The sequence below is a fragment of the Arthrobacter subterraneus genome (genome assembly GCF_900099735.1).
GTDB classification, from domain to species: Bacteria; Actinomycetota; Actinomycetes; order Actinomycetales; family Micrococcaceae; genus Arthrobacter_D; species Arthrobacter_D subterraneus.
In genome coordinates, this window is record NZ_FNDT01000020.1 from 1 (window position 1) to 44,058 (window position 44,058).

At 64.8% G+C, this 44,058-nt stretch carries 39 protein-coding genes; 25 read left to right on the top strand and 14 right to left on the bottom strand.

Annotation, left to right across the window (positions count from 1 at the left end):
• The 5 genes from BLS52_RS15340 to BLS52_RS18570 all read left to right on the top strand — a co-directional run.
• Positions 1–293: integrase core domain-containing protein (locus tag BLS52_RS15340; RefSeq protein ID WP_139186288.1), on the top strand; the 293-nt coding region annotated here is incomplete at its 5' end.
• Positions 294–549: 256 nt separating this feature from the next.
• Positions 550–1,263: a DUF3800 domain-containing protein gene (locus tag BLS52_RS15345; RefSeq protein WP_139186289.1), complete on the top strand. Its 714-nt coding sequence runs from the start codon at positions 550–552 to the stop codon at positions 1,261–1,263.
• A 114-nt stretch (positions 1,264–1,377) separates the two neighbouring features.
• Positions 1,378–4,560 (top strand): type I restriction endonuclease subunit R, encoded by a 3,183-nt coding sequence (locus BLS52_RS15350; protein ID WP_090587881.1) that lies wholly within the window; start codon positions 1,378–1,380, stop codon positions 4,558–4,560.
• A gap of 439 nt (positions 4,561–4,999) precedes the next feature.
• Positions 5,000–5,482: a helix-turn-helix domain-containing protein gene (locus tag BLS52_RS15355; protein ID WP_090587883.1), complete on the top strand. Its 483-nt coding sequence runs from the start codon at positions 5,000–5,002 to the stop codon at positions 5,480–5,482.
• Positions 5,483–5,508: 26 nt separating this feature from the next.
• Entirely contained in the window at positions 5,509–5,658 is a 150-nt protein-coding gene (locus BLS52_RS18570) for a hypothetical protein (protein WP_175460195.1), read from the top strand.
• Between the two features lie 54 nt (positions 5,659–5,712).
• Here the strand turns inward: BLS52_RS18570 and BLS52_RS15360 are convergent, their stop codons facing one another.
• The 3 genes from BLS52_RS15360 to BLS52_RS15370 form a co-directional block, all read right to left on the bottom strand.
• The gene (locus BLS52_RS15360) at positions 5,713–7,167 is read right to left on the bottom strand and encodes a S8 family serine peptidase (RefSeq protein WP_090587884.1); all 1,455 of its coding nucleotides are present in this window, start codon (positions 7,165–7,167) and stop codon (positions 5,713–5,715) included.
• 200 nt (positions 7,168–7,367) lie between these two features.
• Entirely contained in the window at positions 7,368–7,670 is a 303-nt protein-coding gene (locus BLS52_RS15365) for a P-II family nitrogen regulator (protein ID WP_090587886.1), read from the bottom strand.
• A 13-nt stretch (positions 7,671–7,683) separates the two neighbouring features.
• Positions 7,684–8,616, bottom strand: a complete 933-nt coding sequence (locus BLS52_RS15370; protein WP_090587888.1) for a sodium-dependent bicarbonate transport family permease — start codon at positions 8,614–8,616, stop codon at positions 7,684–7,686.
• Positions 8,617–8,690: 74 nt separating this feature from the next.
• On the opposite strand from BLS52_RS15370, the gene BLS52_RS15375 reads away from it, so the two are divergent.
• Positions 8,691–8,975, top strand: coding sequence for a helix-turn-helix transcriptional regulator (locus tag BLS52_RS15375; protein ID WP_090587889.1), 285 nt, complete (start codon positions 8,691–8,693; stop codon positions 8,973–8,975).
• 14 nt (positions 8,976–8,989) lie between these two features.
• Here the strand turns inward: BLS52_RS15375 and BLS52_RS15380 are convergent, their stop codons facing one another.
• Positions 8,990–10,288: an ATP-binding protein gene (locus BLS52_RS15380; protein WP_090587891.1), complete on the bottom strand. Its 1,299-nt coding sequence runs from the start codon at positions 10,286–10,288 to the stop codon at positions 8,990–8,992.
• 283 nt (positions 10,289–10,571) lie between these two features.
• On the opposite strand from BLS52_RS15380, the gene BLS52_RS15385 reads away from it, so the two are divergent.
• Complete coding sequence (locus BLS52_RS15385; RefSeq protein ID WP_175460196.1) at positions 10,572–12,278, top strand: HNH endonuclease signature motif containing protein; 1,707 nt, start codon at positions 10,572–10,574, stop codon at positions 12,276–12,278.
• A 219-nt stretch (positions 12,279–12,497) separates the two neighbouring features.
• Here BLS52_RS15385 and BLS52_RS15390 read toward each other — a convergent pair whose 3' ends face one another.
• From BLS52_RS15390 to BLS52_RS15425, 8 genes are all read right to left on the bottom strand, one after another.
• On the bottom strand, positions 12,498–12,680 hold the full coding sequence (locus BLS52_RS15390; RefSeq protein WP_139186291.1) for a hypothetical protein: 183 nt from the start codon (positions 12,678–12,680) through the stop codon (positions 12,498–12,500).
• A 138-nt stretch (positions 12,681–12,818) separates the two neighbouring features.
• Positions 12,819–15,845 carry an alpha-mannosidase gene (locus BLS52_RS15395; RefSeq protein WP_090587895.1) on the bottom strand — a complete coding sequence of 1,009 codons (3,027 nt, stop codon included), beginning with the start codon at positions 15,843–15,845 and terminating at the stop codon, positions 12,819–12,821.
• Between the two features lie 5 nt (positions 15,846–15,850).
• A complete protein-coding gene (locus BLS52_RS15400; RefSeq protein WP_090587897.1) occupies positions 15,851–16,753 on the bottom strand; it encodes a carbohydrate ABC transporter permease in 903 nt (300 codons plus the stop codon).
• Positions 16,750–17,595, bottom strand: coding sequence for a carbohydrate ABC transporter permease (locus tag BLS52_RS15405; RefSeq protein ID WP_425425044.1), 846 nt, complete (start codon positions 17,593–17,595; stop codon positions 16,750–16,752). The genes BLS52_RS15400 and BLS52_RS15405 overlap by 4 nt, the downstream gene beginning before the upstream one ends.
• A 131-nt stretch (positions 17,596–17,726) precedes the next feature.
• Positions 17,727–19,094 (bottom strand): extracellular solute-binding protein, encoded by a 1,368-nt coding sequence (locus tag BLS52_RS15410; protein ID WP_090587899.1) that lies wholly within the window; start codon positions 19,092–19,094, stop codon positions 17,727–17,729.
• Positions 19,095–19,260: 166 nt separating this feature from the next.
• Positions 19,261–19,863 carry a DUF305 domain-containing protein gene (locus BLS52_RS15415; RefSeq protein ID WP_090587901.1) on the bottom strand — a complete coding sequence of 201 codons (603 nt, stop codon included), beginning with the start codon at positions 19,861–19,863 and terminating at the stop codon, positions 19,261–19,263.
• Positions 19,864–19,926: 63 nt separating this feature from the next.
• Positions 19,927–20,379 (bottom strand): hypothetical protein, encoded by a 453-nt coding sequence (locus BLS52_RS15420; RefSeq protein WP_139186292.1) that lies wholly within the window; start codon positions 20,377–20,379, stop codon positions 19,927–19,929.
• A gap of 91 nt (positions 20,380–20,470) precedes the next feature.
• The gene (locus tag BLS52_RS15425; protein ID WP_090587904.1) at positions 20,471–21,667 is read right to left on the bottom strand and encodes an ROK family transcriptional regulator; all 1,197 of its coding nucleotides are present in this window, start codon (positions 21,665–21,667) and stop codon (positions 20,471–20,473) included.
• A 160-nt stretch (positions 21,668–21,827) separates the two neighbouring features.
• Between BLS52_RS15425 and BLS52_RS15430 the strand changes: the two genes are divergently transcribed.
• A complete protein-coding gene (locus BLS52_RS15430) occupies positions 21,828–23,579 on the top strand; it encodes a sensor histidine kinase (protein WP_217636774.1) in 1,752 nt (583 codons plus the stop codon).
• A gap of 72 nt (positions 23,580–23,651) precedes the next feature.
• A complete protein-coding gene (locus tag BLS52_RS15435) occupies positions 23,652–24,407 on the top strand; it encodes a response regulator transcription factor (protein WP_090587907.1) in 756 nt (251 codons plus the stop codon).
• A gap of 14 nt (positions 24,408–24,421) precedes the next feature.
• Here the strand turns inward: BLS52_RS15435 and BLS52_RS15440 are convergent, their stop codons facing one another.
• Complete coding sequence (locus BLS52_RS15440; RefSeq protein WP_090587908.1) at positions 24,422–24,841, bottom strand: hypothetical protein; 420 nt, start codon at positions 24,839–24,841, stop codon at positions 24,422–24,424.
• Positions 24,842–25,331: 490 nt separating this feature from the next.
• Here BLS52_RS15440 and BLS52_RS15445 point away from each other — a divergent pair, with 490 nt between their 5' ends.
• From BLS52_RS15445 to BLS52_RS15520, 16 genes are all read left to right on the top strand, one after another.
• Positions 25,332–25,994 carry a GntR family transcriptional regulator gene (locus BLS52_RS15445; RefSeq protein ID WP_090587909.1) on the top strand — a complete coding sequence of 221 codons (663 nt, stop codon included), beginning with the start codon at positions 25,332–25,334 and terminating at the stop codon, positions 25,992–25,994.
• A gap of 278 nt (positions 25,995–26,272) precedes the next feature.
• Entirely contained in the window at positions 26,273–27,001 is a 729-nt protein-coding gene (locus tag BLS52_RS15450; protein ID WP_090587910.1) for an SDR family NAD(P)-dependent oxidoreductase, read from the top strand.
• On the top strand, positions 26,994–27,587 hold the full coding sequence (locus tag BLS52_RS15455) for a carboxymuconolactone decarboxylase family protein (RefSeq protein WP_090587912.1): 594 nt from the start codon (positions 26,994–26,996) through the stop codon (positions 27,585–27,587). Before BLS52_RS15450 ends, BLS52_RS15455 begins: the two co-directional genes overlap by 8 nt.
• A 47-nt stretch (positions 27,588–27,634) precedes the next feature.
• On the top strand, positions 27,635–28,645 hold the full coding sequence (locus BLS52_RS15460) for a TAXI family TRAP transporter solute-binding subunit (RefSeq protein ID WP_090587932.1): 1,011 nt from the start codon (positions 27,635–27,637) through the stop codon (positions 28,643–28,645).
• 6 nt (positions 28,646–28,651) lie between these two features.
• Positions 28,652–29,152: a hypothetical protein gene (locus BLS52_RS15465; protein ID WP_090587913.1), complete on the top strand. Its 501-nt coding sequence runs from the start codon at positions 28,652–28,654 to the stop codon at positions 29,150–29,152.
• Complete coding sequence (locus BLS52_RS15470; protein ID WP_090587915.1) at positions 29,149–31,449, top strand: TRAP transporter permease; 2,301 nt, start codon at positions 29,149–29,151, stop codon at positions 31,447–31,449. Before BLS52_RS15465 ends, BLS52_RS15470 begins: the two co-directional genes overlap by 4 nt.
• On the top strand, positions 31,446–32,675 hold the full coding sequence (locus tag BLS52_RS15475; RefSeq protein WP_090587916.1) for an MFS transporter: 1,230 nt from the start codon (positions 31,446–31,448) through the stop codon (positions 32,673–32,675). The genes BLS52_RS15470 and BLS52_RS15475 overlap by 4 nt, the downstream gene beginning before the upstream one ends.
• The gene (gene lhgO / locus BLS52_RS15480) at positions 32,672–33,898 is read left to right on the top strand and encodes an L-2-hydroxyglutarate oxidase (protein ID WP_090587918.1); all 1,227 of its coding nucleotides are present in this window, start codon (positions 32,672–32,674) and stop codon (positions 33,896–33,898) included. The genes BLS52_RS15475 and lhgO overlap by 4 nt, the downstream gene beginning before the upstream one ends.
• Complete coding sequence (locus tag BLS52_RS15485) at positions 33,895–34,785, top strand: dihydrodipicolinate synthase family protein (protein ID WP_090587920.1); 891 nt, start codon at positions 33,895–33,897, stop codon at positions 34,783–34,785. Before lhgO ends, BLS52_RS15485 begins: the two co-directional genes overlap by 4 nt.
• The gene (locus BLS52_RS15490; protein WP_090587921.1) at positions 34,786–35,559 is read left to right on the top strand and encodes an SDR family oxidoreductase; all 774 of its coding nucleotides are present in this window, start codon (positions 34,786–34,788) and stop codon (positions 35,557–35,559) included. It begins immediately after the preceding gene.
• Positions 35,560–35,658: 99 nt separating this feature from the next.
• The gene (locus BLS52_RS15495; protein WP_090587923.1) at positions 35,659–36,519 is read left to right on the top strand and encodes a fumarylacetoacetate hydrolase family protein; all 861 of its coding nucleotides are present in this window, start codon (positions 35,659–35,661) and stop codon (positions 36,517–36,519) included.
• A gap of 106 nt (positions 36,520–36,625) precedes the next feature.
• Entirely contained in the window at positions 36,626–37,798 is a 1,173-nt protein-coding gene (locus BLS52_RS15500; protein ID WP_090587924.1) for a CaiB/BaiF CoA transferase family protein, read from the top strand.
• 4 nt (positions 37,799–37,802) lie between these two features.
• Entirely contained in the window at positions 37,803–38,957 is a 1,155-nt protein-coding gene (locus BLS52_RS15505; protein ID WP_175460197.1) for an acyl-CoA dehydrogenase family protein, read from the top strand.
• Positions 38,954–40,693 (top strand): IlvD/Edd family dehydratase, encoded by a 1,740-nt coding sequence (locus BLS52_RS15510; RefSeq protein ID WP_090587928.1) that lies wholly within the window; start codon positions 38,954–38,956, stop codon positions 40,691–40,693. Before BLS52_RS15505 ends, BLS52_RS15510 begins: the two co-directional genes overlap by 4 nt.
• A gap of 476 nt (positions 40,694–41,169) precedes the next feature.
• Entirely contained in the window at positions 41,170–42,666 is a 1,497-nt protein-coding gene (locus BLS52_RS15515) for a hypothetical protein (protein WP_090587929.1), read from the top strand.
• A 58-nt stretch (positions 42,667–42,724) separates the two neighbouring features.
• Complete coding sequence (locus BLS52_RS15520) at positions 42,725–43,621, top strand: DNA adenine methylase (RefSeq protein WP_090587931.1); 897 nt, start codon at positions 42,725–42,727, stop codon at positions 43,619–43,621.
• 98 nt (positions 43,622–43,719) lie between these two features.
• On the opposite strand, the gene BLS52_RS15525 is transcribed toward BLS52_RS15520, so the two are convergent.
• Positions 43,720–44,058 (bottom strand): transposase (locus tag BLS52_RS15525; RefSeq protein ID WP_139186293.1); only part of this gene is annotated, 339 nt, incomplete at its 5' end.

The window sequence follows — 44,058 nt, forward strand, 5'->3', positions numbered from 1 at the left end:
GGGGCAGTCAGTTCCGGTCCCGCAAGTTCGTCTCCGCACTGCACGCCAGCGGCTTGAAGGGCTCGATGGGCAGGGTCGGTGCATGCGGCGATAACGCGGCCATGGAATCGTTCTTCGCCCTGCTGCAGAAGAACGTGCTGAACCGGAAACGGTGGGAAACACGCCAAGAACTACGCCTCGCCATCATCACCTGGATCGAGCGAACCTACCACCGCCGGCGACGGCAGAAAGCCCTCGGTAAACTAACCCCGATCGAGTTTGAGACAATCAACAACATGGCGCTAGCCGCCTAGAAACTATCAACCCCACGAGTCAACCAAAACGTGGGCAGTCCCGTCTGCGGCACAAATCAGGCGAATAGTGGAAGTACTACTTTCACTATTGCCAAGCGTCGAACAGCTGGAAGCAAAACTGGCCGACGACGGTCCACCAGCATGATCACCAGGGGGAACGCATGACAGTACAAACCAGCTACCGGAAAGAGCGCACAAGCGTCAGTGCCCTACGCCTCGACGTCATTCAACTCGAAGTCCTGGGGGCGCACTGACCGTGCTGCTTACCTTCATTGATGAATCTGCTCGAGGACAGAAGTATTACTACATGGGCGCACTCCTAGTCGGATCGCAGGCCGCGGTGCAAATAGAGAAAAGTTTCGACCAGATCGGCGCTATGGTGGCGTCTCAGGTCCGCGGATTCGATCCAAAGACCGAATTGCACGCCTACGAACTGTTTCAAGGAAAAGCACTCTGGAAAGACGTGCCCGTTTCGTTGCGGGTCAAGGCTTCCCGCCTGGCCGCGAAAAGTCTTCACCAAGCGGGCGCAAAGTTCGTATTTAGGGGAATCGACGTACCAGCACTTGAGCGGAAGTACAGCAAACCACACGAGCCACATGCGCTGGCGTTGTGTCACGCGCTGGAGTCGGTTCAGAACGTCATCAATTGGGACTATAACAACGAAGAGTTCGCGCTCGTTCTAGCCGACGAGCATCATTCAGCACCGGATAGCAGGAGTCGGTTCGGAAATCTTAAGAACGGTGCCTTGGAGGGATTCACAAAGGTTCCACTTCATAATTTCCTCGACACAATCTACTTCGGGCCATCGCACCACAGCAGGTTACTTCAGGCAGCCGATATCGCAACCTTTTTCACTAACCGCTATATGACAGTCGAGGAAAATCATCCGGTAGCGAGAACTGCCATGGCCTCGATCCAGACCAGCCTGATGTCAATCACTCGCTACAAGTACATCTGGTCACCAACCTGACCTGACAGCACGAAACCCCGCTCAGTGGCGGGGTTTCGGATGGGCGGGAGGCGTTTCCGCGTCCTACTTTCCCAGCATAACATTCAGCCGTAGATCGACAAACAGGGGGAACAGATGACACTACAAACCAGCTACACCGAAGCCGACTGGGAGGGCCTCACCCTCGAGGTCCTCGCCGAACCGCTCGGCTGGGAACCTAAAGCCGGCGAGTACATAGCACCCGGCTCCGGCGAACGCGATACCTGGGACGAGCTGCTCATCCGCCCCCGCCTTCTCGACGCACTCCGCCGGCTCAACCCCGACGTCCCCGCCGAGTACATCAAGCAGGCACTGGCCGACATCACCTCCCCGAAGTCGCAGGACGCCCTCACTGAGAACCACCGCATCCACCGGTTCCTCGTCGAGGGCTATCGACTCAGCTACATCGACTCCGACGGCACCGAACAGAACCCAACGCTCCGCCTTCTCAGCACCGAACCCGCCGACAACAACTGGCTCGCCGTCAACCAGGTCACCCTGCGGCAGGGAGATTACCGCCGTCGCCTCGACGTCGTCCTCTACTGCAACGGCATGCCGGTCAGCATCCTCGAACTCAAAAAGGCCGGCAGCGCCCATGCCGACGTCGGCGGCGCCCACGCCCAACTCCGCACCTACCTGCGGGAATTCCCCATGGCGTTCCGGTTCTGCGTCTTCGCGCTCGTCTCGGACGGGATCATCGCCCGCTACGGCACCCCGTTCACACCGTTCAACCACTTCTCTCCCTGGAACGTCGACGGCGACGGTAACCTCGTCAAGCCCGGCCAGATCGTCGACGGCGAACCGATGCATCCGCTCGAAACCGCCCTCCTCGGCCTCTATGAGCAGCTCCGCTTCCTGCAACTGACGACGTCGTTCACCGCCTTCGATGAAGGGTCCGACGGACTCTCCAAACGCATCGCCAAACCGCACCAGTACTTCGCCGTCAACAAGGCCGTGGGAAGCACGGTCCAGGCGGTCGAGAGCAACGGCAAGGCCGGCGTCGTCTGGCACACCCAGGGCTCCGGCAAGTCAATGGAGATGGAGCTTTACGCCAACCAGGTCGGGCGGCATCCGCGGCTGCGGAACCCCACCATCGTGGTCATCACCGACCGCAATGAACTCGACGGACAGCTCTACGAGACGTTTGCCCGCAGCCTGCTCCTGCCCGGCACGCCTCAGCAGATCCGCAAGCGTTCCGAGCTCCGCGAGGAACTCAGCAACCGCACCACCGGCGGCATCTACTTCACCACGCTGCAGAAGTTCGGCCGCAGCAAGGACGAGCGCGACGCCGGCCACGACCACCCGCTGCTGTCCGACCGGCGCAACATCATCGTGGTCGTCGACGAGGCGCACCGCAGCCACTACGACGACCTCGACGGCTACGCCCGCCACCTCCGCGACGCCCTGCCCAACGCCACGCTGATCGCGTTCACCGGAACGCCGATCTCCTTCGAGGACCGCAATACCAAGGAGGTCTTCGGCGAGTACATCGACATCTACGACCTCTCCCGTGCCGTAGAGGACGGCGCCACCGTGCCCGTCTACTTCGAGCCGCGGCTGATCAAGGTCAACCTCGCCGAGTCGGTGACGCAGGAGGACCTCAACCTCGCCGCTGACGAGGCAACCCGAGGCCTCGACGACACGGAACGTGCGCGCCTTGAGCAGAGTGTCGCCGTCGTCAATGCGGTGTACGGGGCGCCGGAGCGGATCAAGTCGCTCGCCGCGGACCTGGTGGCGCACTGGGAGGACCGGCGGACGCAGATGACCAAGTTCATCGACAAGCCGGGCAAGGCGCTGATCGTCGGGGCCACGCGGGAGATCTGCGCGAACCTGTATTCGGCGATCGTGGCGCTGCGGCCGGACTGGCACTCGGGTGATCTCGACAAGGGCCGCATCAAGGTCGTTTACTCGGGCGATGCCACCGACGTACCGCCGGTCAGCACGCACGTTCGTCGCGACAGCGCCAACGCGTCCATCAAGGAGCGGCTCAAGAACGTCGACGATGAGCTGGAACTGGTGATCGTCAAGGACATGATGCTCACCGGGTACGACTCACCGCCCCTGCACACCCTGTACCTGGACCGGCCGCTGAAGGGTGCGCTGCTGATGCAGACGCTCGCCCGCGTGAACCGCACGTTCCGCGGCAAGCAGGACGGGCTGCTGGTGGCCTACGCTCCACTGGCGGACAACCTGGCCAAGGCGCTGGCGGAGTACACGGACACCGACCAGGCGCGGAAGCCGATCGGCAAGAACATCGACGAGGCGGTGGGCATCGCCACCGACCTGGTGCAGGAGCTGCGCACCTTGCTGGCCGGCTATGACTGGAAAGCGGTCCTGCACCGCGGCGGCCCCAGGGCATTCCTGAACGCGGTCAGCGGCGCGGCCAACTATCTGCGTGACCCCGGCACTCCCGGCAACAAGCCCGACGACGACGGCGAAACGCTTGCTGACCGGTACCGTCGCATTTCGGGACAGTTGGCGCGGGCATACGCGCTCTGTTCCGGACGACTGGTGGAGTTGCGGCCGGAGATCCAGGTGTATGAGGAGATCCGGGTCTGGATGGCGAAGTTCGACGCCGAGGACCGGCAGTCACGGGGCGAGCCGATCCCAGCCGAGATCCAGCGCATGCTCAATGAGTTGATTGCGACGGCCACCGCTTCCGGTGAGGTCGTGGACATCTACGAGGCGGCGGGGATGCCGAAGCCGTCGCTCGATGATCTGACGCCGGAGTTCGTTGCGGCGACGCGTCAGGCACGGAATCCGCAGCTCGCGATTGAGGCGTTGCGGAAGACCCTCATTGAGGAGTCGACCCGGGTTGCGCGTAACAACGTGGTGCGGCAGCGGGCGTTCGCGGAGCGGATCGCCGAGCTGATGAACAAGTACACCAACCAGCAGCTCACTTCAGCAGAGGTCATCGCGGAGCTGGTCGAGATGGCGAAGGAAGTGGCTGCAGAGTCGAAACGCGGTGAGCGTTTTTCGCCTCCGTTGAATGACGACGAACTCGCTTTCTACGATGCCGTCTCGCAGAACAAGTCTGCGGTGCTGGAGCAGGGGGACGATGTACTCGCGAAGATCGCGAGGGATCTGGTCGAGGTGATGCGTCGCGATGTGCGGACCGACTGGACTGTGCGGGACGACGTCCGGGCGAAGCTGCGGTCTTCGATCAAGCGGCTTCTCGTCAAGAACGGGTATCCGCCGGACAAACAGCCGGGGGCGATCAAGCTGGTGATGGAGCAGATGGAGTCAATGGCGCCGCGGTTTGCGGAAGCACGGGGGTAGCGCCCGATACGCTGTTTCTCATGACTCTTCTCGCGGCTCCTACGTACTCGGGATGGTGCCGTCCGCCCTTCGAATGGCTGGCTTATGGGCGCTGAGTGGATTCTGGCGAGAGACGTCAGAGGGGAAGTCCACAAGGACATCTTCGATGCATTGGTCGAGCTGGAGGATGCCGGTTGGCGTCTTCGAAGACAGGGCCACAAGTTCTATATCTACTGTCCGTGCGGGGAGGATGGTTCATCCATCCGCATCAACGGCACTCCGCGTAGCCCCACCTGGCATGCGCAGCAGATAAGAAGGGACGCGTCTCGGTGCCCTGACAGGCACGATCTACTCCGAAGGCGAACATAGCTGTTTACAATTGACAACACCGCGTCGTAGGTGGCCTACTGGGTACATGCCACCTACGGAACCGCTGGAACTTCGGTTAAGTCTCCGCCCTTTGAGCGAGGCTCAGGAGGACTTCCTTTGCGATGAGTGGGATGCCCACATTTCCCGCCACGGGAAGCAAACTTTCGCCGCAGTGCTCCTTGCAGGGCCGGCCCTGGATTCATTCTTCGACCTCGCTAAATCACTCGATGGTGCGGGCATCGAAATTCTCTCCGTCGTCCAGGACCTTGTCACCGCTTCTGAAATTGCTGAGCGTCTCGAGGTATCGCGACAGGCAGTAAACAACTGGTGCCGCGGAACACGCAAGGCGGCTTCCGACTTTCCTGAACCCGTTGTCCTCGCGGGCGCGCACCTTTGGGACTGGGGCCAGGTTGTTCAGTGGGCTCGCACTCATCTCGTGGTGAACGATGCCGTCCAGTACCCGTCGCCTGATGAAGTTGCGATCCTCAATGGCCATCTCGCCTCGGCGCGCCAGCATGCGAAGGGATGGCTCACCGCGGCAGTCGATCCGTCTATGGCCAGGAAAGCAATGTAAGGACCGCCATGGCAATGGGTGCACCAATGAGTTCTGAACAGCACGAACATAACGTCGACGAGCTCGAGGAGAGCGACGATGCACAGGCGTTTGACGCCGCCATGGCCGAGGAAGGCGATAACGTTCCGTGGGAGCAAGCGCTCGTTGAGTTCGGCTGGTCCGACCCGAAGATCTAGATCCCATCCCACCTCGTGGCCAGGAAGACGACGGCGCCGCCCTCCTCACCGCTGCTACCTCGCCCGCACCGTGTTGGACCGCGCTGACTCCGGACTGCTGCCGAGCTTGTTCGTGGCCACAACGCTGAACGAGTAGTAGCTGCGTGACCGCAGTCCGGTCACCGTGACGCTGGCCACCGAGGCTGAGACGGACAGCGCCGCGATCCTGCTGGTGCCCGAGTAGACGTACAGGGTTTGCCCGGTCAGCGGCGAACCGCCGTCGCTGCCCTTGGTCCAGGTCACCTTTGCCGATTTGCTGCCCGCAGTGGCCTTGACATTGGTTGCGGCTGCCGGCTTGGTGGCCGTCGTCGTCGTTCCTGTGCCGACATAAAGCAGCCGGTTCGGCGTGCCGGTCGATGCTCCCGCAATGGCCCCCGTCGTGGAGGCCCCGGTGATATTGGTTGCCACCTGGGCCGGCGTGAGTGCCGGATTCTGGGAAAGCACGACGGCGGCAGCACCGGCCACGTGCGGTGAAGCCATGGAGGTGCCGTTCAGGGTCGCAACCGCGGTATTGGAGGTGTGATAGGCCGATGCAATCCCGACGCCGGGCGCATAGAGGTCAACGCAGGAACCGGTGTTGGAGAAGGAGGCCTGTCGGTCCGAGGAATCGCTCGCCGCAACAGTGAGCGCGGCTGAAACCCGTGCCGGGGAGCTGGTGCACGCGTCGACAGCTGAGTTGCCGGCAGCGACGGCAGCGGTGACGCCGTCGTTGATGACACTCTGGAGCGCGGCATCAACGGTGGAGTTCGCCCCGCCGCCCAGGCTCAGGTTCACCACAGCGGGTACGCCGGCAGCGTGGTGGGCGGCGACCCAGTCCAGGCCGGCGACGACGTCGGACATGTAACCGCCGCCGTCGCAGTTGAGGACGCGGACCGGAATCACCGTGGAGGACTTCGCGATGCCGTAGGTGGTGCCGGCTACCGTGCCGGCCACGTGGGTGCCGTGTCCGTTGCAGTCGGAGGATCCGCGGCCGTCCGCGATGGTGGTGTATCCGGCGGCGACCCGACCGCCGAAGTCGGCGTGGGAAGCCAGAACGCCGGTGTCCACGACGTATACGTTGACGCCCGCGCCGGCGGCAGGCGGCGTGTAGGTGGAGGAGAGGGGCAGGGTCCGCTGGTCGCTGCGGTCCAGTCCCCACGGAGCGTTGGACTGGGTATTGGAGATCCGGACGGGAAGATCCTGCTCGACGGCCACGACGTTCGGTGCGGTAGCGAGCGCTGCGGCTTGTGCCGGCGTCGTCGTAATCACGGCGGCACGGACGGCAGTGGAAAAGGTGCGCCCGACAGCCTTACCCGACTTCCGCAGGGAAGCGGCGGCCGCAGCGACGTCGGTGCCCGGCGCATAGCGCACCAGATAGCGGACCGGGTCTTCGCCGGTTGCGGGTGCGGCGGTTGCGGCGCCCGGAACGAAGGCGCTCAGGGCGACCGCTGTGATAGTTGCGGCGGTGAGAGCGCGGAATGATGGGCGCACTGTGTACCTTTCAGGTCCGAAGGTGGGCGGAGAAGTTCGACAACGGTTGGTCGCCGGATGACTTTCCCACAACCAAGCTATTCGTGCGCCAGACGTTGCGGCTCGGATCTTGGGAAAGCCTCAGGGAAAGCTGACCGAGCTGCACCAAAAGCTGCGTGTTTCATACCGAGCGGGCTACACCCGTCCCAGGGCACCGATGATCAGAACTTTTCAGGCCGAAGTACAGAGACGTCGCTGATGAAGAGGATCATCGCGTAGTTCTCGTAGTAATGGTCGCGGACATACGCTGCGATCCTCTCGGCGGTCGGTTCGTCGCAGACCACTTCCAGGCGGATGTTCGCGTCGGTTTCCCAGCCCGCGCTTCGGGCGCCGCGGTGCCCCTTCCCCCGTGCGTCCGTGATCGTGTAGCCGTGCGCACCGAGCTTTTCCACATCCTGCACCAGGACAGTTTCCAGTGCCGCTTCAGTGACAATGGTCAGCAGCTTTCGGGTGAAACTTTCCATGCTTTATCTCTCCCTAACCGTGGATCCACGTCGCGATTGAATAGTAAATGGGAATGCCCAACAGTACGTTGAAGGGGAAGGTGACCCCGAGCGATGCCGCCAGTGACAGGGTGGGATTGGCGTCCGGGACGGACATTCGCATGGCTGCCGGCACCGCGATGTAGGAGGCGCTGGCAGCGAGAGTGGCGAGCATGGCGGTTCCGCCGAGCGAAAGCCCGAGGACGGTTCCCAATCCAGCGCCGATCAATCCCGAGAACAGCGGCATCGCGATGCCGAACGCCACCAGGAACAGCCCGTGCCGGCGAAGACCACCGATCTGGGCAGCGGTGATCAGACCCATTTCGAGGAGGAAGAGAGCCAGGATCCCCTTGAACAGGTCAAAGAACAGCGGCTCTATCGAGGACAGACCGTCCGGGCCGGCGATCCACCCTATGAACAGCCCGCCCATCAGCAGGACGATGCCCTTGCCGCCGAAGACCTCGTGGGCAACAGAGCCCCAGCGCGTTCCCCGGGAGAATCCCCGCGCCAGCACAATGCCGACCAGGATGGCGGGCACCTCCAGCAGGACGAGCAGCAGCGGCATGTGCTCCTCGAAAGCCACCTCGCGGCTGCCGAGGTAGGCGACGGCCACGGCGTACGTACCCACGCTCACGGAGCCATAGTGGGCGGCAATGGACGCCGCGTCGGCACGCTTGAGCCGCCCGATATAACGCAGGACCGGAAAGGCCAGCAGCGCCAGTGCGAAGCCCATGACGACGACGGCGAGCATCTGCGGTACCAGCGCTCCGAACGGTTGCCGGGCAAGTTCAATGCCGCCCTTGAGACCGATGGAGAGCAGCAGCACTATGGTCACCAGCTCATAGACAGCTGCCGGCAGACGCAGTTCGGAGCGCAACAGACCCGCGGCTGCGCCGAGCAGGAAGAACAGGATGACGGGGTCAATCATGGAACCATCGCACCACATGCGCTATCTAAAACACGAATTACATTACGTGCAACAGGTAGCGGTTATGCTGGAGCGTGGCCGACTGGACATTTCTCAGCAATCACGCGCATGTACTGATCTGTATCGCGCGGGACCCGGAGCTGCGCATGCGGGACATCGCAGCGAGCGTCGGGATCACCGAACGGGCGGCACAGCGGATCGTCGCGGAACTGGTGGACGAGGGCTATCTGGAGATACAGCGCAGTGGACGGCGCAATACCTACCTGATCCACTCTGATGTCCCGCTGCGCCATCAATTGGAGGCGCACCACAGCATCGGTGAGCTCCTTGGGACACTGGGGGACGCCGGCGAAGGCTGACCGGTTATATCCGGCTACACCCGCCCGAGGGCACCGATGTCTTCCAGGAACTGCTCGTGAACCTGTTCGCTGACCGTGGTCCGGGTATCGTCGATCGCATCGAGATAGTCCTGGGTGGACGGGCCTTTTCCGGGCTCCCGCTCCCCCGGGCCGCTGCCGTTCCCGTAAACGGCTTTCTCCAGCGCACGCTGGGAAGCGCTGCGGGCTGCGTACTCAATGTCAGCCGGGGTGAAGCCATCGGTGCGGCGCACCAGAAGGTCCACATCGACGTCGTTCACTACGGAAGCCGGAATGAAGCGCTGCCACATGGCCTCGCGGGCCTGATGGTCCGGCAGGCCGATGGGGATGACGTAGTCGAAACGCCCGTGGCGCAGGAAGGCGGAATCCAGGGTGCGGATGAAGTTCGTGGCGCAGATGAGCAGCCTGCCCGGCTGTTCGCGGAACGCCGGGATGATCTTCAGGAGCTCGTTGGTGACCCCCTGGAGCGGCGACGGCGGTTCACCCGACCGGTGCGACGCGATTTCCTCGACCTCATCAATGAAGACGACGGCGTGCTCCAGCTCCGCGATCTGCAGGAACGTCTCCCGGAGCGCTCCCGCCAGCCCCTGCGGATCAGCTGCCAGCCGTGACGGGAAAACCTCCACAAACGGCCATTCCAGCCGGGAGGAGATTGCCTTTGCGAAGGTGGTCTTCCCGGTTCCGGGCGGGCCGAAGAGAACGACGGCGCGCGGCGGCACCACGCCGAATTCATCCGCCAGATCAGCCTTGGCCAGTGGCAGGACCAGACGACGCTCCAGCAGCTCCTTCTCCCGGTGCATGCCTGACACGTTTTCCCACAGCCCGCGGGCCAGCACCCTCCCGCCGAGGGAGCTCAGGGGCTCGAGCTCCTGGCGCTGGACCGGGATGATCCGTTCGAAGTAGCGCAGGTTCTGCTTCATCGCGAAGCCCCTGCTGATGAAGGCGCCCACCCGCGTTTCGGCTTCCGGCATCAGCGCTGAGAGTTTGGTCAGCCCGTGCGGAGCCATCCGGCTTTCCACGGCTGCGAGCAGAGCGGTTCCGATTCCGCGGCTGCGGTATTCGGGGAGGATGGCCAGGAACACGATCCAGCCCTGGTCGTGGGCGGCCCGCCCGACTGCTGCGCCGATCACCTGGTCATTTTGGACCGCGACGACGGCGTGATCCTTCTCGCAGGATGCCAGCACTTCGGAGAGCGAATAGACGGGCTCGACGTTGTTTGCCTTGACGGTTTCCCAGAGGTGCAGGATGCCGTCCAGGTCGGTCGAGTGGAAGTCTCGAACCCGCCACTTCGTCATGGTGTGCCTTTCCTTGCCGGATGTCCTCTCCACTCTCCAGCATTTCCGCCTGATGTGGGGCTGTTGTGGATGAGAAGAAACGCCGTTCTTCGCGCGAGAGGAAAAATGGCCCTCATGGAATCGCTGTTCCTGGTCGGATCCGAAAATGTCACACCCGGATGATTGAGTGTTTTGTATGAAGAACGTGGTTGGGGGTGCCGGTCCTGGGACGGGTGGCGGCGCTGGTGATGAAACTGATCCCGCTGGTGGTGGTGCTCGTGCTGGTGGTGGTGAACGGTTGCCGGTGCCGTGGTCGGTTTCGGAGGCCGAGCTGGAGCAGGCGTACGCTGAGGCCGACCTGCCTTGGCTGGAGATGCCGCTTGGCCAGGCGTTGGGACTGGACTGGGACGATGAGTTCGACGACGACGGTCATGATGAGCGTGTCCGCGCTGCGCGGGAATCAGCGTCGGCATTCGAACTGATATCCCTCCTGCAGGACGTTCCAACACCGGAATCCCGGCGGTCGCGGACAATTACTGATGCGCTGAATCTCCTGCGGGCAGTGGACCGTCTATCCTCCTGGGCCGCCGCCCGGCAGGCTTTCCTGATCGCCGAGGTGTTCGACCACATTCAAGGAATGGACGGAACTCAGGGGCCGAGATCCGGCCAGGGAGAGCACGGGCAGAGTGGGGCGGATTCCCGGCTTAGCTTCACCCTCGCGGCGCAGGAGATCGCCCCGTTGTTGCGGGTTCCGGGGCGGACCGCCCAGCGGATGCTCGGCGACGCTCTCCGGCTGACGCAGGATCTGCCGGGGACATGGGCGGCGTTGGAGGAGGGCAGGGTCAGCCCGGTGCAGGCGCAGGTCCTGGTGGAGGAATCCGGGTCCCTCCCCCTCGAAGCCCTACCCACTTTTGAGGAGACGGTCCTGGGATCCGCTGGTGCGTTGACCCGCCCGAAACTGGCACGCCGGTGCCGGCGGGTCCGGGAGGAACTCCACCCGGAATCGATCACTGTGCGCAGGGCACGGGCGGTGCAGGACCGTTCGGTGAGTGTTCAGCCGGAGCAGGACGGGATGGCGTGGCTGGGGGCGTACCTGCCCGCGGAGCAGGCGCACGGGATTTTCAACCGGGTCGACGCCGCCGCCCGCTCCCTCCAAGGCCCCACTGAGGCGCGGATCCTGTCCCAGTTACGGGCCGACGTGTTCGCTGATGTCCCGACCCACACCTGTACCGGGGACGTGAAGAAAGGCACCGGGTTCCGCGGGATCGGGGCCAGCGTATTCGTCACCGTCCCGGTCATGACCCTCCTGGGGCATAAGCGAAGCGACTGGCAAAACCTCCTCACGAATGCGACGGAAGACGACGCGGAGGCTGGAGTCGGGGCCGGCGCCGGGGGCATCAAGGGTTTCGGCGGAAAGAGCGCGGAACGTAGCGGCGGCGCCGGTGGCACCGGCGACGGTGCCGATGGTCCTGGCACCCGGTCGTCCGGCTTCGCGGACCCTGACCCCGGTGCCGGTGCCGGAGCCGGCGTGGATGGCCGGAAGCCCCGCGCCGGCACCGCCCCCGGTGTTCCGGACGTGTCCGGGTGTCAGAACGGCCTGTTGGACGGGTACGGCCCGATCGACCCGGACACCGCCCGCAGCCTCGCCGCGCACGCGCCGAGTTTCACCCGGATCCTCGTCCACCCCGAAACCGGGGCGGTGCTCAGTGTCGGCAGGGACCGGTACCGGCCACCCAAACACCTCCAGGACTGGGTAAGGATCACCCACCCCACCTGTACCCATCCGGGGTGTAACCGGTCATCCTGGACCTGCGACATCGACCACCTCACCCCCTGGGCGCACGGCGGGCATACTGCGCTGGAGAACCTCGGACCCAGATGCAAACTCCACCACATGATCAAAACCGAAGGGATCTGGCCCGCCGGCAAAGACCAACACGGCACCCCTCACGTCACCTCACTGGGCGGGAAAACCTACACCACCCTCCCCGAACCACCACCACCCTTCTAAGGCCCAGGCGGCTTGAATAGGCGCATAACGGACTCGCCGAACCTCCCCGGTTGGTGTCACGCGCAAAGTCACGGGCGTGGCTCGGTCTCCGCTGCCCAGGGTTTGCCGCCGCGCAGGGCTACCGGTCAGATGAACAGCGCGGATCAGTGAACGCTACCCGAACCGGCGTGGGTTAGTCGTCGCTGCGCGAAGAACCCACGCCGCCCGAACCGGTTGGGGTTAGTCGCTGCCCGAAGAACCCTCGCGGCTGGCTTCCTCCTGGCGCTCCTGCAGCTTCTGTTCTGCTTCCCGACGCCGATGCAGCATCGCCTGCTCGTCCTGGTTGCCGCTGTGCTCATCAGGAGTCTTCCGTTTGGGCCGGGCGGCGACGTTGTGCTCGTCTTCGTGGGAAGTCTCACTCATGCCAACCATGCTCCCACCGGCCATCCAGGAAGGGAACCGGCAGACAGTAGAAAAGCAAAGCGAACCGCCTCAGGTGCGCCCGGCAACCCAAAGCGAACCCAACCCCAGCGACCCAGCCGCAAACCGGGACCGGCCAGCCTAGCGAGACCGAACCCGAAACCGCAGCGTCACCAACTGGAACGGCCGCAGCGAAAGCGCCACACCGTCGTCATCGTCGATGAATTCAACGGAAAGAGGCCGCTCCAGCAGATCGGTCACCTCCACCGACGAGTACCCGAACCCAGTGGAAAGCACCGCCGACGCCCTACCGCCGAACGCCTCATACAGCCGCACAATGACATCGCCGCTGCGGTCCTCTGCCAACTTCACGGCTTCCACCACCACCGCCGGGTTGGACACCGTCACCACCGGTTCAACCGAGGTCGTACCCACCCCCGCAACCGCGCGAACCGGCAGGTTCACCCGGTACCCCTCCGCAACCGCCTCGGCCACCCCGGACGCCGGCCGCAGCGAGAACCGGAAACAGTGCGAGCCCTGGTCAGCCTGCGGATCCGGAAACAGCGGCCCCCGCAACAGCGATGCACGCACCAATGTATGCGGCACCCCGGAGGGCGATTCCACCCGGGAAATGTCATACCCATACGTCGAATCGTTCGCCAACGACACCCCGAACCCGGGCTCCCCCACGTGCACCCAGCGGTGCGCCACCGTCTCAAAACGCGCGGCATCCCAGGACGTGTTCACGGCGGTAGGCCGCTGAATGTGCCCGAACTGGATTTCCGACGCCGCCCGGTCCGTGAGCACATCCACCGGAAACGCGAGCTTCAGAAGCTTCTGCTGCTCATGCCAGTCGGCCTCGATCGCCATGTCCACCGCAGTACCGTCAGCACTCAACGAAATCCGCTGCACCAGCCGCGACTTCCCGAACACCCGCTCCACCCGCAGCACCGCACCGACAGCCTCCACCGTCACCGCATCGGTCAGCTCGGTGACGTTGAACTTGTAGTGCTCGTCGATGTCCCACGCATCCCACTGGTTCGGCGTATCCCGGAACAGCTGCAGCACATTCGCCCGCATGCCGGCAGGAATCACTTCGCGCCCCCCACCAAGAGCAGCACCCCCGGCGAGGCTGACCAGCGAGGTGAACAATCCGTTCTCATCGACCGTGAGCCGCAGCGAATCACTCTCCAGCACCCAGGAAGATCCCTTCCGCACCGGTTCGAAAACGGCCAACGACGGCGGCACTGCACCTCCCAGCGCCGGCACGCCGCCGACGCGGTACGGGCCTGCATTCAGCGACACAGCGGCGGCACCGGAACCCAGCAGCGCACTCAGCGCTGCCTCGATCAGCGACTCAAGTGATGCCTCGACCGCCGTGTAGTTCCGCTCCGCTTCCTCATGCACCCAGGCAATCGAGGATCCGGGCAGGATGTCATGGAACTGCTGCAGCAGGACGGTGTGCCAGGCGGTTTCGAGCTCGTCGTACGGGTAGTCGAAACCGGCACGGAGCGCAGCCACCGAGCACCACAGCTCCGCCTCACGCAGCAGATGCTCACACCGGCGGTTGCCATGCTTGGTCCGGGCCTGGGAGGTGTACGTGCCGCGGTGAAACTCGAGGTACAGCTCGCCGGACCACACGGGCGCATCCGGATACTCGGCAGCCGCCTCCGAGAAGAACCGGGTCGGCGAGGACAGCGTCACGGATGGTGAGCCCTCCAGCGAAGCGGTGCGTTCCGCCGCCGCGAGCATCTCGCGGGTAGGCCCGCCGCCGCCGTCACCCCAGCCGAACGGAACCAGCGACGTGTTGGCGGCACCCTTCTCCCGGTAGTTGCGCTGAGCCCGCGCGAGATCAGGCCCGCTGAGATCCGAGTTGTACGTGTCCACCGGCGGGAAGTGCGTGAACACCCGCGTCCCGTCGATGCCCTCCCACTGGAAGGAGGAATGCGGAAACAGGTTGGTCTCATTCCAGGAGATCTTCTGCGTCAGGAAGTACTGCGACCCCGCCGCCCGCACCAGCTGCGGCAGCGCCGCGGAGTACCCGAAGGAATCCGGCAGCCACACCTCCTGCGGCTCCACACCGAAGTTCTCCAGGAAGAACCGTTTTCCGGCGACAAACTGCCGCGCAAGGGCCTCTCCCCCGGGCATGTTGGTATCGGATTCCACCCACATGCCGCCCGTCGGCACAAACTGCCCGGACCGCACCTTCTCCGCAACCCGTTCAAACACATCCGGATAGAAGGACTTGAGCCACGCATACTGCTGCGCCGAGGACGCCGCGAACACAAAGTCAGGGTTGCGGTCCATGAGCTCCAGCACGTTGGAGAAGGTCCGCGCCACCTTCCGCACGGTCTCGCGGACCGGCCAGAGCCACGCACTGTCGATGTGTGCGTGCCCGACGGCATGTATCCGGTGCGCACTCGCATACGCCGGGGAGGCCAGCACCCCGGCCAGGCAGGCGCGGCCGGCGGCAGCCGTGCCGCTGATGTCGGACGGGTCGACGGCGTTGATCGCCTTCTCCAGCGCGCGCAGGATCCCGTGCCGGCGCGGGAGGTCAACGGGGAGCTCGTGCATCAGCCCGTTCAGCGTCCACACGTCCTGGCCCAGCTCCCAGGCCTCACGGTCAAACACCGCCACCTCTGCCCGGCGGAACGTGTACAGCGGATCGGCCCCCGCGGTGGACAGGGAACCGAGCGGGGTGGGCCGGTAATCGAACCCGTCAATCACATTGGGATTCGAGGCCGCCTCAACATAGAACTCGACGGCGCCGCCCGGCGCCGCATCGAGCGGCACCCACATATTCAGCGGCTCCAGTGCCTTGATCACCCGGCCGTCCGGCGCGTACACCAGCCCTTCCGCCTGGAATCCGGGCATGATCCGCGAGAAACCCAGGTCAATCACGGCCTCCACGGACCCGCCCGCGGACCACTCCTCCGGCACCGTCCCGGCGAACCGGAACCAGGTGGTCCCCCAGGGCTGCCCCCAGGCCGAGCCCACCACAAACGGCTCAAACCGCTGGGATGCTGCGTCCGTGAACGGCACGGGTTCCCCCGGTGCTTCCCAGAAGGAGACCTCCAGCGGCACGGAAACCGGCCACACCGCGGGAGTCAGCCGTTCGGCGAGGAAGCGGGCTATCCGCGCCTCAACGAGGAGTCGATTGTCGTGCATGTGATCTAACCTTTCAGGGCGCCCGACATGGCAAAGGAGCCACCGAACACACGCGAGACGAGGACGTACAAAACAATGACGGGCAGCGCGTACAGAATCGAGAACGCGGCCAGCTGACCATAGGCGATCGTCCCGAATTGCCCGAAGAACCGGAAAATACTCACCGCGGCCGGCTGGTTCTGCTGGGAGAACAGCAGGATGAACGGCACGAAGAAGTTCCCCCACGCCTGGATAAACACAAAGATGAAGACGACGCCGAGACCCGGCCGCATCAGCGGAACCACAATATGCCATAGCGCCTTCATGGCGGACGCGCCGTCCACCCACGCCGCCTCCTCCAGCGACACCGGCACGGAGTCCATGAAGTTCTTGGTCATCCAGATGGCCATGGGGAGCGAGGTCGCGGCCATGAAGAACGTGGTTGCCGCGAGTGAGTCCAGCATGTTCAGCTGCACAAACAGGCTGTAGACCGGGACCATGATCGCGGTGATCGGCAAACACGTGCCGAAGAGCACCGTGTAGAGGAACGGCCGGTTGAACCGGGTGTTGAAACGGGACAGCGGATAGGCGGCCAGGACCGCTGCGATCACCGTGACCGCCGCCGATCCGGCGGACAGGATGAGATTGTTCCACAACGGCAGAAACGTTTGTTCCGGCGTCAGGATTGCGGTGAAGTTGGCCAGCGAGAACGACGCCGGCAGGGCAGTCTCGTACGTCGCTTCCGCATCGAAGGACGCCAGTACCAGCCAGCTGAGCGGCACCACGAAGCACAGGGCAATCAGGCCCAGAACGGCACTCGCGGTCCAGCTCGGTGAGCCCCGGTGGGCACCGCGGGGGCTGCCGGCTCCGCCGGTCCGGGGTGCCGCCGTCGTCGTCGGTGTGGGTGTGCTGGAAAAGGGAACGCTCATGACGGGTTTCTCTCGCGCAGCAGGCGGATGTACGCGAGGGAGAACGCGGCGCCGATGATGAGCATGACCACGGCGATCGCCGTGCCGTAGCCGATGTCGCTGTAGCGGAAGGCTTCCTCGTAGGCCATGATCGGCAGGGTGGTGCTGCGGTTGGTGGGGCCGCCGGCGGTCATGACGTAGATCAGCGTGAACACCGCGAGGGTCTGCAGCGTGATGAGCATGAGGTTGGTCGCGATGCTGCGCCGAATCATCGGAACCGTGACGAAGACCAGCGTCTTGGCGCCGCCCGCGCCGTCGATCTCCGCGGCCTCGGTGACCTCCTGCGGCACATCGTCGAGCGCGGCCTGGTACACCATCATCGAGAACGCGGTACCGCGCCAGACGTTGGCGAGGATGATCGCGAGCATCGGGTGCTCAAAGAGCCAGTCCACCGCGGGCAGGCCCGCGAACCCGGTGAGCTGGTTCAGCGTGCCGTCGCGGAAGAAGAAGGCGTACGCCACGAACGCCGCTACGATCTCCGGTAGCACCCACGCTGCCACCACGCAGATCCCGACGACGTCGGAAACTGGCCGGTGTGCCCGTCTTATCAGCAACGCAAGGCCGAGCCCGAGGAAGTTCTGCCCGATCACTGCCGAGACGAGCACAAAGATGACCGTAAGCAGCAGCGACTTCGGGAAGAGCGGGTCTGCGAACAGGCTGGTGTAGTTGTCGAGGCCGATCCACTCGGGGTTCTTGGCGTTGGCTCCGGTCAGCGCGGCGTTGGTGAAGGACCCGTAGAAAGACCACACGATCGGTCCGGCCAGGAAGATCCCGATGAGCACGATCGCAGGGAGCAGCGGCACCGCCTTGAGCAGCGAGGTGGTGGAGCGGGAGCCCCGTCCGCCCAGCTCCCGCTCCTGCCTGTTGTTCCCGCGGTAACCCCGACGCGCGGCGCCGGAGGAAGAGCCCCGGGAAGTGACCGTGGAAGAGATGGCTACTCCTCAACGACATTCTCTTCGCCGACGATGGCCTTGAGCGCTTCGTCGTAGGTTGCTGCCGCTTCCTCCGGGGTAGCGCCGCCGGTGATGACAGCTTCGGTGGCTTCCTGGACCGCCGTCGAAATCTCGGCGTAACTCGAGGTGGCGGGCCGGTAGTTGGTGACATCGAGTACGGCTGAGACATCCTCGACAAACGGGTTGGCCTGCAGGTACTCGGGCGCGTCGGCGACGTCAGTGCGGACCGCGATCTGCGAGTTGTCCACCGTGTACTGCAGCAGGTTTTCCTGGGTCATGGCGGTGGTGAGGAACTCGAACGCGAGGTCGGGGTTCTCTGTCCCTGCGCCGACCGCGAGCGTCCAGCCGCCCGACATGCTCACGGCGCCCGGCTCCTGCCCGTCCTGGGTGGGGAAGGGAGCCACGCCCATGACGTCGGCGTACTCCGGCCACTCCAGCATGCCGCCTTCCTGCCAGAACGACGGCGCGTAGGAACCTTCCACGGTGGCGCCCATCTGGTTCTCGGGGAGCATGGTGCCGAGGACCACCTGCCATACATTCGGATCGAGGGCCTCCGCCGGCGTGACGGCAAGTTCCTCGTCGTAAAGGGTCTTGAGGAAGGCCAGCGAGTCGATAAAGCCCTGCGAACCTGCGATCCACTTCTGCGACTCCTCGTCGTAGAGGCCGCCGCTCTCCGTTCCGTAGAGCAGCTCGTAGAAGCTCTGCATCACGGTGCCCTCGCCCGTGCCGGTTCCCGCATACATACTGAAGGGCCGTGAATCGGGCTGTGCTTCCTTCACGGTGCGCGCCATCTCGAGGAGGTCATTCCAGGATTCGGGCTGCCAGGGGACTTCCACCCCTGCGTCCTCGAGCACCCGCTCGTTGTACCAGATGACCCGGGTGTCGGTGCCGAGGGGCACCGCGTAGGTGCTGCCGTCGTCGGCCTTTCCTGCTTCCTTGGCCCCCTCGTTGAAAGAGACCCACTCATCCCAGCCGGCCAGGCGCTCGTCAAGGTTCAGTAGGTAGCCGGCCTCGACGTCGGAGCGGAGGCGGAAGGTGTCCTCGTAGAAGACGTCCGGAGCGGTGTCCGGCGAGCGCTGCGAGAGGGCGAGGCGGGTGTTGTAATCCTCGTCCGTTCCCTCGACCGGTTCCAGTTCAACAGTGACGCCCTCGTTGGCGGCCTCGAACTGCTCCTTGGTGGTCTGCATCAGGGTGTCCAGCGGGGAGGCGTCCCCCGCCTTCTGGTAAATGATCCGCAGTGTGTTGCTGGAAGCTTCTTCCCCGCCGCCGCCGTCGCTGCCGGAGCAGCCGCTGAGCACGAGGAGCGCGGCAAGCGCCGCTGCAGGAGTGGTTCGAGAGGCGCCGCGCATGGTTTCTCCTTTGAAACTGGGGCATCGGGAGGCTGCCGCTACCAGGAATAGTACATCGAATGGATTTAACCCACAATGCCCCGCGTTGATTTGGCAGGACACACCCCGTATGGACCACTATTCACGGCGTGTCCTGCCAAATCAACGGTTGGGTATGAGCGGAAGGTTACGGACCCGCGAGCAGGGCCCGCATCTCCTCGATCTCCGCCTCCTGGGCGGCCACAATGGCTTCGGCGAGCGCGATCGCGTCAGGGTTCTCCCCGTTCTCGATCTCCTCCTGGGCCATAGCGACGGCGCCCTCATGGTGAGCCGTCATGGTCTCGAGGAACATCCGGGCGGCATCATCGGCTTCGGCTGATTCCAGTTCCGCCAGCTGGTCCTGGCTCAGCATGCCCTCCATGGAATGGCCCTCCATACCGCCGTCCATCGCCATGGGTTCACCCCAGGCCTCCAGCCACCCCGTCATGGTTTCGACCTCGGGCGCCTGGGCGTCCTTGATCCTGGTAGCCAGGTCCATCACTTCCGGGTTGATGCCTTCCTTGGCGAGCACCATGTCGCTCATCTCCACGGCCTGCTGGTGGTGAGGAATCATCATCTGCGCGAACATCACGTCGGCGTCGTTATGCGCGGCGGACTCCGGCGAACTGGATGAGCTCGAGCCGCCGGACGACCCGGCCGGGCCGGGCTGCGACTCCGCACCCGCCCCGCAACCGGCCAGGGAAACGACGGCGGCAACGCCCAACGCTGAAAGGGAAAGGTAACGCTTCATGGTTGATCTGATCCTTCTGTTCTCTGTGTCTGGAATGTGCTCGATGCCCCGCGGGCACCGCACTCAGGTCCGACTGATGCAGAGTCGGACCAGACAGGGAACAGGAATCGCCAGTGGTCGCAGGAGAATCAGGGGCGGCCCGCGCAGCAGCACCGCACCGGGCACCATCCTGCCCATGGGAAGCAGGAATGCCAGCAGGGTCACGACAATGAACGCCAGCACGCAGAGCCCCAGCGCCACGGCGTCGTCCTCACAGGACCCGGCACAGCCGTGTACCGGTCCCGGGTCAGTGCCGGGCGCCGGAGCGGGAGCGGGCGAGGCATGGTGGGAAGCAGGCTCGACGGCGGCGGTCACCGGTGCCGGCAGCGCATGGACCCCGTGTGCCGCCGTCGGTCCGTGGCCGCTCATCCAGACATGCATCGCCAGGATCCCGACAATCACGGCTACCAGACCCAGAAAGCCGACGACGGCGTGCGGAACGGCCAGGCCTGCCCTGCCCGCCCGTGTTCCGCTCATCGCTGCTGCCTTCCCGATCATCGGTACCTGAATTTATACCCCTAGGGGGTATGTGTCAAGCATGGAAATCCGCTGGTCAGAACAGTCGGGCTCAGCGCGCCAGCATCAGGCGTTCAGCACGGGGGCCAAGGGTGCGCTCGAGCATGAGGCATGCCGCCCCGACGGCTGCAACGTCGTCGCCGATTCCGGTGGAGACCACCTCCACGGGATGGATGCTCCGTGCGGCGCGGAAGCCCAACAACGACGACGGCACCACCTCCAGATACCGACTCGCCAGCGGTTCCCAGAACGGCCCGCCGAATACCACGCGGTCCACATCCAGCGCGTTGGCGAGCACAGACACCGCCCGGGCCGTTCGCACAGCCGCGCGGTTGAGAATCTCGACGGCGAGGTCGTTCCCCTGGTCTGCAGCGGTGCAGAGCTGAAGCAGCCCGTCGGCCACATCGCCGTTGCGGTGCCGCTCCTCATTCAGCACGCCCAGCCGCTCCGCCTCGAGCACCAGGGACTGCGGATCGCAGGTCACCGCGATGCAGCCGCGCATCCCGCAGGCACACTCGGGACCGTTGCAATCAGTGACGATATGCCCGATCTCCCCGGCGTTGCCCGAGGTCCCGCGTATCACCTCGCCGCCCATCACTATGCCGCTGCCGATACCCGTTCCGATATAGACGAAGACAAAGCTTTCCGTGCTTTCCCGGCCGCCGCCCCAAATCTCGGCGACAGCGGCAGCTATCACATCCTTCTCCACAAGAACCGGCATGCCGGTGGCCTCTGCCAACGCATCCCGCAGCGGAACCCGGTGCCAGCCAAGCAGGAGGGGAGGGTCCACGACAGCGCCCGTCGGCTGGTCGATTGGCCCGGGCGGTGCCACGCCGATGCCTTCAATACGTGCGGGATCGACCGACGACTCGGCGAGCAGCGCGCTCACTTCACCGGCGATCGCATCGATGATCCCGCCCGGCTCTGTCCTCTGCGGAATTTCGCGGACCTTGCGGTGCAGCACCACACCCATCAGGTCCATCAGCAGCACCGTCATCAGCGCCGGGTCCAGGTGGACGCCGATCGCATATCGACCCGACGGGTTGATGCGCAGGATGGTCCGCGGCTTGCCCGGGCCGGAGCCGGATTTCCCGGCCTCCACAATCAGCTCCTCAGCCAGCAGGCGCCGGGTGATGTTGGAAACTGCCTGCGGGGAGAGCCCGATCAGATCCACCAGCTCCACCCTGCTCAATCCGTCACTGGATCGCCGGATAGCATCAAGAATGACGCTCTGGTTGAAGTCCCCCATCCGGGGGAGATTGGTGCCACGGCGCACGTTCAAGCCTTTCGCTCAGGACGGCTGATGCACGATAGTACCGCCACTTTCAGCACAGCACCGGCCGCGTCGCTAGACTCGGCAGGACCAGCATCAACACACGGGTCTGTCTTTCGACCGAAGGGGACGAGTCTTGGGCGCAACCGGCGAGTTGGGTATTCCGGTGGGCAATGCTTTGTTAGTGGACTCGGACGTCGACCTGCTCGCCGAGATTGCGGGCAGCCTCCGGGAGGCCGGGTTCGCCGTCGCGGCCCACAGCGATATGGTCCGCGGGCTCGAAGAGGCGCGCGAGTGCAGGGCTGATGTTGCGATCGTCGGCGCCGGAATGGCCCTGGAATACCTTGCGACCATCGCCAAGGAGGCCGACCACCTGCTGCGCAGGGACATCCCGGTAGTGCTCATCGCTTCCTCGGCTGACCAGGTCACGTCCCACCCCGAACTGGCAACGCGCTCCAGCGACTACCTTCTGTTGCCGATCGCCTCAGCCGAACTGCTGCACAGGGTCAACACCGCAATCCACCGCAATCGGCTGCGCCAGAAGCGAAGCAACGAGTCCGCGTTCCTTCGCGAACGGGTCAGGCGGATCTCCGAAGAGATCCGCCACACCAACGAGCCGGCGAAAATGGTCCAACTCACTTTGCAGGGCATCGGTGAGGCGCTCGAGGCGGACGAGGTGGCCCTGCACATCTTCAACGACGAACGGGTCTCCTGCGACTCCGCACGCTGGCTGCGCGGTGAGGGTTGCGGACAACCCAGCGACGTCAGTGCCGAGCAGGAGGAACTGCGCGAGCTGGGCACCGACCTCTGGCGAACCTCGGGCTCTATGGCCGTGAGCCCCGGGAGACCCCACGAGATCCCGCGTCACCTGCCGAAGATCCGCGCCCGGATGGAGGGTTTCACCCGCTGCGGGCTGCTGCTGCCGATCGGCGAGGGCGCGTCCTCCTTCGGAGTGCTCTGGATAGCGGCCGATCGCGGCCACCGCAAGTGGTCCAATGCCGAGATTGCGCTCCTCCAGCACCTGATCGGCAACCTTGCCTACGGCATGATACAGGGCCAGCTGATCCTCGGCCAGCAGCAGGTGATGAACCGCCTCCGGGAGCTCGACGCCGCCAGGGATGGATTCATCGCCACTATCCACCACGAGTTGCGCACTCCCCTGGCCTCGATCCTCGGCTATGTTGAGTTGCTGCAGGAAGGCGACGCCGGGGAACTGCCGGCAGCCGCGCGGAGAATGCTGTCGGTCATCGAACGCAACGGGCAGCGGCTGAGCACCCTGGTGGAGAACGTCCTGGCCCTGTCAGTGCTCGACGCCGGCACCCGGCTTGGTAACGCCCGGATAGATCTGGAACCCCTGGTCGAGTCGGTGGTCGCCGACCTGATGCCCCTCGCCGCCGCTAAAAACATCTCTATCCGGGTAACCCCGGCAGATTCGCCGCAGCACGTGCAGGGCGTGGGCGAACTCCTGAAACGCACCTTTGTGAATGTCCTGTCCAACGCAGTGAAATTCACGCCCGGCGGCGGAACGGTCACCGTTAGCTACGGTGCCGAAGACCCTCACACGAATAACAGCGACGACGACAGCGGCCCGGGCGGCGGTGCCGGCAACCGCAACCGCAACCGCAACCGCAACGACATCGTTGAACACAGCCGCGGCATGGTGCGGATAGCAGTGGAGGATTCCGGCATCGGCATCCCCGCCGAGGAACTTCCTCATCTACTGACCCGCTTCTACCGGGCGTCCAACTCGGTTGCTGCGGAGATCCCCGGCACCGGGCTCGGGCTGCCGATCGCAGCACAGTCTGTGGAACGCCACGGCGGCAGGTTCTCCATCCACTCGGAACTGGGTTCGGGAACGACGGTCACCATTGAACTGCCCCGCGCGTGAGCGCGGGGGCAGGAGTCACAATGTGGACAAGACAGGTCCCCGCTCCCCGCGCGTTCTGGCAAGGTACTACCTATGGGTACTGATTCTTACGAGCGCACGGCGCTCGTTGTCGAAGACGATTCCGACATCCGCGAGCTTCTGGCACTCACGCTCTCGATGGTGGGATTCAACGTCATCGAGAGCGCCAGCGGAAGGGAAGCCATCTCCCTGGCCCGTGAGCACACTCCGGACCTTGTGACGCTGGACCTGAACCTTCCCGACCTTGACGGGATGGAAGTCTGCCGACAACTACGGCCGACGACGGACGCCTACATCGTGATGGTCACGGCCCGGGTGGAGGAGATCGAACGGGTGATGGGGCTGGAAATCGGGGCAGACGACTTCATCGTCAAACCCTTCAGCCCGCGCGAAGTGCGCGCCCGGGTTGCCGCGATGTTCCGCCGCCCCCGGTCCATCGGGGAACCCGGACCGGCGGCAGCCGAGGCCAACGAGCCGGAAGAGGCAGCGGAAGTGGATGACGCCGTCGTCGTCCATGGTTCGCTCTCAGTAGACGTCGAGGGGCGGGTGGCGCGAATCAACGGTGATGAGCTGCCGCTGACCAAGATCGAGTTTGACCTGTTGGCCACACTGATCAGTGGGGCCCGCAGGGTGTGGACACGGGAAACGCTGTTGTCCCGGGTATGGGGCGAGGGCTGGACGGACGACCATCACCTCGTGGAGGTACACATCCGCAACCTGCGGAAGAAGCTTGGCGAGGACACCAGGGAACCGCGGTTCATCAAGACGGTCCGGGGCGTCGGATACCGGATGATCCCGGTCGAGCAGTGATGCCGGTCGAGCAGCTAGGAATCCGGCCTGTGCCGACCGGCATCCCGGGGGTGCGCTTCGGCGCTGACGGTCTCTGCGACGTGGGTGAGGAACCGCTCGGCCTCCCGGGTGAGCGCCGGCAGGGAGTCGGTCCTGCGTCCGCTGCGGACGTCGGCGAGGCAGCGCCCCACTACGTACTCGAGCCGCGGCGCTCCCACCATCCGGGACCCGACGCTGAGGCTGAGCAGGGCTGTCACCGCCGCCTGCTCGTTTCCTGACCGGATCTCGACGGCGACTTCCTCGATGCGCCCGGGCAGCAACCTGGCAAAATTGTCCCGGTATCGGAGGGCATCGGAGACGGCCGGCAACTCCGCGGCAAGCTGCTCAATCACCTCGACCCGGTGCACCGGCAGGTCCTCGGGGACGCAGTCCCCCGGCTCCAACGGCTCGGGCACACAGTCCCCCGGCTCCAACGGGCGGAGGAGATTCCGGGGTAACGCGGACTTGGATTTGTTCGTCAGCCAGGCCACCGCATGTGCTCCCAACCTGTTACCCCACGTCAGCCTCCGGATCGGCGGACGGTCCGATCCGGAGAAGTCTGATACCACTGTGAACCACGCGTCTCAAGGCTGCGCTCGCATTTGGGCGAAGCTTTCCTCAAGAATGGTGGGAACCGGTGCGGACGAGGCAGCTGTCCCGGCGAACATCGGGAGGCGGTGCCGGTGTTTTTGAACCGCAGGCACTTCTTCAGGAGCACCTACCCGTCTCCGGGTCGCGCGGTATGTTGAACTAGAGTCAAGCGGGAGGTGCGGCGCCGGCACTCGGTGGCCGCCCGGCCCAGGGAGTACCGCTACGGAGCCCCACCAAACACGGAACGCAGAACGCAGAAACGGAAAACGGAACGCACCGCGGACGGCAGCAGTACCAGGAAAGGGAGGGCGGAGCATGGCCGGCACAGCGCGTAGGCGCCCGCCAACCGCCCAGGCGTTCGCCCTGGCCGAGCTCCGCCGCATGATCATCGCCGGAGAGGTACAGCCCGGCGAACCCCTGAGGCAGGACGCACTCGCTGACCGGCTCGGCGTCAGCCGGGTCCCGCTGCGCGAAGCATTCAAGATCCTTGAGGGTGAAGGCCAGATCGTCTACGAGCCGCACCGCGGCTTCAAGGTTGCCCGGTTGTCGCTCGCGGACCTGCTTGAGACATACCGGATCCGGCAGCTTCTGGAGACCGAGGCCGCCCACGCCGCCGTGGAACGCGCTGACGACTCGGTTCTTCAGGCTATGAAGGATGCCGCCCGTGAGGTGGAGGCGGCCAGTGCGTCGGCGGACATCCTGCCCATGACCGAGGCAAACCGCAGGTTCCACTTCGTGCTGCTCTCCGCGTCCGGAATGCCGCGGCTCGATCGGCTTATCCAGGTTCTCTGGGACGCCACCGACACCTACCGCTTCGTGTACTACGGCGTGCCCACCAACCGGCATCGCGTTGAGGAGGAGCACAACCTCATCATCGACGCCTTCGCCGACCGTGACGCGGACCGCCTGGTGAAACACATGGACGAGCACCGCGACCACGCCGTCGAAGCCCTCCGAAAGTTCCTCGACGCCACATAGGCGAGCAGCAGCGCCGACCAGTTTCCGAACCCCGGCACGCATCCGGCCTGCCCAACGGCCGCGCCCGCTTTGCCGCCACCCGCCCGAGCCCGGCTCGCAGACCCCCTAGCGCAGGAGGTCAGTAACATGTCACACTCTGATAACAGTCCCCCACAACCCCAGTTACCTCTGGTAACTTTTCGTGTGACGGCGGTTACACTGGGTACTAAATTTGTATACAATCTCCAATAACCGCCTTCGCTCACAAGCATTCGACGACGAAGCAAAGGATCCAATTCGTGGACAACTGGCTAGGACTTGCCGATCGGCGCGTGCTGGTGGCCGGCGCCGGCGGCATCGGTGAAGCCTGCACAGCAGCATTCACCGCAGCGGGCGCCCGCGTGGTCATCGCAGACATCGACGAGTCCCGGCTCCAGCGCCATGAGAACGGCCTCCGCGCCGACTTCTCCACGGTCGAAGGCTGCGAAGACGCCGTCGCGGCAACCGTCGACACACTCGGCGGGATCGACATCCTCTTCCACGCCGTCGGCGTCAACCACCGTGTCCCCATCCTCGAGACCGCGGACGAGGACTGGCAGCGCACCATCGACATCAACCTCACCAGCGCCTTCCGCCTCGGCAAGGCCGCCGGAAAACACATGGTCAACGCCGGTTGGGGCCGGCAGATCTACTGCTCGTCGGTTTCCAGCCTCCTCGCCCACCCGGACCACGGGCCCTACGCCGCGAGCAAGGGCGGCATCAACCAGATGATGCGCGTCATGGCCCGTGAGTGGGCCGCCAGCGGAGTCACGGTCAACGCCATTGCCCCCGGCTACACCGAGACGGACCTGACCAAGGGCCACCTGGACAAGCCCGGCGTTCGCGAGCACTACACCTCGCTGGTCCCGGCCGGGCGGCTGGGCTACGTCGAGGACCTCACCGGCCCCGTCCTTTTTCTTGCCTCCGACCAGGCGTCCTTTGTCACCGGGCACGTCCTCTACGTGGACGGAGGCCGGACCCTTGTCTAGCACTTTCCCCCTCCTCGCGCCGGACGGACTGGCGGCGGACCAGCAGGATCTCTACGAAAAGATCACCGCGGGCCCCCGCGCCAACGGCCCGTTCCGGATCATGCACGACGACGGCTCCCTCGCCGGCCCGTTCAACGCACTCCTCTTTGCGCCCGGAATCGGCAACGCGGTGCAGGAACTCGGCGCCGCGCTCCGCTTCAAGGGCGAACTCCCCAGCCGTACCCGGGAACTGGTGATCTGCGCCGTCGCGGCAGCCCTGAATTCCGAGTACGAGTGGTACGCGCACAGCCGGGCGGCCGTCGTCGTCGGCGTTTCCGAAGAGGAGCTGGCCCAGCTGGAGGCGGGCGATGTTCCGGCCAGTGCCTCGGAGAGTGAACGAGCGGCGCTCGAGCTCACCCGGGAACTGATCGCCGAGGCCGGCGTCACGGACAGCGTCCGGGCGCAGGCGCACACACACTTCGGTCCGAATGGACTGACAGAACTGACAGTCCTCGTGGGGTACTACCGCACCCTTGCGGGACTGCTGGCCGTGGCTGACGTCCGAGCCCCGGCTGACACCGCTCCAGAGAAGGGGCATCACCAATGAAGATGAACACCGCACCGAGTATCAATTACCAATCAAGGGAGAAATCCATGTCCAGCACCATGAACAAGGCCCGCGGAACGCGCATCGTTGCCGCCGCTGTCCTTGCACCGGCACTGTTCCTGACCGCCTGCGGCAGCCCCGCACCCAGCGGCGGCGGTGACGGCGGCGGGGCCGCAGATGGCGGCGGAGGCGCGCTCTCCATTGCCACCGGCGGCACCGGCGGCGTCTACTACCCGCTGGGCGGCGGTTTTGCGACCGTCATCCGCGACAATGTCGAGGGCTACGACGCCACTGTCCAGGAAACCAACGCCTCCGTTGACAACATCCTGCTGCTCGAAAGCGGAGCCGCACAGCTCGCCCTTGCGGTGGGCGACGTTGTCTCGGACGCTGTCGAAGGCGTCAACGACTTCGACGGCAAGCCCCAGGAGATCTGCTCCCTCGGCAACGTCTACAACAACTACCTGCAGCCGATCACCGTCGAGGAAACCGGCATCCAGACCGTTGAGGACATGAAAGGCAAGGTCATCTCGGTGGGCGCCCCCGGCTCGGCAACGGAAGTTGCTGCGCTGCGCACCCTGGAAGCCGCCGGCCTTGACCCCGAGGCTGACATTGACCGCCGCCAGCTCGGTGTCGCCGAGACCGTCGCCGCATTGCGTGACGGCACCATCGACGCCGGATTCTGGTCCGGCGGCCTGCCCACCGGCGCAATGATCGACCTCGCGGCCGACGGCGACATGGTGATCGTACCCATCGGTGAGTACGCCGAACCGATGGCCGAGGAATTCGGCGAATTCTATGTCGAAGAGGAAATCCCTGCCGACACCTACGAGGGACAGACGGAACCCGTCTCCGTGATCGTCTCGCCGAACATCCTGGTGGCCCCGTCCAGCATGGACGAGCAGCTCCAGGAGGACATCACCACGGCGCTCTTCGAGAACAAGGAAGCACTGGTCCAGGTGCACCCTGCCGCAGAGGAGATGGACCCCGCCACCGCCGGTGACGTTCCGTTCGTCGAGACCTGCCCGGGTGCCCAGAAGTACTTCGACCAGGCTGGCTAACCAACCATGCGCAAGCTCGCCGTCGTCGTCGCCGTCCTCGTGTGCCTCGGCACACTGGCCGGCGTGACCGCGGGGATCGCTGGGTCATCCCAGCGCTTCCTCACGGTGACCAGCGACGACGGCGAGCTGGCGCGGGTGCCCCTTGACGGGGACACCTTCGCGGTGAGCTACCGCAACTCGATCTACCAGACCCTCGCTGAGGAACGCTATGAGGCCCAGCCGGACGGTTCCTACCGCCTGGTTGAGATAGCGGCCGACCAGCTTGCGGTCCTCGAAGAGTATTACGGCGTGCCCGGCGCCCCCACACCCGCCGGATCACAGGACCGACGCAATTACGTTGTACCGCCGAACCCGGAGCGTCCGGTGGTCTTTGACACTCTCTCTATTGCTGCCACGGACCTCGGGCAGCGCACTCTCCACGTTCCCGGACAACCGCCACTTGAGCTGTGGCCCCTCGTCGGGAATGACAATCCGTTCATTGTGCTAGACATCAAGGAGACCCGATGACCGAGCGACCCGACGGCAAAGGTGCCGCGCCCGCCCGAGCAGGCGAACATGGGGAGACGCCGCCCGAGGAGGTGCAATCCACGGAAGTGACTTCCACGGAGGCGCACCACAAGGACAAGCATGCCCACGGCGCACACCGGGCCACCTCCAGCCGGAACGCCGACGAGAAGTACAACGCATCGCCGGATCCCTTCAAGGACACCGACGGCAAGCTGGACGAAGAGGCCCTGATTGCCGAGTTCGAGGCGGAAAAGCCGGCCCGGCACCTCACCGGCACGCCCGCGCTGATCATCAAGGTCATCGGTGTGGCACTGTCAGTCTTCGGGCTGTACTGGGTGTTCAACCCGATGGCCACCCAGTTCTACCTCCCGGCCTTCCTCATGATCGGCCTGTCGATGACATTCCTCGTCTACCGCGGCTGGGGCCGTTCGGACAAGGACAAGGAGAAGGGCAAGGCGGACAACCCGCACATTCTCGACTGGGCGCTGGCTGTCGTCGCCGCCGTCCCGTTCCTGTACATCATCATGGACTGGGACGGCTTCTTCCGCCGTGCGATTGTGCCCACCTACCTGGACCTCATCATGGGCACCATCGCCATCCTGGTGGTCCTGGAGGCGGCACGCCGCACGGTCGGGATCCTGGTGCCGCTGGTGGTGATCGGATTCTTCGCTTACGCCTACTTCGGTCCATACATCCCGGCTCCGTTCGGCACGTCCTCGTTCGGCTGGATCCGCCTCGTGGGCCACAACGTGATGGGAACACAGGGCATCTTCGGGGTGCCAACGGACGTGGCGGCGACGTACATCATCCTGTTCACTATCTACGGCGCCGTGCTGACGGCGTCGGGAGCCACCAAGTTCTTCATTGACCTCTCCTTCTCCGCGTTCGGGCAGTCCAAGTCCGGTCCCGGACGCACCGTGACCCTCGCGGGCTTCCTGCTCGGTACGGTGTCCGGCTCCGGTGTTGCCACCACGGTGACCCTCGGTGGTATCTCGTGGCCGCTGCTGAAGAAGGCCGGCTACCCCAAGGAGAACGGTGGTGGTGTCCTCGCGGCCGCCGGTATCGGCGCCATCATGTCCCCTCCAACCCTCGGCGCGGCCGCCTTCATCATCGCGGCGCTGCTGAACGTGTCCTACCTCGAGGTTCTGATCTGGGCCACTATCCCCACCCTGCTGTACTACCTGGGCATCATCCTCGCCATCGAGATGGACGCGCGCCGATTCAAGACCAAGCCGGTCCAAATGCAGACCCAGCACCCTGGCAAGCTGCTGCTCCGCTTCGGCTACCACTTCAGTTCGCTGATCGCGATTGTGGTGTTCATGGCCACCGGCATGACCCCCTTCCGTGCAGTGGTGTACGCCACGGTCCTCGCGTTCCTGCTCAGCTTCCTCGACAAGCAGTCCTGGATGTCCCCAAAGAAGATCTGGGACGCGCTGGCCACCGGCGCCACCGGCGCACTCTCCGTCATCCCCGTGATGGCGGCATCGGGCATCATTGTGGGCGTCATGACGCTGACGGGTCTCGGCCTGAAACTCGCGAACATCATTGTGGACTTCGCCGGCGGGTCCCTGTTCCTCACCGCCCTGTACTCCGCGATTTCCGTCATCCTGCTGGGCCTCGCGGTCCCGGTCACGGCGAGCTTCATCATCTCCTGGGTCATCATCGGGCCTGCCCTGCAGGACGTCGGCGTGCCGGGTTACGCCGCGGCGATGTTCATCTTCTACTACTCCGTGCTCAGTGAGGTCTCGCCTCCGACGGCGCTCTCCCCGTTCGCTGCATCCGCGATCACCGGCGGCAAGCCCATTCCAACAATGTGGCTCACCTGGCGATACACGCTCTCGGCGTTCCTCGTGCCCTTCATCTTTGTGCTGTCGGGTCCGGGCGTTGGACTGCTCATGCAGGGCGGCGTGGGCACTGTGCTCCTGGCGCTGGTGGTCTCCGCGATTACCGTCGCTTCCCTCGCCGTAGCGTTCGGCGGCTGGATCGCCGGGCCGGCGAATTGGCTGGAGCGCACCCTGATCGGCCTCGGTTCCCTGCCGCTGCTGGTGATGGAGCCGATGTACATGATGATCGGCGGATCCATGGTGGCCCTGGGACTGGCACTGCACTTCATCCGCAGGAAGCGGCACTCCTCCAAGGACGATTCCCTTCAACCGGCTGCTGACACTCCTGAAACGGTAACGGCCGGTTCAGAGGCCCCAACCGCCGGCACCCAGAAGGCGGAGAGCCCGACGACGGCGACTTCCGTCCGCAGTGAGACCTCCGCTCGCAAGGACACCGGGTCCGAACACTCGTGAACCTACCGTCCTCCGGACGGCCTGTAACCACCCTGTTGCAGGCCGTCTCGGTCACCACCACCGGGGTACTGCCTGCGTTCCTTCTGGGCGCACTGGCGGTGCAGATCCGCGACGACCTCGATCTGGGGCCGGCGCAGATGGGCATCGCCGCGGCAACCCTGTTTGCGGTGGCCGGCACCCTCGCCCGCCCGATGGGCAGCATTGTCCAGCGGGTGGGAGCCGGGCGCGGCATGGTCTACTCGGCCTGCCTTGCCACCGTGGCGTTGGCCGGCGCCGGTGCAGCACCGTCATTTCCCGTTTTGGTGGCGGCGCTGTTCATCGGCGGCCTGGCCAACGCCATGGCCCAGCCCTCGGCGAACCTCGGCATTTCCCGCAGTATCAGCAGCAACCGGCTTGGCCTGGCGTTCGGCGTCAAGCAGTCCTCCATCCCGATGGCGTCGCTGCTGGGCGGGCTTGCCGTCCCCGGCGTCGCGCTGCTGCTCGGCTGGCGGTATGCCTTCTTCTTCGGCGCCGCGCTGGCGCTGTGCCTGGCCTTCTGGGCACTGGTCCGCGGTCAGGCACCTCTGGCACTGACGACGGCGGCAGCCCACCCGGAAGACCGCGGCACCCCGCGCGCGGGGCTGGTGGTCCTCACCGTCGGGGCCGGGCTTGCCGCGGCGGCAGCCACTTCGCTCGGTGTGTTCCTCGTGGACTCCATGGTGCAGTCCGGCATCGCGCCGAGCACCGCCGGATACCTTTTCGCCGGGGCAGCGGTGATCGGCCTCGGCATCCGCATCCTCCTCGGTGCAATCATGGACAAGATGCCCACCCGCAGCCCCTATGTACTGATTGCCAACCTGCTGGTGGCCGGCGTTGTCGGTTACTGGATGCTCAGTGTCGGCTCCGCCGCGCTGATGGTGATCGGCACCCTCCTCGCCTACAGCGCAGGGTGGACCTGGCCCGGGTTGCTGCACTTCGCCGTCGTCCGTGATAACCGGCTGGCAGCCGCCTCGGCAACCGGCGTGGTGCAGACCGGGCTGTCGCTCGGCGCCGCCGGTGGGCCGCTGCTGTTCGGGCTGCTGGTCAGCGCCACCTCCTATTCCACTGCCTGGGTGGTGGCCGGCGTCGTAGCGCTGGCTGCTGCCGTTACCTTCCGCATCGGTCGCCGGATGATCCGCAAGTCGCGGGGCGTTCCGGTGTTCACCCTGCGGCGCCCATTCACCAACCCTGTCAAGGAGACTTCATGACATCCACTCGCTATGCGGTGATCGGCGGCGGCATTCTCGGGACCGCCGTCGCGCGCCGGCTCCTCCAGCAGCAGCCGGACGCCACGGTGACCGTCCTCGAAAAGGAGTCTTCGCTGGCCGCGCACCAGACCGGCCGGAACTCCGGCGTAGTGCACGCCGGACTGTATTACACGCCGGGGTCCCTGAAGGCGAAGCTGTGCCGCCGCGGGGTGGAGCTGCTCAAGGAGTACTGCGGCTCGAAAGATTTGGCCTACGACGAGATCGGCAAGGTCCTTGTCGCCCGGAACGCCGTGGAGGAATCACGGCTGGGCGACATCATGACCCGCGCCCAGGCCAACGGCGTCCCGGGCGTGCGGATCATCGGCCGCGACGAGCTGAAGGAACTGGAACCGCACGTTGAGGGCGTCGGCGCCCTGCACTCCCCGCACACGGCGATCGTGGACTACGGCGCGGTCACCCGGGCCTTCGCCGAGGACGTGCGTGCCGCCGGCGGCACCGTGCACACCGGGTTCGAGGTCACCGGCATCACCCGCCGCGGCGAGGAAACCCTGGTGACCGGAACCCACAACGGGACGGACACCTGGGAGGTCTTCGACACGGTCATCATCTGCGCCGGGCTGCACGCGGACCGCGTGGCGAAGCTGGCCGGGGACCGGGAAGACCCGAAAATTGTGCCGTTCCGCGGCGAGTACTACCTCCTCCGCCCCGAGAAGCGGGATCTGGTCCGCGGGCTGGTGTACCCGGTCCCGGATCCCCGCTACCCGTTCCTCGGCGTGCACCTGACCCCGCGCACCGACGGCGAGGTCATGGTGGGGCCCAACGCGGTGCTTGCCCTGGCACGTGAAGCCTACGGCTGGGGCACCGTGTCCCCGCGCGACCTCGGCGACGCCGTGGGCTACCCCGGCTTCCGGGCCTTCGCGAGACAGCACTGGAAGACCGGCGCCGTCGAAATGGTGGGTTCGCTGAGCAAGCGCCGCTTCGTTGCCGAGGCCCGCAAGTACGTGCCGGAACTGTCCATTGACGACGTCGTTCCCGGTCCCAGCGGCATCCGCGCCCAGGCGCTGGACCGTGACGGCTCGCTGGTGGACGACTTCCGCATCACCCGTCAGGGCTCGGTACTGGCGGTGCGGAACGCGCCGTCCCCGGCGGCAACCTCATCGCTCGCGATCGCCGAGCACATTGTTTGCCTCGTACTGGATTCCGATAGTAAGGAAGTTGCATGACGCACTTGAAGAAGGGACTCTGGGGTGTGCTGGCCACGCCGTTCTCCGGGCCATCGTTCGATGTGGACACCGAGTCGCTCCGCCGCGAGGTGGCGCTGTACACGGGCATCCCGTCCACCGGCATGGTGGTGCTCGGGGTGTTCGGTGAGGGCAGCACGCTGGACACTGCCGAGCAGCGGCTCATCGTCTCGACCGTCGCGGAGGCGGCCGGGGACACCCCGCTGGTGGTCGGTCTGTCGGCGCGTTCCACTCACGTGGCAATCGAGCAGGCCCGCACCGCCGTGGAGGCCGCCGGGTCCAACCTTGACGCGCTCATGGTGCAGGTGAACACGCCGCAGCCGGACGCCCTGACCGCCCACTTCACCGCGATCCACGAGGCAACCGGCGCCGACATCGTGCTGCAGGACTACCCCGTGGCCTCCGGCGTGAAGATCAGCACCGCGCAGATCCTCGCCGTCGTCGAGCGTTGCCCGTTCATTGCGGCCGTGAAGTCGGAGGCACCGCCCACCGCTGCGGCGATTGCCGCGCTGACCCGTGCCACCGACGTGCCCGTCTTCGGTGGGCTCGGCGGCGTGGGGCTGATCGACGAGCTGGCTGCCGGCGCCTCGGGCGCCATGACCGGCTTCTCCCACCCGGAAGCGCTGCAGACGGCCATTGAAGCGAACGACGACGGCGGCTTCCGCGCTGCCCGCGATGCCTTTGCACCGTGGCTGCCGCTGGCGAACTTCGAGGGTCAGCCGGGCATCGGCCTTGCGCTGCGCAAGGAGATCCTCAAGCGGCGCGGGATCATTGCCGATGCTTCCGTCCGTCCGCCGTCGCCCACGCTGCCTGCCGAACTGGCCGACATGATCGATGCACACCTCGATGCTGTTAAGGAGCTTGCCTAGATGGATACCGGACTCAAGGGGAAGAACGTACTGGTACCGGGGTCAAGCTCCGGGATCGGGCTGGCCATTGCGCAGGCGCTGGCCGAGGAGGGTGCCAACGTGGTGCTCGCCGCGCGCCGGGAGGACCTGGTGCGAGCCGAGGCGGAAAAGCTGCCCTCCGCCGTCGGGGTCGGGATTGACCTGAACCTGGACGGGGCGCCGGAGCAGCTGGTGGCCGCCGCGGAGAAGGCGTTCGGGCCCATCGACGTGCTTGTGCTCAACAGCGGCGGACCCGCCCCGGGTGGAGCGGCCGACGTCACCGGTGAACAAACCCTCGCCGCCGTGAACCAGCTGCTGCTGCAGCACATCACGCTGGTGTCCCTGGTGCTGCCCGACATGCGGGAGCGCGGCTGGGGCCGGATTGTCGCCGTCGGGTCTTCCGGGGTGCAGGCGCCGCTGCCCAACCTGGCGCTGTCCAACATCGGCCGTGCCGGGCTCGCCGGGTACCTCAAGACGCTCGCCAACGAGGTCGCTGCGGACGGGGTCACCGTGAACATGGTGCTGCCCGGGCGGATCGACACGGACCGCGTGGCGTCCCTGGATGCCGGCGCTGCCAAGCGCACCGGCAAGACGCCCGAGGAGGCACGCAAGTCCTCCGAGGCGACGATCCCCGCCGGCCGGTACGGGAAGCCGGAGGAGTTCGGCGCCGTCGTGGCGTTCCTGGCGAGTGTGCCGGCAGCCTATGTCACCGGTGAACAGATCCGCTGCGACGGCGGCCTGGTCCGTAGCTACTAACCCCTTCCCGTTGATTTGGCAGGACACACCCCGTTTGACCCGCCTTTCACGGCGTGTCCTGCCAACTCAACGCACCCGCAAGAGAAAAGAAGAAGCATCATGGAACACACCCTGCACCTCTGCTCCGTCCGTGAGGGCTCGGACGAGCTCGCCGCCGTTGTGCACCCGCAGCGCGGCCTCGCCCTGGTCCGCGACCTGCTGCCCGGCTGGCACGGCGACGTCCGCGAGATCCTCAGCGAGGAACTGCTGGACAAGCTGGAGAATCTCGTTTCAACGGTCGACGACGGCGCTTTCCGCGACCCCGATTCCGTCACCTACGGTGCCCCCTACCGGCACCCGCGGATGCTGTGGGGCATCGGGCTGAACTACGTGGAGCACGCGTCCGACCTGTCCGAGGGTGTGCCGGAGGAACCGGCGTCGTTCATCAAGGGCGACCACACGGTCATCGGCCCGGGCGAGGACATCCCCATCCCGTCGCAGAGCGAGCGGACCACCGCGGAGGGGGAGGTCGCCGTCGTCATCGGGCGGTACTGCCGCAATGTGGAGGTGGAGGAGGCGCTGGACTATGTGGCCGGTGTCGTGCCCGTGCTGGACCAGACGGCCGAGGACATCCTGCAGCGGAACCCGCGGTTCCTGACCCGGTCCAAGAACTTCCCGGGCTTCTTCTCCTTCGGGCCGCGGATTGTGCCGCTGGCCGAGGCCGTGGGGAACGGGACGCTCGCGGACATGGAGGTGTCCACCGTGGTCAACGGCGAGGTGCTGCGGACTAACACCGTGTCCCACATGCGGTACAGCCCCGAGTACCTGGTCAGCTTCCACTCGAAGGTGATGCCGCTCTACCCGGGCGACATCATCTCCACCGGAACGCCGGGCGCCATCCACATCAAGCCCGGGGATGTGGCGGAAGCACGGGTGTCGAACGTGGGGACGTTGACCAACCCCGTGACGCAAGGCAGCTAGCACCACCACCCCCGCGTTGAGTTGGCAGGACACACCCCTTTTGACCCGCCTTTCACGGCGTGTCCTGCCAACTCAACGCACCAGTAAGTAAAGGAGATGACGCGTCATGGGCACGTCAGGAGCAGGACCGCTCGAGGGCATCCGGATCGCGGACTTTTCCCGGGTCCTCGCGGGACCGTATGCGTCGATGATGCTCGCCGATTTCGGGGCGGACGTGATCAAGGTGGAGAGCCCTGCCGGGGATGACACCCGGTCCTGGACGCCGCCCGTCGACGAGCACGGCGTCGGCACGTACTTCTCCAGCGTGAACCGGAACAAACGCTCGGTGGTGTGTGACCTGCGGACGAGCGAAGGCCTAAAACGCGCGAAGGAACTGGCGCTGGGCTCCGACGTGATCATCGAGAACTTCCGACCCGGCGTGATGAAGAAGTTCGGCCTGGACTACGAGACGCTGCACGCAGAAAAGCCCGACCTCATCTACTGCTCCATCACCGGATTCGGTTCGACGGCGGGAGCCCACCTTCCGGGGTACGACCTCCTGGTGCAGGCCGTCGGCGGGCTGATGAGCGTCACCGGGTCGCTGGACTCGGAGCCGAGCAAGGTGGGGGTGGCGCTGGTGGACGTGGTCACCGGGCAGAACGCGGCGCTCGGGATCCTCGCGGCGCTGCGGCACAAGGACGCGACGGGCACGGGCCAGCGGATCGACGTGAACCTCCTGTCGTCGCTGCTGGCGGGGCTGGTGAACCAGGCGTCGAGCACTTTGGCCACCGGCGAGGCGCCGCAGCGGATGGGGAACGCGCACCCGTCGATCGCGCCGTATGAGACTCTTGCCACGGCCGACGGACCGCTGGCCGTCGCCGTCGGGACGGACCGGCAGTTCGGGTCCCTAGTCCGCATCCTCGGGGTCCCCGAACTCGCCGACGATGAACGGTTCCGGACCAACACCCAGCGCGTGGCCCACCGCGACGAGCTCAAGGCGCTGCTCGAGGAGCAGCTCGCCAAGCGTCCCGCGGCCGAGTGGTCCGCCGTCCTCTCGAAGGAGGGCGTCCCGGCCGGGAAGGTGAACTCCATTATGGAGGCGCTGGACCTGGCCAAGGAGCTGGGACTTGATCCCGCCGTCGAAATGGCCGACGACGCCGGCCCGCGCACCAGCCACCAGGTCGCCAACCCGATCCACCTGTCCGAGACCCCCGCGAGCTACCGGCGCCTGCCGCCGCTGCTCGACGAACACAACGATGCGGCGTTCACGCCGCTCCCAGCCACCTCAACCGGAAAGTAGAACCATGTCTGTTGACCTTCTGTCCATCGACTCGCTCCTGTCGCAGGAGGAGATCGAGCTGCGTTCCAAAGTCCGTTCCTTTGTGGAGACGGAGATCAAGCCGAACATCGCCGAGTGGTATGACAATGCGGTGTTCCCGCTGGAGATCGTGCCGAAGATGGCCGAGCTGGGCGTGCTCGGCATGCACATCAAGGGGTACGGCTGCCCGGGCCGCAGCTCGGTGGAGTACGGCATTGCGGCGATGGAGCTTGAGGCGGGCGATTCCGGCCTGCGCACGTTTGTGAGCGTGCAGGGGTCGCTGGCGATGAGCGCGCTGGCCAAGCACGGCTCCGAGGAGCAGAAGAACGAGTGGCTGCCGCGCATGGCTGCCGGAGAGGTCATCGGTTGCTTCGGGCTGACGGAGCCTTCTTCCGGCTCCGACCCCGGATCCATGACCACCTTTGCAAAGCGCGACGGCGATGACTGGGTTATCAACGGCGCCAAGCGGTGGATCGGGCTGGCATCGGTGGCGCAGGTCGCGATCATCTGGGCCATGACCGACGACGGCGTCCGCGGCTTTGTGGTGCCCACGGACACTCCGGGGTTCACGGCGACCCCGATCACGCAGAAGCTGTCGATGCGGGCGTCCATCCAGTGCGACATCACGCTTGAGGACGTGCGGCTGCCGGAGTCGGCGATGCTGCCGAAGGCCAAGGGGTTGCGCGGCCCGTTTGAGTGCCTGAACGAGGCGCGGTACGGCATCATCTGGGGCGCGATGGGTGCGGCGCGGGACAGCTACGAGGCGGCGCTGAACTACTCGAAGGAGCGCCTGCAGTTCGGCAAGCCGCTGTCCGGGTACCAGCTGACGCAGCAGAAGCTCGTGAACATGGCGCTGGAGATCAACAAGGGCACGCTGCTTGCACTGCAGGTAGGCCGGCTGAAGGATGCCGGGACGCTGGAGCCGTACCAGATCTCGGTGGGCAAGCTGAACAACTGCCGTGAGGCGATCGAGATCTGCCGGGAGGCCCGTGCGATGCTCGGAGGTAACGGGATCACCCTGGACTACTCGCCGCTGCGGCACGCGAACAACCTGGAGAGCGTGCGCACGTACGAGGGTACCGACGAGGTGCACACCCTGATCCTGGGCAACCACATCACCGGGACGCCTGCGTTCCGATGAGCTCATCCTCCCCCGCACCCGAACCCACCGGCCTTCGCCGCGGCCTCACCAGCTACGGCGACGCGGAATTCTCACTGTTCCTCCGGAAGGCGTTCATCAAGGGCGCCGGGTATTCGGATGATGCGCTGGAGAGGACCGTCGTCGGAATTGTGAACACCGGCAGCGGCTACAACCCGTGCCACGGCAACATGCCGGCGCTGGTGGAGGCCGTGAAGCGCGGCGTAATGCTGGCCGGTGGGCTGCCGGTGGAGTTTCCGACCATCTCGGTGCATGAGAGCTTCTCCTCCCCCACCAGCATGTTCCTGCGGAACCTGATGTCGATGGACACGGAGGAGATGATCCGCGCGCAGCCGATGGACGCCGTCGTGCTCATCGGCGGGTGCGACAAGACGGTGCCGGCGCAGCTGATGGGTGCGGCGTCGGCCGGTGTGCCGGCGGTTTCGCTGGTCACCGGGTCGATGCTGACCGGCGGTTACCGCGGCGAGCGGGTCGGCGCGTGCACGGACTGCCGCGCGTTCTGGGGCAAGTTCCGTGCGCAGGAGATTACAAAACCAGAGATCGACGACGTGAACTCGCGTCTGGTGGGCAGCGTCGGCACCTGTTCGGTGATGGGGACGGCAAGCACCATGGCGTGCATCGCCGAGGCGATGGGGATTGCGTTGCCCGGGTCGGCTTCGGCGCCGGCGGTGACGGCGGACCGGGTGCGGATCGCCGAGCGGACCGGAACGCAGGCTGTGGCGTTGGCTACTGCCGGCGTTGCCCCGTCGTCGATTCTGACGCCCGCTGCCTTTGAGAACGGGCTGCGGATGCTCCTGGCGATCGGTGGCTCGACGAACGCAATCATCCACCTGACTGCTGTAGCCGGGCGGCTGGGCATCAAGCTGTCGCTGGACGACCTGGACCGGATGAGCGCGGAGACGCCGGTGTTGGTGGACCTGAAGCCGTCGGGCAAGTACTACATGGAGGACTTCCACCGTGCCGGCGGCGTGCCTGCCGTGCTGCGTGAGTTGGGTTCGCTGATCAACCGCGACGTGCTCACCGTGACCGGCCGGACGCTGGGTGAAGAGATCAACGACGCCGGTCCGGGCTTCCCGCAGGACATCATCCGACCGCTGTCGGAGCCTATCTACCCGCAGGGCAGCCTCGCGGTGCTGCGAGGGAACCTGGCGCCAGGTGGGGCGATCATCAAGCAGGCGGCGGTATCCCCTGCCTTGCTCGAGCATTCCGGACCGGCGGTGGTGTTCGAGAACGCAGCCGACTTGGCTGCCCGGATCGATGACCCCTCGCTGGACGTCACGCCGGACTCAGTGCTGGTGCTGAAGAACATCGGTCCGGTCGGTAACCCCGGCATGCCGGAGGCGGGCTACTTGCCCATCCCGAAGAAGCTCGCTGCCCAGGGCGTGAAGGACATGGTACGGATCTCGGACGGCCGAATGTCCGGCACGGCGGCTGGTGCGGTGGTGCTGCATGTGACGCCGGAGTCGGCGATCGGTGGGCCGTTGCGGCTGGCGCGGACCGGGGATGTAGTTACGTTGAGCGTGAGCCGGCGGCTGGTGCAGATGGAGGTGTCTGAGGAGGAGCTGGCGCGGCGTGAAGCGGAACTCGGTCCTGCAACGCCCACGGTCCCACAGCGTGGCTACCGGCGCCTGTATGTCCAAGAGGTGACCCAGGCGGACGAGGGCTGCGACTTCCATTTCCTTCGGGATTCAGGAGAAACGCCCAAAACGTCGGCCTAATGACGACCTGCCGGATTGTATTGCGACGTCAAAGGGCTGTTAAGGGGTCCATATTAGTTGACATAGCAATCTTTTCATCGGCTCCTGATTATTCGGGGACAGCGACGTACGGGTACCTCGTTGTGAGTTACCGGGGCTGTTGAAGGCGTCAATAGAGCCCCTTCACTGAATAGCCCGCAATGAGGTCCCAACGGTCTTGTGCTCGTGCAGGGCAGAGCTGCCGCGGCCCGTGCGGTCGCAGAGTCGCCGGGGAGCTGATCTCGGACGATCACCTTCGCGAGAATGAGATGATTCTGTATAGCGAAGAGGCCAGCGAAAGCGGTCAAAACCCGCGGAGGATCGTTCAGCGCAAGCCCTGAGATTGAGGACGCCACTGCAGGCAAAAGATGCAAGGAGGACTGCCCTAGAATCGATCTGAAGTCTCATCATTCATCTGCACTGCGCATGTGTAGATCCACGTTCGGGGAAGGTTAATCGTGGCAGAGAAAATCACAATAGGATGGCGGGATCTGCGAGATTTGGATCTGGATCCTGACAACCCACGCCATGAGCGAGGACTGACTCGTTCCGATGTCATCGCGCAGTTCGTGAAGAGAGAGAACATCAGGCCGCTCGCGCGCGACATCGTGCAGCACGGACTGAGCCCGTTAGAACGTTTTGGTGCCATCAAGGACGCCGGCAACGACCTCGTAGTGGTTGAGGGTAATCGGCGTCTGTGCGCTTTGATGCTTCTACACGATCCGTCGCTAGCTCCCACTCCCGAGGAACGAAGGAGTTTCGAGAGGCTCTCAAGGTCCTTCGATCCCTCCGGGCTTGAGATAGAGCTGGAAGTCTTCAGCTCGCGAGAGGAAGCCAACATTTGGTTGGAGCGCAAACATCTCGGGGAAAACAACGGCCTCGGTACACGTGGATGGAACCCAGTACAGCAGGCACGTCATTTTGGAGACACAGGCAACACGTTGGCACTCGCACTCATCGATTACGCCGCCGATAAGCGCCTGATTAGCCCTCGCCCCGACGGCATTCTGACCACTGTTACCCGTTTCTTGTCCAATCCCTTCGTTCGCCGGCACGCCCTCCTCATTACAACGGGAGCCAGCGACGCTGAGTTTTCCTTCAACGGCACCCGGTCTTTGTTTAACCGTCGGCTGCAACGACTGTTAACGGACATCATCAATAGCACCAATGGAGCCAGTTCTCGGACCACGGCGTTGGAACGGGAAGAATACGCTAGGAAACACCTGGTGCCCATGAGTGATGACGACGTAGAAGATGACGACATCGACGGAGAGGCGGACCTCGATGACAACGATGCATCAACGGATGCGCAGGCTGGCAACTCCGACGCAGGAGACCAATCCGGAGGGACTGACTCGTCTGATGACATTTCTGAAACCTCGGACCACAATGCCAGCCCGGATGCCAACAGCGATGAGGGCAGTGACGGCGGCCCCACTGGTGCACAGGGCGGAGGAACCTCGTCGGCACCGAGTAGACGGCTCAAGCTTGTGGACCCCGATGCTTTCCACCCGAGTCTACGAGACAACGGCCTGCGCCGAATTCTGCTGGAGCTGCACCTGGTCACAAGAAGAACTCCTGCCTTGGCAGCCATCGGCGTGCGTATCTTCATCGAAGCCATCACCGTGGCCTATCTCGAAAATCGCATGAACCGCACTGTTGCTGAGCGAGACAAGCTACATGTTCTTGCGCAGCAAGCGTTAGCGGACCTCAGTGAGAAAGCGAGGCAGAACCTTCTCGATCTATCGACCAAAGAGAAGAATGCGTTACGGATGCTGCACAACCAGGTCACTAACTCGAGCTACGTCTTCAGCGCCGCCTATCTCGGGGCGGTAGCGCACGGGAGCGCTTTTCCGACGTGGGAGCAGCTCACCGCCGCCTGGGATGAGATCGCGCCGATCCTCATGGTGCTCGCAACCAACTGTGAAGCTCCCCTCGATGGTCGAGAAGAGTAACCCTGGCCAGAATCCCCACTGGTTATTAATCTCGGCATTGAGAAAGTAGGAGTTACTCATGCCTGTCACACCATCACCCTTACGCTACCCGGGGGGGAAGTCAGCGCTTTTTGACCTGACGTCCCAGTTGCTGCGCGACAATCAGTTGAATAAGCGCACATATGCGGAGCCGTTCGCGGGCGGCGCGGGTCTGGCTCTGCGCTTGTTGTTCGAAGGCGCAGCCCGACGCATAGTACTCAACGACCTTGACGCCGGCATCTACTCTTTCTGGGATGCCGTACTCAATGATCACGAGCGCTTCATTGACACGATGAGATCCACTCCTATCACCGTGGAAGAATGGCTGGTGCAGCGCGAAGTACATCGAGCAGCTACAGAACCATCGTTTGAACTGGCATTCGCGACGTTTTTCCTAAACCGAACCAACCGCTCCGGGGTAGTGAAAGGCGGAGTCATTGGAGGTCTGGATCAGCAAGGTGCATACAAAATCGACTGTCGCTACAACCTAGAAGATCTCGCCGCAAAGATTAAGCGCATAGGACGGTATCGCGATGACATCGAACTTTTTCGGCACGACGGTGAGGACTTCCTCAAAGAAATCGACACTAGGGATCGCGTCGTCTTCTTCATCGATCCTCCTTACTATCTGAAGGGCTCAGGTCTCTACACGAACTTCTATGTCGCGGCGGACCATCAAAGGCTCGCTGCGAGCATTCACTCCCTTGAGAACCCTTGGCTTCTCACGTATGACAACACCCCCGAGATTACTCGCCTGTACCCACGACATCGACGACATACCTTCGACTTGAATTACTCCGTCGGCGTGAAACGCGTTGGTACTGAACTGATGGTCACCAGCTCACACTTCAGCCAGATTTCTTCTTCGCGCCTTCGCTGTGAAAGCCCAGAGCGAGTGTGCATTCCGCTGTACGGGGCGTCTTCAATTCGCAACTAGCAACACCGCAGGATAGCTCCCCGTCCACTGGACTCCGCTTTAATTGAAAGTGAGATCACACGACCGCTCCAATCCCCTAATCTGGCAACTTAACGGGCTCATCGTAATTGAGGGTGTAGCCGGGGTCTGAAGCCGCCTGATTCGAGCAGGCTGCGGACAATGTAGTTTGTGAGGTTCCGAAATCCCAGAGCTGAGCCGCGGAGGTGCTCGAGGCGACCGTTGATGGCCTCCGTGGGCCCGTTGCTGGTGCCGGGGCGGTCGAAGAACGCGAGGACGTCAGCGGCACGCTGCTTCAATGTCCGGCCGACCCGCCGGATCTCGATGAGTGCAGCCGGAACGCCGCTGGTGACCGAGCCGATCACGGCCTGCATCATCTGCTTCCCCCGTGTCTTATTCGGTTCCCGGTAGGCGGCGACGATCCGCTGATAGATGCCCCA

Excerpts from the sequence above, each read along its gene's own strand:
- BLS52_RS15435 (WP_090587907.1), top strand. The coding sequence starts at position 23,652 with ATGGGTACTGATTCTTACGAGCGCACGGCGCTCGTTGTCGAAGACGAT.
- BLS52_RS15520 (WP_090587931.1), top strand. The coding sequence starts at position 42,725 with ATGCCTGTCACACCATCACCCTTACGCTACCCGGGGGGGAAGTCAGCG.
- BLS52_RS15460 (WP_090587932.1), top strand. The coding sequence starts at position 27,635 with ATGTCCAGCACCATGAACAAGGCCCGCGGAACGCGCATCGTTGCCGCC.
- BLS52_RS15495 (WP_090587923.1), top strand. The coding sequence starts at position 35,659 with ATGGAACACACCCTGCACCTCTGCTCCGTCCGTGAGGGCTCGGACGAG.
- BLS52_RS15465 (WP_090587913.1), top strand. The coding sequence starts at position 28,652 with ATGCGCAAGCTCGCCGTCGTCGTCGCCGTCCTCGTGTGCCTCGGCACA.
- BLS52_RS15395 (WP_090587895.1), bottom strand. The coding sequence starts at position 15,845 with ATGCACGACAATCGACTCCTCGTTGAGGCGCGGATAGCCCGCTTCCTC.
- BLS52_RS15500 (WP_090587924.1), top strand. The coding sequence starts at position 36,626 with ATGGGCACGTCAGGAGCAGGACCGCTCGAGGGCATCCGGATCGCGGAC.
- BLS52_RS15485 (WP_090587920.1), top strand. The coding sequence starts at position 33,895 with ATGACGCACTTGAAGAAGGGACTCTGGGGTGTGCTGGCCACGCCGTTC.
- BLS52_RS15400 (WP_090587897.1), bottom strand. The coding sequence starts at position 16,753 with ATGAGCGTTCCCTTTTCCAGCACACCCACACCGACGACGACGGCGGCA.
- BLS52_RS15415 (WP_090587901.1), bottom strand. The coding sequence starts at position 19,863 with ATGAAGCGTTACCTTTCCCTTTCAGCGTTGGGCGTTGCCGCCGTCGTT.
- BLS52_RS15510 (WP_090587928.1), top strand. The coding sequence starts at position 38,954 with ATGAGCTCATCCTCCCCCGCACCCGAACCCACCGGCCTTCGCCGCGGC.
- BLS52_RS15365 (WP_090587886.1), bottom strand. The coding sequence starts at position 7,670 with ATGGAAAGTTTCACCCGAAAGCTGCTGACCATTGTCACTGAAGCGGCA.
- BLS52_RS15470 (WP_090587915.1), top strand. The coding sequence starts at position 29,149 with ATGACCGAGCGACCCGACGGCAAAGGTGCCGCGCCCGCCCGAGCAGGC.
- lhgO (WP_090587918.1), top strand. The coding sequence starts at position 32,672 with ATGACATCCACTCGCTATGCGGTGATCGGCGGCGGCATTCTCGGGACC.
- BLS52_RS15445 (WP_090587909.1), top strand. The coding sequence starts at position 25,332 with ATGGCCGGCACAGCGCGTAGGCGCCCGCCAACCGCCCAGGCGTTCGCC.
- BLS52_RS15380 (WP_090587891.1), bottom strand. The coding sequence starts at position 10,288 with ATGACGAAGTGGCGGGTTCGAGACTTCCACTCGACCGACCTGGACGGC.
- BLS52_RS15390 (WP_139186291.1), bottom strand. The coding sequence starts at position 12,680 with ATGAGTGAGACTTCCCACGAAGACGAGCACAACGTCGCCGCCCGGCCC.
- BLS52_RS15410 (WP_090587899.1), bottom strand. The coding sequence starts at position 19,094 with ATGCGCGGCGCCTCTCGAACCACTCCTGCAGCGGCGCTTGCCGCGCTC.
- BLS52_RS15370 (WP_090587888.1), bottom strand. The coding sequence starts at position 8,616 with ATGATTGACCCCGTCATCCTGTTCTTCCTGCTCGGCGCAGCCGCGGGT.
- BLS52_RS15420 (WP_139186292.1), bottom strand. The coding sequence starts at position 20,379 with ATGAGCGGAACACGGGCGGGCAGGGCAGGCCTGGCCGTTCCGCACGCC.
- BLS52_RS15490 (WP_090587921.1), top strand. The coding sequence starts at position 34,786 with ATGGATACCGGACTCAAGGGGAAGAACGTACTGGTACCGGGGTCAAGC.
- BLS52_RS15350 (WP_090587881.1), top strand. The coding sequence starts at position 1,378 with ATGACACTACAAACCAGCTACACCGAAGCCGACTGGGAGGGCCTCACC.
- BLS52_RS15505 (WP_175460197.1), top strand. The coding sequence starts at position 37,803 with ATGTCTGTTGACCTTCTGTCCATCGACTCGCTCCTGTCGCAGGAGGAG.
- BLS52_RS18570 (WP_175460195.1), top strand. The coding sequence starts at position 5,509 with ATGAGTTCTGAACAGCACGAACATAACGTCGACGAGCTCGAGGAGAGC.
- BLS52_RS15425 (WP_090587904.1), bottom strand. The coding sequence starts at position 21,667 with ATGGGGGACTTCAACCAGAGCGTCATTCTTGATGCTATCCGGCGATCC.